The 57,671-nt window shown below is 53.7% G+C and carries 55 protein-coding genes (2 of these 55 cut by a window edge); 43 read left to right on the top strand and 12 right to left on the bottom strand.

What is annotated here, in order from left to right:
- Both AB8809_RS15000 and hlyD read right to left on the bottom strand, forming a co-directional pair.
- Positions 1-1,308: the 5' portion of an ATP-binding cassette domain-containing protein gene (locus AB8809_RS15000; protein ID WP_349856565.1), read on the bottom strand. Its footprint begins 435 nt before the window's first position; the window shows 1,308 of its 1,743 coding nt (coding positions 1-1,308); the start codon lies at positions 1,306-1,308; the stop codon falls past the left edge of the window.
- On the bottom strand, positions 1,301-2,329 hold the full coding sequence (gene hlyD / locus AB8809_RS14995) for a secretion protein HlyD (protein WP_349856564.1): 1,029 nt from the start codon (positions 2,327-2,329) through the stop codon (positions 1,301-1,303). Before hlyD ends, AB8809_RS15000 begins: the two co-directional genes overlap by 8 nt.
- A 513-nt stretch (positions 2,330-2,842) precedes the next feature.
- Between hlyD and AB8809_RS14990 the strand changes: the two genes are divergently transcribed.
- The 7 genes from AB8809_RS14990 (at position 2,843) to rhlE (ending at position 11,633) form a co-directional block, all read left to right on the top strand.
- On the top strand, positions 2,843-4,948 hold the full coding sequence (locus tag AB8809_RS14990) for a TonB-dependent receptor (protein WP_349856563.1): 2,106 nt from the start codon (positions 2,843-2,845) through the stop codon (positions 4,946-4,948).
- The gene (locus tag AB8809_RS14985) at positions 4,938-5,948 is read left to right on the top strand and encodes an iron-siderophore ABC transporter substrate-binding protein (protein ID WP_349856562.1); all 1,011 of its coding nucleotides are present in this window, start codon (positions 4,938-4,940) and stop codon (positions 5,946-5,948) included. The genes AB8809_RS14990 and AB8809_RS14985 overlap by 11 nt, the downstream gene beginning before the upstream one ends.
- On the top strand, positions 5,945-6,934 hold the full coding sequence (locus AB8809_RS14980; protein ID WP_182099522.1) for an iron ABC transporter permease: 990 nt from the start codon (positions 5,945-5,947) through the stop codon (positions 6,932-6,934). Before AB8809_RS14985 ends, AB8809_RS14980 begins: the two co-directional genes overlap by 4 nt.
- Positions 6,927-7,958, top strand: a complete 1,032-nt coding sequence (locus AB8809_RS14975; protein ID WP_349856561.1) for an iron ABC transporter permease — start codon at positions 6,927-6,929, stop codon at positions 7,956-7,958. Before AB8809_RS14980 ends, AB8809_RS14975 begins: the two co-directional genes overlap by 8 nt.
- 12 nt (positions 7,959-7,970) lie before the next feature.
- The gene (locus AB8809_RS14970; RefSeq protein WP_182099524.1) at positions 7,971-8,822 is read left to right on the top strand and encodes an ABC transporter ATP-binding protein; all 852 of its coding nucleotides are present in this window, start codon (positions 7,971-7,973) and stop codon (positions 8,820-8,822) included.
- Positions 8,812-9,621 (top strand): IucA/IucC family C-terminal-domain containing protein, encoded by an 810-nt coding sequence (locus tag AB8809_RS14965; protein ID WP_349856560.1) that lies wholly within the window; start codon positions 8,812-8,814, stop codon positions 9,619-9,621. The genes AB8809_RS14970 and AB8809_RS14965 overlap by 11 nt, the downstream gene beginning before the upstream one ends.
- A 578-nt stretch (positions 9,622-10,199) precedes the next feature.
- Positions 10,200-11,633, top strand: a complete 1,434-nt coding sequence (rhlE, locus tag AB8809_RS14960; RefSeq protein WP_015839796.1) for an ATP-dependent RNA helicase RhlE — start codon at positions 10,200-10,202, stop codon at positions 11,631-11,633.
- Between the two features lie 38 nt (positions 11,634-11,671).
- Here rhlE and AB8809_RS14955 read toward each other — a convergent pair whose 3' ends face one another.
- Positions 11,672-12,571, bottom strand: coding sequence for an EamA family transporter (locus tag AB8809_RS14955; protein WP_349856559.1), 900 nt, complete (start codon positions 12,569-12,571; stop codon positions 11,672-11,674).
- Between the two features lie 115 nt (positions 12,572-12,686).
- Here AB8809_RS14955 and AB8809_RS14950 point away from each other — a divergent pair, with 115 nt between their 5' ends.
- Positions 12,687-13,559 carry an AraC family transcriptional regulator gene (locus tag AB8809_RS14950; protein WP_349856558.1) on the top strand — a complete coding sequence of 291 codons (873 nt, stop codon included), beginning with the start codon at positions 12,687-12,689 and terminating at the stop codon, positions 13,557-13,559.
- Positions 13,560-13,645: 86 nt separating this feature from the next.
- On the opposite strand, the gene pepT is transcribed toward AB8809_RS14950, so the two are convergent.
- A complete protein-coding gene (pepT, locus tag AB8809_RS14945; RefSeq protein ID WP_349856557.1) occupies positions 13,646-14,875 on the bottom strand; it encodes a peptidase T in 1,230 nt (409 codons plus the stop codon).
- A gap of 154 nt (positions 14,876-15,029) precedes the next feature.
- Here pepT and AB8809_RS14940 point away from each other — a divergent pair, with 154 nt between their 5' ends.
- Entirely contained in the window at positions 15,030-16,625 is a 1,596-nt protein-coding gene (locus tag AB8809_RS14940) for an ABC transporter substrate-binding protein (RefSeq protein ID WP_015839799.1), read from the top strand.
- Between the two features lie 46 nt (positions 16,626-16,671).
- Here AB8809_RS14940 and AB8809_RS14935 read toward each other — a convergent pair whose 3' ends face one another.
- Complete coding sequence (locus AB8809_RS14935) at positions 16,672-17,343, bottom strand: epoxyqueuosine reductase QueH (RefSeq protein ID WP_349856556.1); 672 nt, start codon at positions 17,341-17,343, stop codon at positions 16,672-16,674.
- A 214-nt stretch (positions 17,344-17,557) separates the two neighbouring features.
- Here AB8809_RS14935 and dusC point away from each other — a divergent pair, with 214 nt between their 5' ends.
- From dusC to pbpG, 8 genes are all read left to right on the top strand, one after another.
- The gene (dusC, locus tag AB8809_RS14930; RefSeq protein WP_349856555.1) at positions 17,558-18,490 is read left to right on the top strand and encodes a tRNA dihydrouridine(16) synthase DusC; all 933 of its coding nucleotides are present in this window, start codon (positions 17,558-17,560) and stop codon (positions 18,488-18,490) included.
- A 172-nt stretch (positions 18,491-18,662) separates the two neighbouring features.
- Complete coding sequence (mmuP, locus tag AB8809_RS14925) at positions 18,663-20,075, top strand: S-methylmethionine permease (protein WP_349856554.1); 1,413 nt, start codon at positions 18,663-18,665, stop codon at positions 20,073-20,075.
- Complete coding sequence (gene mmuM / locus AB8809_RS14920; protein ID WP_349856553.1) at positions 20,068-21,015, top strand: homocysteine S-methyltransferase; 948 nt, start codon at positions 20,068-20,070, stop codon at positions 21,013-21,015. Before mmuP ends, mmuM begins: the two co-directional genes overlap by 8 nt.
- 16 nt (positions 21,016-21,031) lie before the next feature.
- A complete protein-coding gene (locus tag AB8809_RS14915) occupies positions 21,032-21,580 on the top strand; it encodes a hypothetical protein (protein ID WP_181844613.1) in 549 nt (182 codons plus the stop codon).
- 398 nt (positions 21,581-21,978) lie between these two features.
- Positions 21,979-22,521: a class IV adenylate cyclase gene (cyaB, locus tag AB8809_RS14910; RefSeq protein ID WP_015839805.1), complete on the top strand. Its 543-nt coding sequence runs from the start codon at positions 21,979-21,981 to the stop codon at positions 22,519-22,521.
- 60 nt (positions 22,522-22,581) lie between these two features.
- Positions 22,582-22,938: an FMN-binding protein gene (locus AB8809_RS14905; RefSeq protein ID WP_349856552.1), complete on the top strand. Its 357-nt coding sequence runs from the start codon at positions 22,582-22,584 to the stop codon at positions 22,936-22,938.
- 63 nt (positions 22,939-23,001) lie between these two features.
- On the top strand, positions 23,002-23,511 hold the full coding sequence (locus AB8809_RS14900; protein WP_349856551.1) for a DUF6622 family protein: 510 nt from the start codon (positions 23,002-23,004) through the stop codon (positions 23,509-23,511).
- Between the two features lie 150 nt (positions 23,512-23,661).
- Positions 23,662-24,609, top strand: a complete 948-nt coding sequence (pbpG, locus tag AB8809_RS14895) for a D-alanyl-D-alanine endopeptidase (protein WP_181828248.1) — start codon at positions 23,662-23,664, stop codon at positions 24,607-24,609.
- A gap of 70 nt (positions 24,610-24,679) precedes the next feature.
- On the opposite strand, the gene AB8809_RS14890 is transcribed toward pbpG, so the two are convergent.
- The 5 genes from AB8809_RS14890 to AB8809_RS14870 form a co-directional block, all read right to left on the bottom strand.
- Positions 24,680-25,366: a glutathione S-transferase family protein gene (locus AB8809_RS14890; RefSeq protein ID WP_181828249.1), complete on the bottom strand. Its 687-nt coding sequence runs from the start codon at positions 25,364-25,366 to the stop codon at positions 24,680-24,682.
- A gap of 134 nt (positions 25,367-25,500) precedes the next feature.
- On the bottom strand, positions 25,501-26,271 hold the full coding sequence (locus tag AB8809_RS14885; RefSeq protein WP_015839810.1) for a DeoR/GlpR family DNA-binding transcription regulator: 771 nt from the start codon (positions 26,269-26,271) through the stop codon (positions 25,501-25,503).
- Positions 26,272-26,302: 31 nt separating this feature from the next.
- Positions 26,303-27,955 carry an ABC transporter permease subunit gene (locus AB8809_RS14880; protein ID WP_015839811.1) on the bottom strand — a complete coding sequence of 551 codons (1,653 nt, stop codon included), beginning with the start codon at positions 27,953-27,955 and terminating at the stop codon, positions 26,303-26,305.
- Positions 27,952-28,962, bottom strand: a complete 1,011-nt coding sequence (locus AB8809_RS14875) for an ABC transporter ATP-binding protein (protein WP_181847647.1) — start codon at positions 28,960-28,962, stop codon at positions 27,952-27,954. The genes AB8809_RS14880 and AB8809_RS14875 overlap by 4 nt, the downstream gene beginning before the upstream one ends.
- 77 nt (positions 28,963-29,039) lie before the next feature.
- Entirely contained in the window at positions 29,040-30,059 is a 1,020-nt protein-coding gene (locus AB8809_RS14870) for an ABC transporter substrate-binding protein (protein WP_180777061.1), read from the bottom strand.
- Between the two features lie 414 nt (positions 30,060-30,473).
- Between AB8809_RS14870 and AB8809_RS14865 the strand changes: the two genes are divergently transcribed.
- From AB8809_RS14865 to idi, 3 genes are all read left to right on the top strand, one after another.
- Entirely contained in the window at positions 30,474-31,820 is a 1,347-nt protein-coding gene (locus tag AB8809_RS14865; RefSeq protein ID WP_015839814.1) for an aspartate aminotransferase family protein, read from the top strand.
- Between the two features lie 352 nt (positions 31,821-32,172).
- The gene (gene bglX, locus AB8809_RS14860) at positions 32,173-34,479 is read left to right on the top strand and encodes a beta-glucosidase BglX (RefSeq protein WP_349856550.1); all 2,307 of its coding nucleotides are present in this window, start codon (positions 32,173-32,175) and stop codon (positions 34,477-34,479) included.
- 104 nt (positions 34,480-34,583) lie between these two features.
- The gene (gene idi / locus AB8809_RS14855; protein ID WP_181847654.1) at positions 34,584-35,123 is read left to right on the top strand and encodes an isopentenyl-diphosphate Delta-isomerase; all 540 of its coding nucleotides are present in this window, start codon (positions 34,584-34,586) and stop codon (positions 35,121-35,123) included.
- A 273-nt stretch (positions 35,124-35,396) separates the two neighbouring features.
- On the opposite strand, the gene AB8809_RS14850 is transcribed toward idi, so the two are convergent.
- Both AB8809_RS14850 and AB8809_RS14845 read right to left on the bottom strand, forming a co-directional pair.
- Positions 35,397-36,074 (bottom strand): LysE family translocator, encoded by a 678-nt coding sequence (locus AB8809_RS14850; protein ID WP_349856549.1) that lies wholly within the window; start codon positions 36,072-36,074, stop codon positions 35,397-35,399.
- Positions 36,075-36,126: 52 nt separating this feature from the next.
- Positions 36,127-36,972 carry an AraC family transcriptional regulator gene (locus AB8809_RS14845; protein ID WP_349856548.1) on the bottom strand — a complete coding sequence of 282 codons (846 nt, stop codon included), beginning with the start codon at positions 36,970-36,972 and terminating at the stop codon, positions 36,127-36,129.
- A gap of 214 nt (positions 36,973-37,186) precedes the next feature.
- Here AB8809_RS14845 and dinG point away from each other — a divergent pair, with 214 nt between their 5' ends.
- The 23 genes from dinG to AB8809_RS14730 all read left to right on the top strand — a co-directional run.
- Positions 37,187-39,286 (top strand): ATP-dependent DNA helicase DinG, encoded by a 2,100-nt coding sequence (dinG, locus tag AB8809_RS14840; protein ID WP_181844342.1) that lies wholly within the window; start codon positions 37,187-37,189, stop codon positions 39,284-39,286.
- Positions 39,287-39,808: 522 nt separating this feature from the next.
- The gene (locus tag AB8809_RS14835; RefSeq protein ID WP_015839820.1) at positions 39,809-41,239 is read left to right on the top strand and encodes a serralysin family metalloprotease; all 1,431 of its coding nucleotides are present in this window, start codon (positions 39,809-39,811) and stop codon (positions 41,237-41,239) included.
- Positions 41,240-41,343: 104 nt separating this feature from the next.
- The gene (locus tag AB8809_RS14830) at positions 41,344-41,655 is read left to right on the top strand and encodes a protease inhibitor Inh/omp19 family protein (RefSeq protein ID WP_349856575.1); all 312 of its coding nucleotides are present in this window, start codon (positions 41,344-41,346) and stop codon (positions 41,653-41,655) included.
- A gap of 17 nt (positions 41,656-41,672) precedes the next feature.
- Complete coding sequence (locus AB8809_RS14825) at positions 41,673-43,400, top strand: type I secretion system permease/ATPase (RefSeq protein WP_181828261.1); 1,728 nt, start codon at positions 41,673-41,675, stop codon at positions 43,398-43,400.
- A gap of 27 nt (positions 43,401-43,427) precedes the next feature.
- Positions 43,428-44,756 (top strand): HlyD family type I secretion periplasmic adaptor subunit, encoded by a 1,329-nt coding sequence (locus AB8809_RS14820; RefSeq protein ID WP_181828262.1) that lies wholly within the window; start codon positions 43,428-43,430, stop codon positions 44,754-44,756.
- A gap of 2 nt (positions 44,757-44,758) precedes the next feature.
- Positions 44,759-46,126 (top strand): TolC family outer membrane protein, encoded by a 1,368-nt coding sequence (locus AB8809_RS14815; RefSeq protein WP_194430000.1) that lies wholly within the window; start codon positions 44,759-44,761, stop codon positions 46,124-46,126.
- Between the two features lie 210 nt (positions 46,127-46,336).
- A complete protein-coding gene (locus AB8809_RS14810; RefSeq protein ID WP_015839825.1) occupies positions 46,337-46,666 on the top strand; it encodes a putative holin in 330 nt (109 codons plus the stop codon).
- A gap of 1 nt (position 46,667) precedes the next feature.
- Entirely contained in the window at positions 46,668-47,279 is a 612-nt protein-coding gene (locus AB8809_RS14805; protein ID WP_349856547.1) for a transglycosylase SLT domain-containing protein, read from the top strand.
- Positions 47,269-47,943: a hypothetical protein gene (locus AB8809_RS14800; RefSeq protein WP_349856546.1), complete on the top strand. Its 675-nt coding sequence runs from the start codon at positions 47,269-47,271 to the stop codon at positions 47,941-47,943. Before AB8809_RS14805 ends, AB8809_RS14800 begins: the two co-directional genes overlap by 11 nt.
- Positions 47,933-48,262 (top strand): hypothetical protein, encoded by a 330-nt coding sequence (locus AB8809_RS14795; protein WP_010281034.1) that lies wholly within the window; start codon positions 47,933-47,935, stop codon positions 48,260-48,262. The genes AB8809_RS14800 and AB8809_RS14795 overlap by 11 nt, the downstream gene beginning before the upstream one ends.
- The gene (locus tag AB8809_RS14790) at positions 48,255-48,566 is read left to right on the top strand and encodes a hypothetical protein (protein ID WP_039532748.1); all 312 of its coding nucleotides are present in this window, start codon (positions 48,255-48,257) and stop codon (positions 48,564-48,566) included. The genes AB8809_RS14795 and AB8809_RS14790 overlap by 8 nt, the downstream gene beginning before the upstream one ends.
- Positions 48,567-48,826: 260 nt before the next feature.
- Positions 48,827-49,294, top strand: coding sequence for a Gp37 family protein (locus AB8809_RS14785; RefSeq protein ID WP_181844339.1), 468 nt, complete (start codon positions 48,827-48,829; stop codon positions 49,292-49,294).
- Positions 49,291-49,488 (top strand): hypothetical protein, encoded by a 198-nt coding sequence (locus tag AB8809_RS14780; RefSeq protein WP_180777048.1) that lies wholly within the window; start codon positions 49,291-49,293, stop codon positions 49,486-49,488. The genes AB8809_RS14785 and AB8809_RS14780 overlap by 4 nt, the downstream gene beginning before the upstream one ends.
- On the top strand, positions 49,478-50,905 hold the full coding sequence (locus AB8809_RS14775; protein ID WP_349856545.1) for a phage tail sheath subtilisin-like domain-containing protein: 1,428 nt from the start codon (positions 49,478-49,480) through the stop codon (positions 50,903-50,905). Before AB8809_RS14780 ends, AB8809_RS14775 begins: the two co-directional genes overlap by 11 nt.
- Positions 50,905-51,429 carry a phage major tail tube protein gene (locus AB8809_RS14770; protein WP_005972713.1) on the top strand — a complete coding sequence of 175 codons (525 nt, stop codon included), beginning with the start codon at positions 50,905-50,907 and terminating at the stop codon, positions 51,427-51,429. The genes AB8809_RS14775 and AB8809_RS14770 overlap by 1 nt, the downstream gene beginning before the upstream one ends.
- Before the next feature lie 56 nt (positions 51,430-51,485).
- Positions 51,486-51,797, top strand: a complete 312-nt coding sequence (locus AB8809_RS14765) for a 2Fe-2S iron-sulfur cluster-binding protein (protein ID WP_349856544.1) — start codon at positions 51,486-51,488, stop codon at positions 51,795-51,797.
- Positions 51,798-51,928: 131 nt separating this feature from the next.
- Complete coding sequence (locus tag AB8809_RS14760; RefSeq protein WP_349856543.1) at positions 51,929-52,249, top strand: phage tail assembly protein; 321 nt, start codon at positions 51,929-51,931, stop codon at positions 52,247-52,249.
- Complete coding sequence (locus AB8809_RS14755; RefSeq protein ID WP_094431851.1) at positions 52,194-52,337, top strand: GpE family phage tail protein; 144 nt, start codon at positions 52,194-52,196, stop codon at positions 52,335-52,337. Before AB8809_RS14760 ends, AB8809_RS14755 begins: the two co-directional genes overlap by 56 nt.
- A gap of 212 nt (positions 52,338-52,549) precedes the next feature.
- On the top strand, positions 52,550-54,877 hold the full coding sequence (locus tag AB8809_RS14750) for a phage tail tape measure protein (RefSeq protein WP_349856574.1): 2,328 nt from the start codon (positions 52,550-52,552) through the stop codon (positions 54,875-54,877).
- On the top strand, positions 54,877-55,806 hold the full coding sequence (locus AB8809_RS14745; protein ID WP_349856542.1) for a phage tail protein: 930 nt from the start codon (positions 54,877-54,879) through the stop codon (positions 55,804-55,806). The genes AB8809_RS14750 and AB8809_RS14745 overlap by 1 nt, the downstream gene beginning before the upstream one ends.
- A complete protein-coding gene (locus AB8809_RS14740; RefSeq protein ID WP_349856541.1) occupies positions 55,796-56,008 on the top strand; it encodes a tail protein X in 213 nt (70 codons plus the stop codon). The genes AB8809_RS14745 and AB8809_RS14740 overlap by 11 nt, the downstream gene beginning before the upstream one ends.
- The gene (locus AB8809_RS14735) at positions 55,996-57,156 is read left to right on the top strand and encodes a contractile injection system protein, VgrG/Pvc8 family (RefSeq protein WP_349856540.1); all 1,161 of its coding nucleotides are present in this window, start codon (positions 55,996-55,998) and stop codon (positions 57,154-57,156) included. The genes AB8809_RS14740 and AB8809_RS14735 overlap by 13 nt, the downstream gene beginning before the upstream one ends.
- On the top strand, positions 57,153-57,671 hold the 5' portion of the coding sequence (locus AB8809_RS14730; protein WP_015839838.1) for a phage baseplate assembly protein V. 63 nt of this gene lie beyond the right edge of the window; only the first 519 of its 582 coding nucleotides appear in the window; its start codon is at positions 57,153-57,155; the stop codon falls past the right edge of the window. The genes AB8809_RS14735 and AB8809_RS14730 overlap by 4 nt, the downstream gene beginning before the upstream one ends.

Here is a 57,671-nt window from a genome sequence, read left to right as displayed (position 1 = left end):
GCCTTTGAGCCCATAAACGCCGGAGAAAAAGCGCAGGTTTTGTTCGACGGTCAGGTTACCGTAGAGAGAGAATTTTTGCGCCATGTACCCCAAATGCTGACGGGCTTTGCCGGAGCTAGTTTTCAGATCCATATCGAGCACCAGCGCTTTGCCGTCGGTCGGCACCAGCAGGCCGCACATCATCTTGAAAGTGGTTGATTTACCTGCTCCGTTCGGGCCGAGCAGGCCGAAAATTTCTCCCCGCTTTACCTGAAAACTGACGTGATCGGTTGCGGCGAAATCACCAAATTTTTTCGTCAGCGCCTGAGCTTCAATGACCGTTTCGCCGCCGCTGACATCAATCTGCGGCATGATGCTCGCCAATGATGATTCGCTGGCTGGGCCGCCACCCAGCAAATCGATAAAGGCATCCTCAAAGCGCGGATCGGTGTCGTGCAGACAACCCGCTTCCAGATGCAGATCAGAGAGCAACAATGCCCGATCCACATCGGGTTTGAGTATCAGCCTGACGTATTGCCCCTGAATCACGCCATCGCTGACCTGCGGCAAACGCAGCGCTTCCTGCAACACATCCCGGTGTCGACGATCGCCAGTATCAATCAGAATGCAGCGTCCCGCCATGCGGGCGGTCAGATCGCGCGGCGCGCCGCGATACAGCAGTTCGCCTTCGTTCAGTAGCAGCACATCCCGACACTGCTCTGCCTCATCGAGATACGACGTGCTCCATAGAATCAGCATGCCGTCGTCAGCCAGTTCGTGCACCATGTGCCACAGTTCACGGCGAGAAATGGGGTCGACGCCGACGCCCGGTTCATCCAACAGCAGTACTTTAGGCTGTCCCAGCAGCGTACAGGCCAGCCCCAGTTTCTGTTTCATGCCGCCGGAGAGTTTGCCTGCCAGTCTGTCGGTAAAACGGGTCAGGTCGGTAAATGACAGCAGGCGATCGAAGGTGTCTTTGCGTACCTCACCAGTAATACCGCGTAGATCGGCATACAGCGTCAGGTTTTCCATTACCGTCAGATCTTCATACAGGCCGAACTTTTGTGGCATGTAGCCCAAAATGGCATGGAGCTGGCGATCTTCTTTGATGGGATCCAGATTTGCCACGCGCAGCGTACCGTGGCTGGGCGTTAATAGTCCCGCCAGCATGCGCAGCAGGGTGGTTTTACCTGCACCGTCTGGGCCAACCAGCCCGGTCACGGCGCCGCTGCGTATCTCGGCAGTGAGGCTGGCGAGCGCGGGTTTTTCCTGTCCGGCAAAGCGTTTTTCCAGCCCGTCCAACGCGATTTGCGCGGGAGAATTAGTCATGACGAACGGGCTCGTGCGTGCGGTTGGCATCCTCCGTGCGCGCATCTTCAACGCGTAGCGTGACTGGCATCCCTTGCCGTAAACCGTCATCAGGATCGTTAACGACAATGCGCAGGCGATAAACTAAATCGGTGCGGAGATCTTCGGTTTCGACGCTTTTTGGCGTGAATTCGGCGCTTGGCGAGACAAAACCGACTTTGCCACGGTAGGGCTGATTGGGGCGGCCATCGGTGTAAATCAGCATGTGACTACCGGGCACGACGCGGCCGAGGTCTTTCTCACTCACGTAAGCGCGCACCCAAACCGGTCGCGTCAGGGAGAGGGTGAAAACGGTACTGCCCGCCGCCAGCATGCTGCCTTTTTCGGCGGCGCGGGTGAGGATCACGCCGGGAGAAGGGGCAAGCAATTCGGCATCCTGCTTATCCAATTCTGCCTGTGCCAACCCGGCTTCGGCCTGGGCTACAGCCGCCTGCGCGGCGGCAATTTCCTGTGGCCGGTTACCGCGTTCGAACTGGCTCAGCTTATCTTTCGCTGCCTGTAAAGCCGCAAGCACCTGATTGCGTGAGGTTCTGGCGTCGTCCAGCATATTGGCGGAAATGGCGCGCTTATCCCACAGCCCCTGCTGACGCTGATAGAAACTGTTGGCGTAATCATAGGCTGCTTGACTCTGGACCACCTGAGAGCGCACCTGCGCGATTTCTTCCTGCCGGTAGCCTTCCTGCGCTAACTGGAGCTGTGCCTGAGCGCTGGCGAGGTTGGCCTGCGCCTGATGTTGTGCATTCTGATAAGGCGCGGCATCAAGCATTGCCAGCGGTTGTCCGGCCTGTACCGTATCGCCCTCATCAACGTTCAGCTCGGCCACTCTGCCACCGACGCGGAAGGCCAGATTGACGGTGCGGATGTCCACATTGCCGTAGAGCGTTAACGGTTTTTCCTGCTGTTGCTGGTGGTGATAAAGGCCATAGCCCGCACCGAGCAGGACAAGAACGAGGGCGGCTAACGCCAATTTTCTCTTGTTCATCACGCATAATTCCTTGTTTATCAGCGGTGAGCTTGTCAACGGTAGCGATCCCGCAGGCCGTTCAAAGGACGTGTCGTCTCTTATTTCTGGAAGCTATTAATCATATGACGGGTTACAGAGGTTTATGGTGATTTAGAGTGATCTATTTCACAAAAATGCACGGCATCTGGCCGATGCTTTCAGGTATCTCCGCATGTCTTCGCCATAACAGCTTCATTTTGTTAAAAAACTGAAAAGAAAGTGTCACTATTGTAATTTATTTCATTGAATGATAATAATTGTTATTAGCAATTACATAGCGTTCTGGCGGCATTGATGATGTGAATAGGGTGAAGCCCCTGCGCTCAATGCCTGAGCCAGTAATAACCGCCAAGATGTTTCGCGTGAGACGAAGCATTTTGGCGTTTTTTTGTCTGTGCCGAGGTGATTGTTTTCAGATAAACGCCTCGTTACAGGTAGTAATTTTTTATTCACGGTGGGATACATAACCAAAGGGGAAGGACAGTGAACCAGATGCGCACTTTACTCGCATTGATGCCATGCGTGCTGATTGCTCCGGCGTATGCACAGGATGACACGACCAAAAAGGGTGAAGCGAGCGGTGATGAGATGGTGATTACCGCCTCACGCTCGAATATCCAGCAGCAGAAAGCGCCGCAGGTGGTCACGGTGATCACTAAAGAGCAAATTGAGCAGCAGATGCAGGTCACCTCTGACTCGTCGCAAATTCTGAGCAATCTGCTGCCTTCGTTCTCCCCCAGCCGTCAGAAAATGAGCGGCAGTGGTGAAACCTTCCGCGGTCGTGCACCTCTGGTGATGATCGACGGCATTCCGCAATCTAACCCGCTGCGCCCGACCGGGCGTGAAATGCACACTATCGATTTTTCGATGGTCGAACGCGTAGAAGTGATTCATGGTGCCAGCGCTACCAACGGGTTAGGCGCTCTGGGGGGCGTGATTAATATCATTACCCGTCGACCGGAAAACGGCTCATTTAATCAGCACGTCAACGTACAGACCACGCTCCCGACGGAGAAGATTCGCGGTGAGACCGCCAGCTATAAAACCACCTATCGGGTCGATGGACGCGAGGACTATCTCGATTACCTGTTCTCGATTGGCTATGAGAATCAGGGACTGTATCTGGACGGCAACAACCGACCCGTCGGCGTGGATAATACGCAGGGTGATACCATGGACTCCCGCGCTTACGACTTGTTAGCGAAAGTCGGGTACTGGCTGGATGACTATCAGCGCATTCAACTGAGCGTGAATCGCTACCACATCAAAGGCGAAAATAACTACCTCAGCGTGGACGGCGTGCGCAGACTCGGCATTCCGACAACGTCGGTACGTGGCACACCGCCGGGTGAGGCACCAAATAACAGTATTTGGACCTCTGGATTAACCTACGAACACCACGATCTGGCAGGAATGAAGCTGTCGGCGCTGCTTTTTAATCAGCGTTATGAAGCATTATTTGGTGCGACGAATTCATCGTCTTTTCAGGATCCGACGATTGCTCCAACCGGAACGCTTTACGATCAATCCCGATCGGTTGCCAATAAGTACGGTACTAAACTGGCGCTGACGAAAGATGACCTGCTGGATGACACGCTGAAAGTCACCGTCGGTTTCGATACGCTGTACGATAAGGGCAAGCAGGATCTCTATCTGACCAAGCGTACCTATGTGCCGGAGATGGAATACACCAACTATTCACCGTTTATTCAGGGTGAATATCAATTACTGGATAATCTGGTGCTGCATGGTGGTGTACGCCACGAAGCCGCGAAGCTAAAAGTAGACAGTTTTCAGGCTGTGGCAGCGAATAATCGCGTAGCTGTCGAGGGCGGATCGTTGAAGTTTAACGAAACGCTTTATAACGCTGGTGCGGTGTATTCCATTACCGATTCAGTCGATCTGTTTGCCAGTTATTCCGAAGGTTTTGGTATGCCGGAAGTAGGGCGTGTGCTGCGTGCTATAGACAATCCAGGTGTTAGCCTGAGCGACTTTACTGACCTGCAACCGATTGTCACCAATAACGTGGAAACGGGATTCCGGGTTAAAAAAGATCGCTTTGATTTTGAGGCTAACTATTACCAGTCCAACGCTAAAATGGGCGACCGTGTAGAGGCGCGAGGTGATAACTTTGTCTCCGTGCGTGAAAAAACACGTATTCAAGGCTTCGAAGTCAAAGCGGGCTATCAGATCAACGAACGGCACAAGGTGAATGCTTCCTACGCACACAGCGAAGGGAAATATGACAGTAACGGCGATGGCAAGCTGGATAAAAAACTTAACGGCCTGAATATCGCGCCGGATCGCCTGATTACCAGCTGGTCGGCGAATTGGAACGACCAATGGAGCTCATTCGTGCAGGCTAATTATGCTTTTGGCCGTAGCTTTGATGATGCGGGATTGGCGTTTGACGGCTATCTGCTGATGGATGCAGCGGTGGGGTACAAGCTGCCGTATGGTCGTCTCAATGTGGCAGTGGCTAACCTGCTGGATAAGCAGTACATCACCTACTATTCGCAGGCTGGGCTCAATAACAACACGCGTTATTTCTCTGGACGCGGTCGCACGGTGACGTTGGGTTATTCGATTGATTTCTAAGCTTAACCGATTTAATCACGCCCTCAATTCAGCAACACGGCAGCGTTTTACGCTGACCGTGTTGTTGTCTTTTCTGCTGGTGACGCTGGCACAGGCGGCGGAGTCACCTCGCCAGATTCGGCATGCGCTGGGCGTGACCACCGTGGACGGGACGCCGCTACGTGTCGTGACCCTGTTTCAGGGGGCGACAGACTCTGCTGTTGCGCTGGGAATCCAACCGGTTGGCGTGGTGGAATCGTGGACGGAGAAGCCGATTTATCGCTACCTCCGCCCCGCCTTGCAGGGCGTGACGCTGGTCGGGCTGGAAACGCAACCCAGTCTGGAAACCATCGCGCTACTCAAGCCCGATCTCATCGTGGCATCGACTTTTCGGCATGAGAAAATCTACGGTCTGCTGTCGCAGATCGCGCCGACAATTGCGCTGGATAAGGTGTCTGAGTTTAAAGAGACCGTTCAAATGATGGGCGTGGCGCTGAACAGGGAAGATAAGGCACGCGAGATTTTATCCCACTGGAATCAGCGCGTGGATGGGTTGCGCGGCCGGCTGAAAGCGCGATTTGGCGACCGCTGGCCACTCAGCGTTTCCATTCTCGAATTCCGTGAAGATCACATGCGCAGCTATCTGCCCGCCAGCTTTGCCGGGTCGGTGCTGTCGGAAATCGGCTTTGTCTGGTCGCGTCCGGAAAGCTACACCGCAGGTGTGATGCAAAAGCTCACCAGTAAAGAGAGCATTCCGGTGGTGGATGCCGATCTGTTCTTTGTTTTGCTCCGTTCAGGCAAACCGGCCGTGGCGCAGAATTATCGGGACTGGCAAGCTCATCCGCTCTGGCAGCGGCTGCATGCGCCTCTGCAGCAACAGGTGTATCCGGTGGATAACGTAGCCTGGAGCCTGTCTGGCGGTATTTTGGGGGCGAACCAGATGCTGGATGATATCGAACAGCAGTTTGCCGAGCCTGCGGGTAAAAAAAGCGATATCGCAAGGGAGAACACGACGCGATGAGACAGAGCATCGTGACGGCAGCGGGTATCGCATTATTGCTGCTGAGTATGGTTGCCAGCCTGATGCTGGGGCAGACGACGATTTCATTTGGCGCCGTATACAACGCGCTGTTCCATTACAATCCAGAACAGATCGACCAGATACTGGTGTTGACGACTCGCCTGTCGCGAACGGTGATTGCCATCGTTGTTGGCGCCAGCCTTGCCGTTGCCGGAGCCTTAATGCAGGCGTTGACGCGTAATCCGTTGGCTTCACCGGGGATATTCGGGATTAACGCCGGGGCAATGTTTGCCATCGTCCTGCTGTCCTCACTGTTTACCTTTTCCTCGCAGACCGCACTGGCGTGGACGGCCTATTTGGGTGCCGCCGTTGCGGGCGTCATGGTGTATGTGCTGGGTACGCTCGGCAATGCGCGTTCCAGCCATTTACGCATTGTGCTGGCTGGTGCCGCGATTAGCGCACTGTTTATTTCGTTTACGCAGGCGCTACTGGTGATTAATCAAGACGGGCTGGATAGCATGCTGTTCTGGCTGGCCGGTTCGGTGTCTGGCCGCAGCCTGTCGATGCTGTTACCCCTCCTGCCGTACTTTGTCATGGCGCTGTTCCTTACGCTACTGTTAGCGCGTCACCTGAATATTCTGGTGGCAGGCGACGAGATCGCTAAAGGGTTAGGGCAGCGAACGGCGTTGGTGCGTGCGTTGTCCGGGCTGTGTGTCATCGGGCTGGCGGGTGGCGCGGTGGCAATCGCCGGAAATATCGGTTTTGTCGGGCTGATTGTGCCGCATATTGTGCGTCGCGTGCTGTCTGCCGATCACCGCTGGCTGCTACCCGGCTGCGCTATTTTCGGTGCCACGCTGTTGCTGTTGGCTGATATCGCCTCGCGTTTGCTGATCGTACCGCAGGAAGTGCCGGTTGGGGCGATGACGGCGCTGTTGGGCGCACCGTTCTTCATTTATCTGGCGAGAAAGGGGATGCGGCATGGGTAAGGTGTGGACCGTGCGCGTGGGGAAGGTTTCGCGCCAGATTGATCGCCGCACGTCTGCGGTGGCGCTGTCGCTCCTGCTGGTGCTGTTAGCCGTTATATTTCTCTCGCTGTCGCTCGGTGAGGTGGTGATGTCTCCTGCGCAGGTGACATCGGCGCTGCTGGGAAAGGCAGACAGCGGCGTGCATTTTATCGTCAATGACCTGCGTTTACCGCGCGCGCTGCTGGCGCTGTTGGTGGGCGGCGCGCTGGCGATCTCCGGCCTGATTCTGCAAAGCATTGTGCGCAATCCGCTGGCTTCACCAGACATTCTGGGGATCACCAGCGGCGCATCGGCGGCGGCAGTCTTCTTTCTCTCGTTTCTGGCGACGGTGATAAGTCAGCGTTGGCTTCCGCTCGCAGCGATGGGCGGTGCGTGGATAACGGCGATCGCGATTTATCTGTTGGCCTGGAAGCAGGGAGCCTCGCCGCTGAGGCTGGTACTGGTTGGCGTTGGGCTGTCAGCCATCATGGGCGCGGCGGTGATGATGATACTGGTGTTTAGCCCGATCGGCACCACACTGACGGCTTATGTGTGGCTCACAGGCAGCATTTATGGCGCGCAGTGGCAGCATGTATCTGAGCTGGTGGGGTGGCTGTTGATCGGTGCGCCGTTTCTGGTGGGGCTGGCGCGGCACGTTAATGTGCATGAGTTGGATGACGCGCTGGCCTGCGGTGTCGGTCAGTCTGTCGGACGCATCCGGCTGGCGCTGCTGACGCTGAGTGTTGCGCTGGCAGGGGCGGCGATTGCTTATGCGGGTGCGATGGCGTTTGTTGGCCTGCTGGCACCGCATATCGCGAAAAAGCTGGCGAGCCGTTCATTCCCCGGTCTGGCGTTGGTGTCGGCGCTGACGGGGGGACTATTGGTGATGGTGGCCGATTTAATTGGCCGCACCGCGTTCCTGCCGTTGGATCTGCCCGCCGGTATTTTTATTTCCGTGCTCGGAACACCTTTCTTTATCTACTTATTGCTTCGGCAACGTTATTGAGATTGCAAGACTATGCCAGAGAATGTGCAGCCAACACGCATCCCTCACACTAACCGCGAGGCGATTGCCAGCCAGTCGCTGACGCTGAGTTACGAAAAACAGATCGTGATTGATGCGCTGGATATCACGTTGCCAGCGCGGAAAATTTCGGTGCTGGTGGGCAGTAACGGCTGCGGTAAGAGCACGCTATTGAAGTCGTTTGCCCGCCTGCTGAAACCCACGAGCGGGACGATTATTGTCAATGGGGCGGATATCCATCGGCAATCTACCGTTGAGGTGGCGAAATCGCTGGCGATTCTTCCCCAAACGCCGACCGCACCGGAAGGGCTGACGGTGTATCAACTGGTGAAGATGGGGCGCTACCCGCACCAGTCGTGGCTAAAGCAGTGGTCGACAACGGATGAGGAAAAAGTGCTTCAGGCGCTGCGTAGCACTGGTGTGCTGGCATTAAAGGATCGCGCGGTGGATTCACTGTCCGGTGGGCAGCGCCAGCGCGTATGGATCGCGATGACGCTGGCGCAGGATACCGATATCGTGCTGCTGGATGAACCGACGACCTATCTCGATCTGGCGCATCAGATGGAAGTGCTGGATTTGTTGCGGGAATTGAACCTTCAGCAGCAGAAAACCATCGTCATGGTGTTGCATGATTTGAATCTGGCGTGTCGCTACGCGCATCACATGGTGGCCGTACACAATCGGACCGTATTTGCGCAGGGCAACCCGCGTGACATTCTTACGGAAGCCACGGTAAAAACGGTGTTTAACCTGAACTGTCGCATCATTGACGATCCGTTCTTCGGCACGCCGCTATGCATTCCGTTTGGGCGTGAGGCGGCGGAGACTGTGGCTGATGTCCGCTAATCGCCTGACGGCACAGCAGTGGGCGATGCTCTCCGGCACGCTGCAATTAACGGATGCCTCACAGCGTGCAGGGCAGGATAGTTGTCCAAGCCGTAGGGTGTTAGATCCCGACTATTGCCGCCGGCTGCTGGAAACGCTGACGCCGCCGCTGCTGTCGCCATCGATCAAGATTACCGCCTCGCTGCTGGCAAAGCGGATTGGGTTTCTCACCACGGCAGCCAGCCTGTACGCCATGTCGGTGTATAACAAAGGGCTGAACATGACGCTGGATAACTGCGTGCTGGAATTCGGACATGCTCACCTGTGGACGTCGACCATGCCGCTTTACGATCTGACGGTGTCCCAGCCTGAGTGGGAGCAACGGGACGCGTGGCGCGATAGTCTTTTTGAAACGCTGTTTGCTCATCACCTGTCGCCGATCCTGCATACGCTGGCGACGGTGTCGGGCGCACCGCTGCGCATCCTGTGGGAGAACGTCGCGGTACGGGTGTTTTCATTATACGAACAGCGCATTGAGTGGGACGATCCGGCGGCGGTGTGCGCACCGGGAATGACGTTAGCGCAGCAGGTGCAGCAGGACTTTGACGCCTTGCTGGCTGCGCCCGGCGAACGTTTTGGCTGTGATGACAACCCGCTGAAACCGTTCTTTCGTGCGAAAACTCGGGTTCCCGTGGCGGGGCGTACGGTGAGCTTTCGTGAGGTGCGCTTTCGCCGCACCTGCTGTTTTTATTACAAGGCGTCGCAGCCACAGGAATACTGTCAAAATTGCCCATTACTGCGCCCCACCAGAAAAACGTAGGGAACGTTTTTGAGATTGCTGACAAAGTCCGTAGAGCGGGAATAACGGATAGATCGTAAAGACGCTGTGAATACGTCCATGTACGCTCGGCTTGCGCAGATATGAATCTCATCCCTGAAAGAGTGGCGGGCAGGAAGCTCGCCATAAAAAAACGTAGGGAACGTTTTTCAACGTCGCTTGCGACGGCCCGTAGGGTGGCGAGCAGGAAGCTCGCCATACAAAAACGGGCTGACACAGATAAAAATCCTCCCGTAGTTATACCCTAAATAATTCGAGTTGCAGGCAGGCGGCAAACGCGGGAATCCCCAGGAGCTTACACTAGTAAGTGACTGGGGTGAGTAAGAGAAGCCAACGCACATGCAGCTTGAAGTATGACGGGGATAGAATCTCTGCTACAATCGGCGGCAGTCATGCACCGTAGTTGTGCCCGTTCATCGTGGTTGTTGCGTATGTCGTTGTTACGTGAAGTGTTACGTAAATTGTTGCGTTAATAGTGGCCCGCCAAACCCGTCTTACTGACCCTCTGAAAACTACACCGGCTGCTGTCCGGTCAGAGCGGATCTGGAGTTGTTCTTTTTATGTCATTTGATTCTCTCGGCCTGAGTGCCGATATTCTGCGCGCGATTGACGAGCAGGGTTATCGCGATCCTACCCCTGTTCAGCGTCAGGCTATCCCTGTCGTGCTGGAAGGGCGCGATTTGATGGCCAGTGCCCAAACGGGTACGGGTAAAACGGCGGGCTTTACGCTGCCATTATTGCAACTGCTGAACAGCCGTGAAGCGCAGAATAAAGGGAAAGGCCGTCGTCCGGTTCGGGCATTGATTCTGACGCCAACCCGCGAGCTGGCGGCGCAGATTGATGAAAATGTGAAGGCGTACAGCAAATATCTGCGCCTGCGTTCACTGGTTGTATTCGGTGGGGTGAGCATTAACCCGCAGATGATGAAACTGCGCGGCGGCGTGGATATTCTGGTGGCGACGCCGGGGCGTCTGCTCGATCTGGAACACCAGAACGCCGTTGACCTGTCACAGATTGAAATTCTAGTGCTGGATGAAGCAGACCGCATGCTGGATATGGGCTTCATTCACGACATTCGTCGTGTACTGGCGAAGCTACCTGCTAAACGCCAAAATCTGCTGTTCTCCGCGACCTTCTCTGATGAGATTAAAGCGCTGGCGAACAAACTGCTAACCAATCCAGCCTCGGTTGAAGTCGTGCGTCGTAATACGCCGTCTGAACTGGTGACGCAGCACGTGCATTTTGTCGATAAGCGCCGCAAGCGTGAACTGCTGTCACAGCTGATTGGTGAAAACAACTGGCAGCAGGTACTGGTCTTTACCCGAACCAAACACGGCGCTAACCATCTTGCTGAGCTGTTGGAAAAAGACGGAATTACCGCTGCAGCTATCCACGGTAATAAAAGCCAGGGGGCGCGTACCCGTGCGCTGGCGAACTTCAAAGACGGCAGCATTCGCGTGCTGGTCGCGACCGATATTGCCGCGCGCGGTCTGGATATCGATCAACTACCGCACGTGGTGAACTATGAGCTGCCAAACGTGCCGGAAGATTATGTTCACCGTATCGGTCGTACCGGTCGTGCGGAAGCGACGGGCGAAGCGCTGTCGCTGGTGTGTGTGGATGAGCACAAGCTGCTGCGTGACATCGAACGTCTGCTGAAGCGTGAAATTCCGCGTATCGCTATCGAAGGTTACGAGCCGGATCCGTCTATCAAGGCTGAGCCGATTGTGAATGGTCGTCAGGGCAACCGTGGCGGCGGCGGGGCGCGCAATGGATCGCCCCGCGCGCAGTCTGGTGCGCCACGCGGCCAGTCCGAGCGTAGTCAAGGTCAGAGTGAACGTCGCTCGGCCGATGGCAATCGTCAGCCGCGTAAATCAGGCGGCAATAGCGATAGCCCGTGGGGTGGTAATAAAGGCAACGGCGGCAAGGGCAATGGCGAAGGACAACGCCGCGCACCACGTCCGCAAAACCGCAGTAAGCCAGCGGACAAGTAAAATAGATAGGGAGCCAGTGGCTCCCTTTTTTTATCGCGTTATTTTGCCGTGGCAGGCTGTGCAGTCGAGCTACGTGGGCGGTAGAACATCACAGCGTTACCCGCCAGAATCAGCAACAGGCCGATAAGCGCGTTGGGCCGCCACTGGTAGTTTTCAAATAGCGTTGAAATCGACAGCGCCACCAGCGGAAAGAGCAGCGTGGTGTAAGCCGCCTGACTGGCACCGATTCGACCGATCAGGCTGAAGTAAGCACCGAAGCCGATGACTGAACCAAAGATAGCCAGATAGAACAGTGACCCCAGATAACTGGTGCTGTATTCCGGTGCGAAGTGATACCCCTGAATCAGGCTGAACAATCCCATCCAGATCGCCCCATATCCCATGCCCCAACCGTTGGTTGTCAGTACGTCGCGACCTTGTCGCTGGTGCTGGGCACTGATCATATTACCGAGTGAGAAGCAGTACGTGCCCAGAACGCTCAATCCCACGCCCCACAGCAGATAAGGCTGCGCGTCGATTTGTGTCAGATCGTGCCAGAACAGGGCGATGATGCCGATAAGCCCGAGCGGTGTGGCGATTGCCACGTTGCGCGTTAACGGCTGCCCGAAGAAAAGACGGCTGTTAAAGGCATTAAACAGCACCGCCATCGAGAAAATGATGGATTCCAATCCACTCGAAATCCAGGAGATGGCGTGGTAAAAACAGAGAAAGTTAACGCCGAATACGCATAGCCCTTGTACCATACATAGCAGGTGAGCACGTGGGGAAAGCGGACGCAGGCGACGCGTCAGGGCCAGAAATGCCAGTAAGATGGCCGATGCCAGCGCAAAGCGCCAGAAAACGGAGACTTCAGCAGCGACGTCGCCCTGCTGCAGGCTAATGGCGATCCAGGTCGTGCCCCAAATCAGGACGACAGAGAAATAGAGTAGGGTATTCATTGAGTGATTCCGCATGAGTTCATGTTGGCAGTATGGCGCGTGCGTTTGTCGCAGGCTTTCAGCCCCTTGCGGTGAATAACAGAATCTTGCGGTTAAATGAAAAACGGAGGCAGCAATGCATCGTTATAAAGCGTTCGATACCATGCTGCATCATAAAACCGAGCTGCGCGATACTGTCGAACTGGCATCCGGCGTGCGTCTGGCCGCATGGTTTAACCGCCATGACCGCGTCACGATGGAAAACACTGAGCACCATACGCTTAGCCTTTATATCGCTGGTGGCTATGAGAGCTATCATCAAACGGCAGGCGGCTGGCATAACGGTGGCGGACCGGATCGTTTCTGTCTGATGCCGCAGCAGAGCGCATCGACCTGGGATATCCGTGGCGACCTCGATTTTGTACATCTGTATTTTGACGATGCACATCTGCGACAGCTGGCTGAGCAAACTTGGGAGCGCAGTCCGACATCGATCTGCACGGAAGAGCGGATATTTGGTAACGATCCGCTGATTACCTCGCTGTATCGGCAATTTTTGCTCAGTAACCGCTGGGACGATCCTGCAAATCAGCTAGTTCTTGGCAGTGCTGCAACGCTGTTGATGATTCAGGTGCTGCGTGGTTACACCCAATTGCAATGGGAACTGCCGATGGTGCGCGGCGGGCTGTCGCCAGCAGTACTGCGGCGTAGCAAGATGCAGATTGACGCGAATCTCGATCAGCCGCTGACGCTACAGGCGCTGGCGGCGGAAGCGGGGCTTAGCGAGTTTCACTTTGCGCGCATGTTCCGTCAGAGTGTGGGAATGGCGCCGCATCAGTATGTCCTGAAACAGCGGCTGGCCCGCGCTGAAGCGCTCGTGCGACAGAGTACGCAGCCGATAACGGATATTGCGCTGGCCTGCGGGTTCAGCTCCGCCAGCCACCTCAGTCATCAATTCAAAAAGGAATATGGCCTGACGCCATCGGCGCTGCGTCTGGCGCAGAAATAGACCGGAAAAAAGTAAACCGGTAAAAAATCAGTGAAACGTTGTCGAGGCGGATGTTCATCATCCGCCTCACGCTTTTCTGAACGTGATTATTTCGCCGCCAGCAGGCATAAATTCAACGCGACTTCATACGATTTCACAAATGACGGCACGGGTAAAAATTCAAACCGCGAGTGGAAATTGTGTGCGCCGGTGAAGAAGTTTGGCGTCAGCAATCCTTTGGCGGACAGCGCCGCGCCGTCCGTGCCGCCGCGCATTGGCGTTACTTTGGGTTCAATGCCCAGCGTGCCCAGTGCGGCAAACAGCAGGTCGATGGCCCGGCGATCGTCGGTAATGGCGTTGCTGATATTGCTGTAGATATCGGTGAGGCTGAATGTCACGCTACCCGTCGGGTACTGTGCGGCAATCTTCTCTGCGATCGTGGCGATCTGCTGCTTCCGTTGTTCAAACGTAGCTAAATCGAAATCGCGGATAGAGGCTTTAAGCTTCGCTTCATTGGCATTCGCCGTCAGATCGTTAAACCAGATATAGCCCTCGCGTCCTTCCGTATGCTCCGGCGTTTGCTGGCGATCGAACTGGCTGATAAAGTCATGCGCCATAAGCAGCGGGTTGACCAGTACGCCTTTCGCCGACATCGGGTGCGCGGGCACGCCGGTAAAGCGAATTTCCGCCGAGGCTGCATTGAAGTTCTCATACACCACTTCACCCAGTTCGCAGCAGTCGATGGTGTAGGCGAAATCGACATCGAAGCGTTTGAGATCGAGCGCTTTCGCACCGCGTAGCCCAATTTCTTCATCTGGCACGAAGGCCACCACGATATCGCCGTGCGGCGTAGCGTCGGTCAAATTTTCCATCAATGTCATCACTACGGTAACGGCAGCCTTGTTGTCCGCGCCGAGTACGCTGGTGCCGTCGCTAAAAATAATGTCCTGCCCGATATACGGCAGAATTTCCGGGTGTTCGGCCGTGCGCAGCCAGATGTCCTGTTTGGCATTCAGACACAGGTCTTCGCCGGTAAAGCGCAGCGTTTGCGGGTGAATATGCGGCGACAGGCCGACGTCAACCGTATCGATATGGGTGATAAAACCAATACGCGGCGCGGACGGACAGTTGCCCGGCTTCACGGCCGTCACGGTGGCGTGCTCATCAATCACGACATCTTGTAGGCCCAGGGCTTGCAGCTCGTCCGCCAGCAATCGTGCCATCTCATGCTGTTCTGGAGTGCTGGGCAGCGTTGTCGAGCTGGCATCGCTTTGGCTGGAGACGGCGAGATAACGGTAAAAACGCGTGCTGAGCTGATGAGCCAGACTGTCTGTCATAACGAATCCTTTTTATTCAGTACTTTTTATTCAGTAATAGCCTTGCTCGTTATCCTAACGTAGAAATTATTTCATTTGAGGGTTTTATTTGTCATTTTATTGTCATGACTTTTAGAACCGTGCGATGGAATACAAATAACAAGCGAGGTCTGGGATGAAAAAAGCAGGAATACGATTCACATTGGCTGCGTTGACGCTGGCGGTCGCCTCAGCGGCGTCGGCGAATACTCTGGTATATTGCTCAGAAGGATCGCCGGAAAACTTTAACCCACAGCTTTACACGTCTGGCACCAGCGTGGATGCCAGCGCGGTGCCGATTTATAACCGTCTGGTGGATTTCAAAGTTGGCACCACGGAGCTGATACCAAGTCTGGCGGAGCGCTGGGATATCAGCGCCGATGGGCGCGTGTATACCTTCCATTTGCGCAAAGGCGTTAAATTCCAGAGCAACAAATATTTTAAACCCTCGCGTGATTTTACCGCTGACGACGTTATTTTCTCCTTCATGCGGCAAAAAGATCCGCAGCACCCTTATCACAACGTCTCGAAAGGCACTTATGCCAATTTTGAGAGCTTGTCCTTTGGTTCGCTGATTCAGAACATCGAGAAGGTGGATGACCATACGGTGCGCTTTACGCTCTCCCATGCGGAAGCCCCGTTTCTGGCTGATTTAGCCTGGTATTTTGCTTCCATTCTCTCTGCGGAATATGCCGATGCGATGCTAAAAGCTGGCACGCCGGAACGCGTGGACATGGACCCGATTGGCACTGGACCTTTCGAGTTAGCGCAGTATCAGAAAGATTCCCGCATCCTCTTTAAGGCATTTCCTGCCTATTGGGAAGGCAAGGCCAAGCTGGATCGGTTGATTTTCACTATTACGCCGGATGCCTCCGTGCGTTATGCCAAGCTGGAGAAGAATGAGTGTCAGGTGATGCCGTTCCCTAATCCTGCCGATCTGCCGCGCATGAAAGAGAACAAAGATATCGTGCTGATGCAGAAAGCGGGATTGAATACCGGCTTCCTGTCGTTCAATACCCAAAAAGCGCCGACGGATAATGTGAAAGTGCGGCAGGCGTTAACGATGGCGATTAATAAGCCCGCGATTATCGACGCCGTTTTTCAGGGAACCGGAACGGCGGCGAAAAATCTGCTGCCGCCGGGTGTCTGGAGTGCTGACAGCGACCTGAAAGATTATGACTACGATCCTGAGAAGGCGAAGGCGTTGCTGAAAGAAGCGGGCTTGGCTGAGGGAACCACGATCGAACTGTGGGCGATGCCGGTGCAACGTCCGTATAACCCTAATGCCCGCCGGATGTCGGAGATGATTCAGGCCGACTGGGCGAAAGTCGGCGTGCAGGCCAAAATTGTCACCTTCGAGTGGGGTGAATACCTGAAGCGGGTGAAAAGCGGTGAGCATCAGGCGGCGTTGATGGGCTGGACAACGGCGACGGGCGATCCTGATAACTTCTTCGGACCGCTTTTTACCTGCACAGCGGCCAACGGTGGTTCCAATTCGGCAAAATGGTGCTATCCGCCGTTTGATAAAATCATCACCGAAGCGCGCGCTTCACAGGATCATGAACAGCGAATAGCGTTATACAAGCAGGCGCAGCAGATGATGCACGATCAGGCTCCCGCCGTCATGATTGCGCATTCCACTCTCTCTATTCCGGTACGCAAGGAAGTCATCGGTTATGAAGTTGACCCGTTTGATAAGCATATTTTTTATCAGGTCGATGTGAAAAAGTAAGACGTTGACAGTCCGGCACTGAGTGCCGGACTCCGGTGTTAAGTGGTTATTCGGTATCGTCGCCGTAATACAGCTTCCCGATACGGATAATATCGCGCCCCTGTGATTTGCGATGCTTATTGGAATCGCGTAGGGAATAAATGCAGCCGCAATACTCCTGTTGATAGAAACGTTCACGCTTGCTGATTTCGATCATACGCGACGAGCCGCCGCCTTTACGCCAGTTGTAGTCCCAATAGGTGATGCCGGGATATTTCTGTGCGGCGTTCTGGCCACATTCGTTAATTTGCTGCATGTTTTTCCAGCGGGAAATCCCCAATGAACTGGAGATAACGCTAAAGCCGTTTTCTGCGGCGTACAGCGCCGTGCGCTCGAAACGCATATCAAAACACATGGTGCAGCGAATGCCGCGTTCGGGCTCCCATTCCATGCCTTTGGCGCGCTCAAACCAGTTATCCGTGTCGTAATCCGCATCGATGAAAGGCACGTTATGCTGTTCGGCGAAGCGGATGTTTTCCTCTTTACGGATCAGGTATTCACGCTGCGGGTGGATGTTGGGGTTATAAAAGAAAATGGTGTAGTCGATGCCAGAAGCGGTGATGGCTTCCATGACTTCACCAGAGCAGGGCGCACAGCAGGAGTGCAGCAGCAGCTTGTCGGCATTATTCGGCAGAGAAAGCTGCGGACGTTGCAGCGCGGTGGTTTTGACATTCGACATAATAAATAGTCACTTCGTTGTGGTCCGTAAGGACAGTGTCGGCACAAATTCGTAACGAATTATTGATGATATGCTCACAAGAGGCAACCTCCGAGCCCGCCCGGCGTTATCTTTCCCGTTGCGTTCCCCGTACAATACCCCCTAAGATTGCCTGCTTTTTTAGCCGTGCAATGAATGGCTGTGATTAACGATTGAATGGTTACCGAGTAGCGTTATGCGTGTTCTGCTTGCCCCGATGGAAGGGGTTCTCGACTCATTAGTGCGGGAACTGCTGACCGAAGTAAATGATTATGACCTGTGTGTCACCGAGTTCTTACGCGTGGTGGATCAGTGTCTGCCGGTTAAGTCCTTTTATCGCCTTTGCCCGGAGCTACACCATGCCAGCCGCACGCCGTCTGGTACGCTGGTGCGTGTACAGCTGCTGGGACAATATCCGCAGTGGCTGGCGGAAAATGCCGCGCGGGCGGTGGAACTGGGTTCGTATGGCGTCGATCTTAACTGCGGCTGCCCGTCGAAGCTGGTGAACGGCAGCGGAGGTGGGGCGACGCTGTTAAAAGATCCCGAGCTGATTTATCAGGGCGCGAAAGCCATGCGTGAGGCGGTGCCTGCCCATTTGCCGGTCACGGTGAAAATTCGGCTGGGCTGGGATTCCGGCGATCGCCAGTTTGAAATTGCCGATGCGGTGCAGCAGGCGGGCGCAAGCGAGCTGGTCGTGCATGGCCGTACGAAAGAAGACGGTTATAAAGCCGAATGCATTAACTGGCAGGCGATAGGCAAAATCCGCCAGCGGTTGCGGATTCCGGTGATCGCCAACGGCGAAATCTGGGACTGGCAGAGTGCGCAGGACTGTATGGCGACAACGGGGTGCGACGCAATTATGCTCGGACGGGGCGCGCTAAACGTGCCGAATCTGAGTCGCGTCATTAAGTATAACGAACCGCGTATGCCGTGGCCTGAGGTCATGCTGCTGCTACAAAAATATGTGCAGTTGGAAAAGCAGGGCGACACCGGGATGTATCACGTCGCACGTATCAAACAGTGGCTCGGCTATTTGCGTAAAGAATACTATGATGCCACCGAGTTATTCAGCGAGATTCGCACCCTGAAAACGTCGGCGGACATCGCACGCGTGATCGGTGAGCCGTAGGCGCTCACCGTTTCCTCATTTTCTGCTTTCCCTCTCTCGTGTCTTCATCACATTGTTCGTTTTTAACGCACTTCATCGCTCTCCTTCCGGCCTGTACTTTACTTTACGAATCGCTTGACGGTATAACACTCCATCTGTCTGGAAGTTTAGACGTCTATAAATAAAGGTCATCATGGAACAACACGCACCAGGCTCGGAAGGGCAGTTTAAGCGCACTATGAAAGCTCGCCACTTGGTGATGCTTTCGCTCGGCGGCGTCATCGGTACCGGCCTGTTTTTCAATACGGGTTACATTATTTCCACCACGGGGGCAGCCGGAACGCTATTGGCTTATCTGATCGGCGCGCTGGTGGTGTATCTGGTGATGCTGAGCCTGGGGGAACTGTCCGTCGCGATGCCGGAAACCGGGGCGTTCCATGTGTATGCATCCCGCTATCTCAGCCCGGCAACAGGCTATACGGTGGCGTGGCTCTATTGGCTGACGTGGACGGTCGCGCTGGGATCCAGCCTGACTGCCGCTGGTTTTTGCATGCAGTATTGGTTCCCGCAGGTGCCGGTCTGGACCTGGTGCCTGCTGTTTTGTGTGTTGATCTATCTGCTGAACATTGTGTCGTCCCGCTTCTTTGCCGAAGGGGAGTTCTGGTTCTCGATCGTGAAAGTGGTCACGATCCTCGCCTTTATCGTACTCGGCGCAGGCGCGATGTTTGGTTTTATTCCGATGCAGGATGGCTCTCCTGCGCCGTTCTTCCAGAACATTACCGCGTCTGGCTGGTTTCCACACGGCGGCCTGCCGATCTTAATGACGATGGTTGCGGTCAACTTCGCTTTCTCCGGTACGGAACTGATCGGTATCGCGGCAGGAGAAACCGAGAATCCACAGAAAGTGGTACCGATGGCGATTCGCACTACCGTTGCACGACTGGTGATCTTCTTTCTCGGGACGGTGCTGGTGCTGGCGGCGATGATCCCGATGGAAGAAGCGGGTATCGCGAAAAGCCCGTTTGTGCTGGTGTTTGAAAAAATTGGTATTCCTTACGCCGCCGATATTTTTAATTTCGTGATTTTGACGGCGATTCTGTCTGCTGCTAACTCAGGGCTGTATGCCTCCGGGCGTATGCTGTGGTCGCTGTCCAATGAAGGCACGCTGCCGCGCCGCTTTTCTCGTCTGACGCGCCGTGGCATTCCACTCTTTGCGATTTCTGTCAGTATGTTGGGCGGGCTGCTGGCGCTGTTTTCCAGCGTGGTCGCACCGGATACCGTTTACGTGGCGTTGTCTGCGATTTCCGGCTTTGCCGTGGTGGCGGTGTGGCTGAGTATCTGCGCATCGCACTATATGTTCCGCCGTCACCATATTCACACGGGAAAACCGCTTTCTGACCTGCAATATCGCGCGCCCTGGTACCCTATCACGCCGATTCTTGGCTTCCTGCTGTGCCTGCTGGCCTGCGTCGGACTGGCGTTTGATCCAAGCCAGCGAATTGCGCTGTGGTGTGGAATTCCGTTTGTCGCGCTGTGTTACGGTGCTTATTATTTCACGCAGTCACTGAAGAAGCGTGGATTAACGGGAGTGGAAGACATTGCGTAAAAATACGGTTACCGAACTGCTGGCAACGGCACCCACGATTGTGTTGGATGGCGCGCTAGCGACCGAACTGGAAGCGCGCGGCTGTGATTTAACGGATCCGCTGTGGTCCGCGAAAGTACTGGTTGAGAACCCGGCGCTGATTTATCAGGTTCATCTCGACTATTTCAAGGCAGGGGCGCAGTGTGCAATTACGGCCAGCTATCAGGCGACGCCGCAAGGGTTTGAGGCGCGGGGCTATAGCGAAGCGGAGTCGCTGGCGCTGATTGCCAAGAGCGTACAGTTGGCAGCACAAGCACGGGATGATTACCGCCGCGACAATCCGCAGGCAGGGGCGCTGCTGGTGGCGGGGTCGGTGGGGCCATACGGCGCCTATCTGGCGGATGGCTCGGAGTATCGCGGTGATTATCAGCTGCCGCAGGCTGACATGATGGCGTTTCATCGGCCGCGTATGGCGGCGCTGCTGGAGGCGGGAGCGGATCTTCTGGCCTGTGAGACGCTGCCGTCTTTTGCGGAAATCGAGGCGTTGATTGCGCTACTGGCTGAGTTCCCTCAGGCGCAGGCCTGGCTCTCCTTCACGCTGCGCGACAGCGAACACCTCAGCGACGGCACGCCATTGTGCACGGTGCTGGCGCGGGTCAACGCCTGTTCGCAGGTGGTCGCTGTGGGTATCAACTGCATTGCGCTGGAAAAGGTGACGCCAGCGCTGACGTACCTGTCTTCACTGACGGATTTGCCGTTGGTGGTTTATCCCAATTCCGGCGAGCAGTATGATGCAGTAACGAAAACCTGGAGCAGCGCTCACGATGCTGCCTGCTCGCTGACGGCGTATCTGCCCGAGTGGCAAGCGGCAGGGGCGCGTCTGATTGGCGGCTGCTGTCGAACCACGCCTGCTGATATTGCCGGTATTGCACGTTGCTGCCAGCATGAGGGTCAGCACTAAATAAGGGGATGCCGTGATGGAAAATGATGTGAATCTGCAACAGGTGTACTCGCTTGCCAGACAGCGCGTTGCGCCAGATGTGCCTGTAACGGTGCTGCACATTGGCGAACAGCAGACGACGGTTGTCTGCGGGACGGCATCACAACCGTCGGCAACCCTGCAACTGACCATCGGTTTTGACAAAACGGCTACGACGTTTTTCAAGCATCTTCCCCCGACGCCGGACGAAATGGAGTTGGCGATCATGGCGGTGGAGGATGAAGTGACGCGTATTCGCCACGATATTCCTGCGGGGTCTGCGCTGTTTTCTTTCGACTCTGATTTGGTCGACCTCGCACAGATTTCAGGCGCAGAAGAAGAGGAAGGCGGCTGGCGCTTGCCGCAGGATGACATGGAGCGGACATTTAAACGTCTGGAACGCGTCATGCTGGGGAGTCCGGCAACCTGGGAGGGTATTCCGCTTGAGAACGCTTTCTCCGCCCGGTTGCTGATTTTGCGTGAGTTTATGCATCATCACGGCTTCGATTCTGCACTGATTTTGCTATTACCTGCGGTTGTTGCGTGAAGAACTAGCGGTTTTTCCCTTCTCAGCTACTATTAACGGCGGTCTGCGTCCAGCAAGGGGGCTGACCGCATTCTTTTGCTGGGAAATATCCGATGTTATTTATTAATCGGTATTCTCTGACAGGAAATTGCACTCGGGATATCTGACGTTGTAAGGTAATAACGCGGCATGATTATCGAGGTAATGCTATCGCGGTACAGTATGTGACAGGATGTAAGGTGTGAATCAAGGAGGGTGAGAGGACGGCCATTCGGCCATATTATGTTACCTGTATGATCTATTTTGCGGATGACCGAATCTTTAATTATCTTGAATTTCCGTATGACAGCGTAATAAAACGTTGTTTCGATATGGCGGGAGTCAATGTTATTTCAGGGAGTCCAGTGAGGGGAAAGAACATGGTTGAACATTTCACAGGGAAATATGAAGTTGAACTTAAATTTCGCATCGACGATATAGCCGTTTTTAGAAATACGCTTTTTAGCCTGCACCCAGAGGCTTTCGTCTTTGAAAATAAAGAACACGATGTTTATTACGATGATGCAGAGAGGCGTTTACAGCAGCAAAATATCAAAATGCTGGTGCGACGTATGGAGCCATCAGGAATTAAGCTCTGGATCGTGAAAGGGCCGGGTGTCGAGCGCTGTGAAGCGGTTAACGTCGAAGCTTTTGAAAAAACCGACAGCATGCTACAGACATTAGGGTATCAACCCCTTTTTGAAATTCATAAAATTCGCAGTATCTACTTTTTAAATGCTTTCCACATTACGCTCGATTATATTGAATCGCTTGGTTATTTCGTGGAAATATCGGTAATGACCGATGATGAAACCCAGTTGAAAGCACTCAGAGATCGGTGTATAGAGTGTGCGCTACGGCTTCAATTGTCATTGGATAATATTGAAACGAAATCTTATTATCAATTATTAGGTTTTAATTAACTGTTATTCAATGGTTATTGAATTGTTGTTTTTATTGTTCGATTTGCACACGGGGAAATGATGAAGAAATCTATTTCGGCAGCGCTGGCTACATTAGTGATGGCTTTTTCTCTGTCCGTTCACGGCAACAATGTGGTGCACTATAAAGACGGCACCTACATCGGTAAAGCGCAGGGCAAGGCGGCAGAAGTTGAGGTAACGGTCAGCATTAAAGAAGGGACGATTGCCAACGCGGAAGTGCTGAAGCATGGCGATACTGAAGCGATGATGTTGAGTGCGACGGATCAAATCGTGCCGGAGCTCATTGAGAAGCAGGATATTAACAAGGTGGATGCGGTAACGGGGGCGACGTTATCGAGCCAGGGCGTGATTAACGCGGTGAAACAGGCGCTGGAACAGGCCAAAGTCACGCCGTGAACGCTCCGGTTTGTTGACTATTACCGTTGCTGAAGGCTTCATTGCTGAAGGAATCGTACCGTCGTGGAAAATCTGCTGATTATTTTGCGTCACACGCCTTATTGGGTGTGGATCGTTTTGGGTTACCTGATTTATGCCGGAATAAAAGCCAGCCAGCCGCGACAGCAATCTCCGACACGGATGCTGGTTGTGCCGATCGTGTTCATGGTATGGGGTGTTAGCGCGATTTTTCATACGCTGCTGATTCCGCTTGCGGCGGCAGGCGGATTTCTGCTGACTTTGATTGTCGGGTTGGGGATTGGGTGGATCTGGGGGAAGACGTCAGGCGCTTATCTGCCGGAATCACGCGTTTTTCAGCGCAGCGGTTCGTGGTGGCCGTTGGCCTTAATGCTGCTGACGTTTTGTTCTCGTTTCTATTTTTCCGTCCAACTGGCTCGGTTTCCTGCGTTGGCACATGACCCCGCGTTCTGCCTGTTGTCCGGCGCGGTAAGTGGGATTACCGCTGGAATATTTAGCGGCGTCAGTCTGCGTTTGTTCAACCAGATGCGCAAAATAAGACCGTCTCTGACGTAATGCCATAAAAAACAGTGGGTTGATAAAACCGTTTGTCAAAATTTGTCACAAAGCTTTTTCTGCTGCATGAGTGCGCGGGGAAGGGTGGTAAATTATAATGCCGATGCCTATCCCTTTCATTTAACAGAATACTGTTTAAGTTATTGAAGAATGACTAAAAATTTTAAGCTTTCTCTTTGTGGCCTGTTGATGCTATCAACCCATGTTGTGATGTTGCCTCAGGCTATGGCGAAAGCGCCGACGTATTCCGCCGGCACTGCGCATCAGGAAATTGCTTCCGGTAGCGCTATGGTGGTGGATTTGCGTGATAACCACATCCTGTATTCCAGTAACCCAGATGTGGTAGTGCCGATTGCTTCGGTGACGAAATTGATGACGGCGCTGGTGGTGCTGGATGCCAATCAGCCGCTGGATGAAATCATCTCTGTCGATATCAGTCAGACGAAAGAAATGAAAGGGGTGTACTCGCGTGTTCGTCTGAACAGCGAGATCAGCCGCCATGACATGCTGCTGCTGGCGCTGATGTCATCAGAAAACCGCGCGGCGGCCAGTCTGGCGCACCACTATCCAGGCGGCTATCAGGCATTTATCCGCGCGATGAATGCCAAAGCCCGTGCGCTAGGTATGGCTCACACGCGCTATGTCGAGCCGACCGGGCTGTCCATCAATAACGTCTCGACCGCCCGCGATCTCACCAAACTCCTGATTGCCAGTAAGCAATATCCGTTGCTGAGCCAGCTGAGTACGACACAGGAGAAAACGGCGACGTTCTCTCATCCGGCGTACAGCCTGCCGTTCAGAAACACGAACCATCTGGTCTATAAAGCCGACTGGAGCATCCAACTGACCAAAACGGGCTTTACGAATCAGGCTGGGCATTGTCTGGTGATGCGCACGGTTATTAACCAGCGGCCTGTTGCGCTGGTGGTGCTGGATGCATTCGGTAAATACACGCACTTTGCGGACGCTAACCGCCTGCGTAAGTGGATAGAAACCGGTAAGGTCAGCGAGGTGCCTGCCGCCGCGTTGAGCTATAAGAAACAAAAATCGCTGGCTTCTCGTCAACCACAGAGCATGGCGAGTATCGAAACCGAATAACGATTCCCCTTCCTGCTGTGCTGGAGGGGAATAGCGACGGTGGCCGAATGGGCCACTGATTGCTACGGTGCTATGCGCGAGCGCGCAGATCTTCTATCACTTCTCCCGCTTTTTTCACTTCTTCTTCATGCTCATCTTCACGCCAGGTTTCCGCTAAGGCGTCCTGTAGCCAGCGCTGCATCGCGGGTTGGGCTAACAGGTGGTCGCAATAGGCCGCGGCTTCCGGCGACACGGGGAGCTGGTAGGTTTTGATGCGGAATACGACCGGCGCAAAGAAGGCGTCTACCGCTGAAAATTGTTTTCCTGCCAGAAACGGTCCACCAAAGCGCGTTAACCCTTCCTGCCAGAGTTCGCCGATGCGGTTAATGTCATTGCTGAGAGCGGGAGAGATTTCGTTCATTTTGACGCGTACGCCGCAGCTCATAGCGCAGGTGTTACGCAGTGCGGTAAAACCAGAGTGCATTTCGGCGGCAGCGCAGCGTGCCCACGCACGGGTTTTGGCATCGGCAGGCCAGACGCCGGGATGCTGTTCAGCCAGATACTCGGTAATCGCCAATGAATCCCAGACGGTGGTTTCGCCATCGAGCAGGCAGGGGACTTTTGCCGTCGGCGAAAAGGCCTTAAATGCCGGCTGTGCCATGCCCGGAGCAAAAGCAACCAGTTTCTCTTCGAAAGGAATCGACAGTGTTTTCAACAGCACCCACGGACGCAGTGACCAGGACGAATAGTTTTTATTGGCGATATACAACTGATACATGTCTGAGGCTCCTTGTGTTAACGAAGCCTTAGCATTAGCACGAAAGGCGGTAGAAATCACTCTGCATCTATCCGCCTGTATGCTGTGTGAGGATCGGCAATAAAGCCCGCAATAAATCACGGGAAAGAGGGATATCAGGCGACGATAACCTGCTGGCAATGCATCTGGAGTAAAGACAGCTCGGGTTTATCCGCACTAGATGCATCAGTCACCACCATATCGATTTCCTGCATGGTGGCATAGACAACCCGGCTGGTGACGCCGATCTTGCTGTGATCCGCGAGGATAATGCGCGTTCTGGCATGTTGCACCATGGATCGGGCAATTGCCGCCTCGTGGTGAGCAAAACTGGTGGCGCCAGAGGCTGCATCGACACCGACCGGAGAAAGAAGCGCCACGTCGGCACGGTAGCGTTCCAGTTCATTGACGGTGATATCACCACTGGTTGCCTGTGCTGAGGCACCCATATATCCACCGAGTAGTATTACACTATGCTGTGCGACCGATTCTGCTGAGGTGAGTTTCTGTGCGACGGTTAGACTATTGGTAATGACCGTCATCCCCGGCATGGAAAGCAGTTCGTCGGCTAACAGAGAGGTTGTACTGCCCGAGTCGATAAACAGCGTCTGCCCCGCTTTTAGCTGTTGTACTGCCGCACGGGCAATAGCCTGCTTTTCTTTTTCACGTACGGTATTGCGAATGGATAACGGCGGTTCCGGTTCCTGCGTGGTTGCTACGATCCCGCCATGGACGCGGCGTAACACCCCTGCCGCTTCCAGTTTTACAATATCGCGTCGTACTGTTTCGCGTGAAACACCGAGATGTTGAATAATTTTCTCGGTGCTCACCCGGTTTAATGTTGAGAGCAGAGCTTGTATGCGATGTAACCGCGTTTCTTCTAACATAGCTGTCCATTCGTTGATGTTTTGACATCGGTTACCATGATTGTCGCTTTTCTGTCACAAGATGCAGAAGGAGTGCGGTCATCGCCACGATGCCCATAATACAGGTCGAAAAAGCGGCAGCCTGTGACGTAAAGCCTGCTTCATCCAATCGCATAACGGTGACGGCACCTAAAGGCAGCGACGGTGTGACCAAAAAAATCACGGCTGATAGTGTAACCATTGAGCGCATGAATAAAAACATGGCGACTGAAATCAACGTTACGCGCATGGCGGGCAGATACACATCACGTAAAATACGTACCACGCCGCCGCCTAAAACAGTAGTGGCATCTTCCATCGCATGCGGCACGTTGCGTATTCCCATCATCATCGTGGTGTAACCTTGCGTGTGATAGTGGTAGTAATTACATAATGCCACCAGCAGTGCCGATCCATACAGCATTCCCCAAGGGAGATCGGCCGTATTGAACGTGAACACGTAAGAGAGCCCCAACACCAGCCCGGGAACAGCAACAGGCAATGCGCTCAGCAGTACCGCGGCATTGGCAACTTTGCCGGGTTGCCGATGAACGCCGAAGGTCAGCAGGAATAACAGCACGGTACCAACCACCGCCGCCAGTGCGGAGATCCAGACCGACGTCCACAGTGGCGTATAGCCTCCAGCGAGATCGATATCGTAATGTTTAAGTGTCAGATCCAGCCGGTACGGCCATAGGCGTATCATGCTGGCAATAATGACGGTGCCAATAACGGCGACAATCGTGAATGCGATCGTCATCGTTGCCAGATAGAACGACATATCGCGCGTGCGCAGCGGTTGTGGAATATGTGGGATCGCCGCATGTGAGCCGATCGCTTTTTGCCGTCTGGCCGTTGCACGTTCTATCCAGATCGATGCAGCGGCAGGTAACAGGAGCAGGATCCCGACGACAGCTCCCATGCCGAATTTCATTTGACCACTGACCTGACTGTAGATCTCTGTTGCCAGTACCGAGAAGTTGCCGCCGATAACAATGGCGTTACCGAAATCTGTGATCGTGATGGTGAAGATAACAAAAGCCGCACTCAGCAGGCCGTATCGCAGACCGGGGAGGGTGATATCCAGAAACTGTCGCCAGTCCGAGGCACCGAGAACGTTAGCGGCTTCATACTGGCGAGTATCGCTATGACGCAGCGTGGTACGAATGATCAGAATCGCTTGCGGTAGTGCGTACAGGACGTTGGCGATCAATAATCCCCAAAAACCATAAATATCCAATCGCACGCCAAGAAGATTACCGATAATGCCATTTCTTCCCAGCAGAAAAATTAATCCCAATCCCAACACCAGCGAGGGAGCAAGTATCGGCAGCGAGGTCGCAAATGCGATAAAACGCTTTGCTGGCATCGCTGTACATTCCAGACCATAGGCGACAATAAACCCCAGCAAGAGCGTCACCAGTGTTGTGACGATGCCAAGTAACAGGCTGTTGATCGTCGCGCGCCAGATGCCGGGCGAATCCATTAGCGCCAAATAATTTGATAGCCCAACGGTACCGTTTTGATCGTTCAACAGACTGTGCCAGACGATACTCAGCATCGGTATGCCGAAGAACATGAGCAGCGCCAGCAGTGGGATCCACAGACACAGACGAGAAAGCCAGCGGTCACTGGCCGTTTGCGGGGGAAGAAGTGTCTGATTCATGATTGCACCCAGGCGCAGTCTTCTGCGCGAATCGAGAGATGAATGGGGTCGCCAGGATTCCAGTTCACGGCGCTGCTGGTCTCGACTAATAGCGGCTGCGATTTCCATACCACCTGTATGCGTTGGATACTCCCGAGGAAACTGGTGTTGATGACCCGTCCTTCTGCGCCTTCCGCTTTATGTAGTGCAATCCTTTCCGGTCGGATAAACAATTCAGCGCCTTCTGGTAGCGCAGTTTCCTGTGCAGAGGGGAGCAGTTCCGGCATCCACGTGTTGACGACATCGCGTGACAGCAGATTGCTGTGCCCCATGAATTCGGCAACGAAACGTGTGCGTGGGCTGGTGTAAAGTTCGTGCGGCGTGCCTTCCTGCACAATGCGTCCACCGTGCATGCAAATGATTTTATCCGCCATGCTCATCGCTTCTTCCTGATCATGTGTGACCATCAAAGTGGGAATGCCGAGTCGCTGTTGCACGTCGCGTAATTCCTGACGCAATCCGGCGCGCACGCGCGCATCCAGTGCCGAAAGGGGTTCATCCAGTAACAGTAGGGAAGGGTTGACCGCCAGCGCGCGTGCGATAGCGACACGCTGTTGCTGCCCGCCTGAAAGCTGGGCAGGATAACGATCGCCGAATCCACTAAGGCGTACGGTATCCAGCAGATCGCTGACGCGTGCGGCAACTTCCTCGGCAGGCGTCTGGCGAATTTTGAGCCCATAGCCAATATTTTGTGCAATCGTCATGTGGGGAAAAAGCGAGTAAGACTGAAAGACAATGCCAAAACCTCTTTCCCTGGCAGGCACGTTAACCAGATCGCGATCGTCCAGCGTGATTTTTCCTCCATCACAGCTTAGTAAGCCGGCAATGATGCGCAGCAATGTCGTTTTGCCGCAGCCGCTAGGCCCAAGAAGACAGACAAATTCGGCATTTGCGATCGACAAATTGATGCGATCGAGTGCGACATAACCCTCAAAGCTTTTATAGAGATTTTGAATAACCAGTGCCATGATGCGGACCTCTTAATTACGGCTGCCGCGAAGGTACGAACACGCTGCGCGGCAGTCTTTACTGCGAATACAGGCCATTATCGGCCGATGGATTTTTGCCAGGTTGCCAGTGTGGCGTCGCGATCGTTGGCGCTTTTGGTGAAGTCCACAGGGTAGAGGACGTGTGTGAGATCGGCTGGTAGACCCGCCATTTGTGCGGCTTTGGACTGTTCAACGCCAGGGATTGTCACGATCTCTTTATATTTGGTGTAGAGCGCGGCGGCCTGGCTGGAGAGTGTCCAGTCGAGGAAACGCTTGGCATCCGGTTTGTTCTTGGCTGCGCTCATCAGAGCCGAGGCCTCCAGCTCATAGCCTGCGCCATCGTTTGGGATCACCATTTTGATGGGGTAGCCTTCTTCAATTGACTGCATAGCGGCAAAAGCCAGCGATACGCCAATGGCATATTCTCCGGTGCGTGCTGCTTTGCAGGGGCGAGAGCCGGACTTGGTGTATTGGGCGATATTGCCATCTAACGACTTCAGAAAGGCCCAACCGTTTTGTTCCCCTTTGGCTTGCAGCAATGCGGCGATTTGTAGGTAACCTGTGCCGGACGAGACAGGATTCGGCATCACAACTTCTCCTTTGTAGATCGGATTAGTCAGATCCTGCCAGGAGGCGGGCACGGGAAGATTTTTGGCTTTTAGCGCTTCGGTGTTGACGCAAAAGGCCGCCATATAGCCTGTTGCCGCAAACCACTTGTGATCCGGTGCGCGGTAGGTGGCGGCAAGGCTATCACTGCCTTTGGCATCGTAAGGTTCCAATAATGCAGACAACCGTGGGTCCATCACGCTGGTTACGGCCCAGCCCCAAATGACGTCATGTTGCGGATTTTTGGATTCGGCCAGAATCCGTGGCCCAAGGTCGCCGGTAGACAAGCGCAGGACGTTAATGGTCAGGTCGGGCAAATCTTTTTTAGCCTGTGCGACGTAATCTTTGATCTCATCTTCTTCCAGCGAGGTATAGACCGTGATGGTTCCCGCGTGTGCAGCAGCGTTAACCAGCGTGGCACAGGTGAACGCAGTGAGCAGACTGACGCGGCGAAATAAAGATCGGTTCATAAATGTTCCCCTACGGTTGTGGAAAATATTGGCATCGGTGTCACCCTCGCCTCGAACGGTAAATCGTCCATTCTGTGCATTTTTGTGTTTCTTGCGAGTGGTCTGAGGTTTTAGCACTAATCGTGCCATTTTCTGATTTGACGAAAGCCAATATAAAAATAAATATATAAATTAATGTGTTATTTATATTGTTTTGTAAGCGGAGTCGTTCTATTAACGGATAGCGGAACCTCGCATCCATTTTTGTGATGTTTTTATTGCACTTTTTTGGCATTTTTATGCATCAAAAAAGTGCATTTTTTTGTATTTGTGTATTTTGTTGCTTTTGGTGTAGGGTGAGTGTTATCTGAACATGCACGCTGCGTTTCCTCATGCAATACGCAGTCGGGCCACCACCTTTCTACAGGAGTCATTATGGCGACACGATCAACCATCATGGATACCAACAGCTTTCGTACTGAGCATGCGGATGCGCTGGATGAAGATACGCGGAGACTGACGGATAGACGTTCTCAGGTGTTAGGAGATTCTTATCGTTTGTTCTACCGTAATCCGGTGCATCTGGTTCGCGGTGAGGGACAATATTTGTGGGATGCCGCTGGACATAAATATCTGGATGTCTACAACAATGTTGCCAGTATCGGACACTGCCATCCTGCGGTCATCGATGCCGTTCACGCGCAAATGCGTCTGCTCAATACCCATACCCGCTATTTGCACGAACGTATTCTGGATTACTCCGCAGATATTCTCAGTACCGTACCAGCCGCCATCAATAAGGCGATGTATATGTGTACGGGATCGGAGGCTAACGATCTGGCGATCCGTGTCGCTCGGGCCTATAGCGGCGGGACGGGCATTATTGTGAGTCGAGAAGCCTATCACGGGACCAGCGAGTTGACGTCCGGTGCGTCACCTGCGCTTGGAAGCGGGCAGCCTTTGGCGGCGACAACCCGTCTTGTGCCTGCTCCCGATCGTTATCGCGTGAATGCCCCCGATCTGGGTGTCTGGTTCGCGCAACAAATTCAACTGCAAATTGATGATATGGCCGCGAACGGCATCAAATTTGCTGGTTTTCTGGCGGATTCCATTTTTTCTTCGGATGGCGTATTGCCGGGACCTGCAGGTTACCTGAAACCTGCGATAGACGTGGTTCATGCCAATGGTGGGATTTTCATCGCAGATGAGGTCCAGCCCGGTTTTGCACGAACGGGCGAGCATTTCTGGGGATTTGGTCGGCACGATATTGTGCCTGATGTCGTGACGTTGGGTAAACCGATGGGCAACGGCATCCCCGTATCCGCGCTATTGGCAAAAGCCGATGTGCTGGCGGCATTCAGTGATGAAATTCCTTATTTTAATACTTTTGGTGGCAATCCCGTGTCGATAGCGGCGGCGCAGGCGGTATTAAACGTGATTCGTGAAGAAGGGCTACAGGAACACAGCCGTGTTGTTGGGGAAAAATTGAAGCGGGAGTTAACGCTGCTTGCCGATCGTCATGCGTGTCTTGGCGATGTGCGCGGTGCAGGGCTTTTTATCGGTTTTGAGTTGGTCAGCGAGCGGGAAACAAAAACACCGGATAAAGCGCTGGCGCTGGACGTGGTTGAACAACTTCGAGCTGAACGCGTCCTGACATCGGTTGCTGGTCCGCATGGTAACGTGTTGAAGCTGCGCCCGCCGTTGGCATTTCAGGAACATGACATTGACTGGCTGGTCGGGGCGCTCGATCGCGCGCTAAGCTTGCAGTCACATCGGCGTTAATTTCCCCTCAAATGCGCATGCGTCGGCAGTTGTCCGCCGCATGTGGCGCCATGCTGTTTATTTCTTTTCTGTGACCGCCCGCGTTGAATGTAAGTTTTGCGTACCGTCTAGCATTATTCTTGCAGTTTTTATTAAATGAAATCTCAATAAATGCACTATATTACGCGCTGTGCATTTGAGTGCGTCGGTGCGGCAACCACTATCGGGAAGCCTTATTCGCTTAAGGCAGGGGAAGGTGTTTTTCGCCTTGTCAGAGAAGGGATGTGACCGTCGGAATCTTCAACCTGTCTTGTGCTTCAGCGCCTTATTCTGTTCTGCTCTGACGCCTGGATTGACTGGGTCTTTATAACGAATGAAATGGCTTACTTCACTGACTATAGCAATTGGACTTGCTTGTAATCCGGCGTTTGCGCAGGAGTTGACGTCTGCGCCGGCATCAATATCGCCTTCACATCAGCAACGTGATGCGTTTGTCACGGATCTGCTGAAAAAAATGACGCTGGAAGAGAAGATCGGCCAGCTCCGATTGATCAGCGTTGGGACGGATAACCCCAAAGAAGCCATTCGGGAAATGATCAGAAATGGTCAGGTTGGCGCGATTTTTAATACGGTAACCCGCCCGGACATTCGTGCGATGCAGGATCAGGTCATGCAACTCAGCCGCCTGAAGATTCCGCTGTTTTTTGCCTACGACGTGGTGCACGGCCAGCGCACCATTTTCCCTATCGCATTGGGACTGGCTTCCAGCTGGGACATGGCCGCGATTGAGAAAAGTGCGCGCGTGGCGGCTTATGAAGCGACGGAAGACGGCCTGAACATGACCTGGGCGCCGATGGTGGATATCACCCGCGATCCGCGCTGGGGCCGCGTGTCGGAAGGTTTCGGTGAAGACACCTGGCTGACCAGCAAAATTGCTGGTGTGGTTGTTAAAGCCTTTCAGGGCGATGACGTAACGGGTCGCCATTCGCTGATGACCAGCGTAAAACACTATGCGCTTTACGGCGCGGTGGAAGGTGGGCGCGACTATAACACCGTGGACATGAGCCCTCAGCGCATGTTCCAGGACTATATGCCGCCTTACAAAGCGGCGATTGACGCGGGCAGCAGCGGCGTGATGGTCGCGCTGAATTCAATCAACGGTACGCCAGCTACCTCAAACAGCTGGCTGCTGAAAGATGTTCTGCGCGATCAGTGGAATTTCAAAGGCATTACCATTACCGATCACGGTGCGATTAAAGAGCTGATTAAGCACGGTGTGGCCAGCGATCCGCGTGATGCATCGCGTCTGGCGGTGAAATCCGGTATCGGTATGAGCATGAGCGACGAGTATTTCGTCCGGTATCTGCCCGAACTGGTGAAAAGCGGGGCAGTGAGCATGCAGGAGATCGATGATGCCTGCCGTCAGGTGTTGAACGTAAAATATGATATGGGGCTGTTTGAAGATCCGTACCGCCATCTGGGGCCGGTAGGTTCTGACCCAGTGGATACCAATGCGGAAAGCCGCTTGCACCGTCTCGACGCGCGTGATGTGGCGCGTAAAAGTCTGGTGTTGCTGAAAAACCGTCTGCAAACGCTGCCGTTGAAAAAAGAAGGCACGATTGCTGTTGTCGGGCCATTGGCTGACAGCCAGCGCGATACGATGGGAAGCTGGTCTGCTGCGGGCGTAACGAAACAGACGATCACCGTTTATCAGGGGCTGAAGAATGCCGTCGGCGATAAAGCCACCATCCTCTATGCCAAAGGTGCCAACGTCAGTAATCACAAAGGTATCATTGACTTCCTGAATCAGTATGAAGATGCCGTGCAGGTAGATAAACGTCCGCCGCAGGCGATGATCGATGAAGCCGTTGAGGCAGCGAAGAAAGCGGATGTGGTGGTTGCTGTCGTCGGCGAAGCTGCCGGAATGGCGCATGAAGCGTCCAGCCGCTCGAACATTGACCTGCCGCAAGGCCAGCGTGACCTGATCGCGGCGCTGAAAGCGACGGGTAAACCGCTGGTTCTGGTGTTGATGAATGGCCGCCCTCTGGCGCTGGTGCGTGAAGATCAACAGGCCGATGCGTTACTGGAAACCTGGTTCAGCGGCACCGAAGGCGGTAATGCGATCGCCGATGTGCTGTTTGGTGACTATAACCCGTCCGGCAAGCTGCCAATGTCCTTCCCGCGTTCTGTCGGTCAGATCCCGATTTATTACAATCACCTGCCGTCAGGTCGTCCTTACACGCCGGAAAATCCAGGCAAATATACGTCTCATTACTACGACGAAGCCAATGGGCCGCTCTATCCGTTCGGTTACGGCCTGAGCTATACCACGTTCAGCGTGTCAGACGTACGTTTGTCCAGCCAGACGATGAAGCGTAACGGGACGATCAACGCCAGCGTGACGGTGAAAAACACCGGCAGCCGCGCGGGGGAAACGGTCGTGCAACTGTACGTGCACGATGTGGTGGCTTCCATTAGCCGTCCGGTGAAAGAGCTACGCGGTTTTGAGAAAGTGATGCTACAGCCGGGAGAATCTCGCACGGTCACGTTCACGCTCGATCAGGAAGCACTGAAGTTCTACAATGCTCGTATGCAGCAGGTGGTCGAGCCCGGTAAATTCGACGTGATGATCGGTCTGGATTCACAGCGTGTGAAAAGCGATAGCTTCACCTTGCTATAATGATGTTCTCTCGCCGCCGGGAACACCGGCGGCGAATGAATACGAATTGTGATTACTACAATACAGTGTGATTGCCGGAGAGTAAGGTATTGCAGGAGAAGGGTATGCCGTTGACTGAAGTGGTGCTGGTTGATGAAAATGACAAGCCAACGGGCGTAATGGAAAAGCAGGAAGCGCATGTAAAAGGAGCATTACATCGTGCGATTACCGTCTATATTTTCAACTCTCGCCAGCAGTTGTTATTGCAGCAGCGGGCAGAGGAGAAATATCACAGCGGCGGTTTATGGAGCAATACCTGCTGCAGTCATCCTGCGCCTGGTGAAGAGACGCTGCAGGCGGCACATCGCCGTTTGTATGAAGAAATGGGATTACGCTGTGAACTGACGCCAATGTTTACGCTGACCTACCGTCTGCCGTTGGATAATGGGCTGATTGAGCATGAACTGGGGCATGTGTATTTTGGTGTGACGGATGACCTTCCGCAGATCAACCCCGATGAAGTGTCGAGCTATGAATACCAGTCGATAGACAACATAGCCCAGCGGATGGCGGAGACGCCCGAACAGTTTACTGCCTGGTTCCAACTGACCTTCGCGCGTATTCCTGCTTACTGGCAAGCATTTCGGTCTGAACAACCAAATTAATTAAAGCGATGCTAATTGCCGCGTTTCCGTGCGGCACCGTTCGTGCAGTCGGCGGACGCTGTGGGTCGAAAGCCTCAGCCCGCATGCTCGATAATAATGTAGCCCACCAGCATCATGCCGGACATGCCACCTAAGGCGAGAAAGGCAAAGAGACCGATAATACCGATTTTTTGAAGAGTCATCAGGTTATCCTTTTGTTAATTGCCTCGAATTATAATGCCTTCAGCCCATGAAACAAGACCGAAACGCTCCGCGCTTTTTAAATACACCGCATTAGCGAAATAAAAGCAGCACACCAAAAAAGAGCAGAATGACGCCAGCACCGCGTTCAATCGGGTTAAGCCAGCGTGTTAAATGCTGCTGAATCAGCGGGCGAGCGATCAATGCAGCGATCAGCAGATCCCACATCAACACGACAGAAAACATCCAACTACCGCTGACGAATTGCTGCGTAGGTGTCACGTTTTGCCCAAGAATACTGGTCATCAGGCTGATGTAGAACAGCATGTTTTTGGGATTCAGTAGCGCCGAACCGAGTCCTAGCAGGACTTGTTTACGCAGTGTTGGACAGCGGTCGGACTGTTGTTCCGCCTGTAGCGATAGCACAGAACGGCTTTTCACTAACTGATAGCCCACCCAGATCAGATAAGCTGCCCCGGCTAATTCTATGAGGCTAAACAGCGTGGGCGAATGCTGAATGCCCGCCCAGCCGATCGCCGCCAGCAGAATATACATGCCGTTACCTAACGCGATACCCAGACAAATTCCCGCGCTGCCGCGCAGTCGGTAGCGAATGGCGTAGGCTGTCAGCAGGAAGAAATCCGGGCCGGGGCTCAGTAGCGCCACAAAATGCGCCAGCGCTAGAGCAGGAAAGTGAGCAGGAAAGAGAGAATCAGCAGAAAAAAGGGTATTGATGAACGGCGTGTTGATAAACGTGGCATTGATAAACATGCTATTTCTGGCCTCAATAAGTAATCGAGGCCAGTCTAGACAAGGTGTTCCGCTATTTATTGTCAAATATTGATCGTGCGTACTGACCCGGTGTCGCGGCGGTGTATTGCACAAACGTTTTGTGGAAATGACTTTGATCGCAAAAGCCGCTTTGATAGCTGGTATCCACCAGCGGTGTGCCTTGTTTCAGCAGCGATTTGGCATACTCAATGCGGGCATTATTCAGAAATGCCATCGGTGTGATACCCGTATCGTGACGAAACTGCCGCACGATGGTTTCACGTCTCAGGTTCAGCTCCTCCGCCAGCGTTTCCAGCGAGGGCGCTTCTTGCAAATTATTCAGCAGACGTTCACGTACGTGGAGCGTCGTGGTTTGCGGTGCCAGGTGCGGTAGTGCGGACAAACAGGATGGTGCGGGCAGGCAATATTGTTGCCAGATGGGGTTCAGCATCGCTTTGAGCTGGTTATCTGCTGACGCGATTTCTCCCCGATATAGCAGGGTAATGATGTGCTGATAATGTGCAAACAGCGCAGGATCGCGCAAGACGACGCAGCTGCAATGCAAGGTCTCAGCCTGATAGCCACAGTGAGTCGCGATCTGGTCGAGGCACCACCCGACATCCAGATACAGCATGTGATAACTGCGCGTTTTGCCGGGCAGCGGGTTACAGCTGTGCGGCTGTTGGGGATCAATAAAGATCAGATCGCCAACCTGTAAGTGGTGAATGTCGTTACGGTAATGGCAACGTGTTTCGCCGTGTTCTATCGCCCCAATCGAAAATTGCGCATGGCTATGTGTTTTATAGGCATGGCTGCTGTTGTACGTGCTGCGGCTTTCCACATGGGGTAATCGTGGTGAAAACCAGTACGATTGGTTAATAGCGTGGACCGAAGACATAATTTACCGAAGCTATTGTTTACCGAAGATAGCGTTTACCGCTCGCGATAAAGACCGTGTTTGATAAAAATACATGTTTGATAAAAAGAATAGCTTACCCTAATCGCTGGATGGAAGATTGTCGAGGTCGGAATGGTCTCGAGAGTGATATCGGCTGACGTCGCCGGGCGTCTGTGGGACAATGGCGCTCAGATTACACAGATACAGAGTATGCATGACGCTGTCCCCCGCAATAAAATTGCAGATTGGTCAATGGTATAAGGCCCTGCAAGAACAAATCCCGGATTTTATTTCCCGCGTTCCCCAGCGACAGATGATTGCCGAAGTGGCGAAAACGCTGGCGGGCGATTACCCGCGCCATCTGGCTATTGAAGCGCCAACCGGCGTCGGGAAAACGCTTTCTTACCTTATTCCGGGTATTGCGGTGGGGCGTGCGGAGGATAAAACGCTGGTGGTCAGCACCGCGAATGTGGCGTTGCAGGATCAGATTTACAGCAAAGATTTACCGCTGTTGCAGAAGTTTATTCCTGAACTGAAATTTACCGCCGCATTTGGCCGTCGTCGTTATATTTGCCCGCGCAATTTGGCGATGCTGGCCACCGATCCCGATGCGCAAGGGGATTTGCCGCTCTTTCTGGATGATGAACTGATGTCCGCCAGCAAGGAGGAAAAGCGCACCTGTGTACGGCTTGATAAAGCGCTGCAAGGCCACGTCTGGGACGGACTGCGCGACCATTATCAGGATTCAATTGACGATAGCCTGTGGCAGAAGCTGAGTACCGATAAAGCGAACTGTCTTGCGCACAACTGTCATTATTATCGTGAGTGCCCGTTCTTTATCGCACGGCGTGAGATCGAACAGGCCGATGTGGTTGTCACCAACCATGCTTTGGTGATGGCGGCGATGGAAAGCGAGTCGGTACTGCCTCCCCCTAAGAATCTCCTGTTGGTACTCGATGAAGGTCACCATATTCCTGACGTTGCCCGCGATACGCTGGAGATGTCTGGCAATATTCATCCGGCTTATATGATGGCGCAGCTAGAACAGCTGGTGCAGCTCATCGGGCAATGTATGGCGCAGTTTGCCCCTAAATCACCGCCGCGACTGGCTAACAGCGAACGGTTGACCAGCCACTGTGAGGAGATCCGCGAATGCGTGCTGTCTTTCTCGCAAATGTGCGGGCTGTTTCTTCCGCCTGACGGTCAGGAAACCGAGTACCGCTTTGCGATGGGCAAAATGCCGGATGAAATGCGTGAACTCTGCGTACGGTTGTTCAAATTAACCGACACGCTGCGGGCTCTGGCCGAGTATATGCTCAACGACCTGAGTGAGAAAACCGGGAAGCATGACGTGGTGCGCGTCTATCATGCTCTGCTGAAAATGAGCCGCCAGCAGGGCTACCTTGAGTCTATGAGTAAACTGTGGCGGCTGGCGGCAATGGAGAAATCCTCGAATGCGCCAGTTTCTAAATGGATTACGCGGGAGATGCGTGATAACCAGCCGCATCTTCACCTGCACTGTGCAGGGATCCGCGTTTGCGATCAGCTTGAAAGGCTGCTGTGGAGTAAGGTGTCGCACGTCGTGGTGACCTCGGCAACGCTGCGCTCGCTGAACAGTTTTGCGCGCATACAGGAACTTTCCGGTCTGGGTGAGCAGGAAGGCGATACGTTCATCGCGCTGGATTCACCGTTCAACCACCGTGAGCAGGGACGTCTGGTGATTCCCAAAATGCGTTATGAACCGCTGATGGAATCTGAAGCGCAGCATATTGCTGAAATGGCGCAGTTTTTCCGGGCAGAATTAAAGCAGGATAAGCATAAAGGCATACTGATGCTGTTTGCCAGCCAGCGTGCCATGCAACTCTTTCTCACGCAGGTTACCGATTTGCGTTTGATGCTGCTGGTTCAGGGAGACAAGCCGCGCTACAGGCTGGTCGAACTGCATCGTCAGCGGGTACAGGAAGGTCAGACTAGCGTGCTGATTGGCTTACAGTCTTTTGCAGAAGGGTTGGATCTGAAAGGGGATCTACTTTCTCAAGTGCATATCCACAAAATCGCGTTTCCCCCCATCGACAGCCCGGTGATTCTGACGGAAGGCGAGTGGCTAAAAAGCCTCAAACGGCATCCGTTTATCGTACAAAGTTTGCCCAGCGCGTCGTTTAACCTCATCCAGCAGGTTGGACGCCTTATTCGCAGCCATGACTGCTTTGGTGAAATCGTCATTTACGATCGTCGTTTGTTGACCAAAGGCTATGGTGCACAACTGCTGGCGGCGCTGCCCGTCTTCCCGATCGAACAGCGGGATATGCCATAACAAATTCCTCTTTATCCGTTCGTCGAATAAGGAGGCAATTAGTCCCTATTTAGCGCTATATTTTTTTATTCTTATTTGTTAGATTTGTCTCAGAACAGCAAGGATGCCGTTAATACGTGTGACAAAGTGTGTCATTGCGCGGCACGGTTTTTATCAACCAAGGATAGGTACCACGATGAGAATTAACGCCGTTAATAAAAACTCCTTCCTTTTCAAAAACGAATGCTGTCTGGCATCCGTTTCTCTTGCTGTCCATATCCATACCAATAATAAAAACTAGTCACCACGACCTTATTATTTATCATTTGATAATAACGAAAATAATTGGCGTTCTTTCTTAATTATTTCCTTATAGAGATAATTTTTATTTATATGCATTTTTTACCTATAAATATTTTTTAGTGAGCTTTATCTAACCAGGAGACGATTAGGCCGCCGCCACGTGCGGTACATGCAATACAGCCATTGCATGAAGGGATTTAGGATTCTGATCATCCCGATCAGACTTATGGAGAAGAAAAGATGGCTTTACGAGCTCAAGATAAGGATACCGCAGAATCGGCATTGCATGCAGCGGGAACGGGGTATAGCGATGTGTACGATCTGTACAATTACCATTCACGTGGCGATGGACAGCTTAATGGCAAACCCTCGTTCACAAGCGATTTGGCAGCGAAGGAAATTGTCCGCGACGGTCTGACCTGGAATGGAACGAACGTATTCGGCAAATCCGCTAATCTGACCTATTCGTTCTTACAGAACGTGCGGTCTATCCCTTCTGGCGATCAGGGCTTTGTGAAATTCAGCGCAGCCCAGGAACAACAAGCCAAACTGTCTCTGCAATCGTGGTCAGATGTCGCTAATGTCACGTTTACTCAGGTTAGCCCTACCCAAAAAGCCACCATCACGTTTGGTAACTACACCCGTGATTCAAGCGGTCGGTTGGATTACGATACCCAGGCTTACGCTTATATGCCGGGTAACCACTCGGCGGCGGGCAGCGCCTGGTTTAACTACAACTCCGACACGGTGCGTAACCCGGCGACGGAATACGGTAAGCAGACGCTGACGCATGAGATCGGTCATGCGCTGGGTCTGAATCACCCAGGTTCTTACAATGCTGGCGAAGGTAACCCAACCTACCGCGATGTGACCTATGCGGAAGATACGCGCCAGTTCAGCCTGATGAGCTACTGGAGTGAGCAGAACACCGGGGGAGATTTCCAGGGGCACTATGCTGCAGGTCCGCTGATTGATGACATCACGGCCATCCAATATCTGTACGGTGCAAACATGAACACGCGTACCGGTGATACGGTATACGGTTTCAACTCCAACACCGGCCGTGATTTCTATTCAGCGAATAGCAGCAGTGACAAACTGATCTTCTCCGTTTGGGATGCGGGCGGCACGGATACGTTTGATTTCTCTGGCTACAGAAACGATCAACGCATCAACCTGAATGAAGGCGGATTCTCTGATGTTGGCGGCCTGAAAGGTAACGTGTCTATCGCCCACGGCGTGACCATCGAAAACGCCATTGGCGGTTCCGGCAACGATATTATTATCGGCAATGACGCGAATAATATTCTGAACGGTGGCGCAGGTGATGACGTCATTTACGGCGGCGGCGGTGCAGATACGCTGACGGGCGGCGCGGGCAAAGATATTTTTGTCTACGCCAGCGCGAGCGATTCTTCTTATAAGAACGGTTATGACACCATCACGGACTTCCAACGCGGCATCGACAAAATCGACCTGTCAGCGTTGAATCAAAATAAAGATTTGCAGTTTGTTGATGCGTTCACCGGACGTGGCAATGAAGCACTGCTTGACTGGGATGCGGGGAGCAATACCACCAATCTGTGGCTGAATTTTGCGGGTCAGACCACACCAGACTTTGTTGTACATATTGTTGGTCAGCCTTCTGCGGCAACCGATTTTATCGTGTGATGTAGCAAGGACGGGGTTCCCCCGTCCTTTTCTGTTATCGACTAGGGGCCACTATGAAAAAGTTAATCATCGCGGCGTTGTTAAGTGCAATAAGCGGAGGATGTATGGCAAGTAGTCTGAAATTGCCTTCAGCAGGTGAGCTAAGCGGCGTATGGCAATTACGTGGCGGGGAACAGCAGTGCGAGGTTGTGCTGCACAACGCGTCGTTAGTGGAGAATACCTGGCGCCTTGAGGGAGATGTTCAGTGTTTAAAAGCGCTGCTGCCGGATGTGCCAGCCGGATGGCGACCGACGCCGGACGGTATCACGCTGACGAAAGAGCAGGGGCAATCCGTCGCGTTTTTTAGCAAGGAAAAAGAGGGCTATACGCTGACATTGCCTGATGGCAGTACACGGACGTTGCATAAACAGCCCTGACAGGAGAGGCAAGCGCAGTGAGTCAACTATCAAATAAGGAACGTTCGTTGTTGAGTATACTGCGTCCTTTCCGGCGCAGCTTTTGGAGCATTGGGATTTTCAGCGCCATCGTTAATCTACTGATGCTGTCGCCTTCTATCTATATGCTTCAGGTTTACGATCGCGTACTGGCTTCGGGGAATGGTACCACGCTGCTGATGCTTACCCTGCTGATTGCCGGTCTGGGGGTGTTCATGGCTGCGCTCGAATGGGTGCGCAGTCTGGTGGTCGTCAGGCTCGGGACCCGGATCGATCTACAGCTGAATCAACAGGTTTTCAACGCCGCATTTGAGCGCAATCTGGAGGCCGGAGAGGCCAAAGCCGGTCAGGCGCTGAACGATCTCACGCTATTGCGGCAATTTATTACGGGCAACTCACTCTTTGCCTTCTTCGATATTCCCTGGTTTCCCTTCTTTTTATTGGTGCTGTTTCTGATCCACCCGGTTCTCGGTCTGCTTGCTCTGGGGGGAACCGTGGTACTGGTGCTGCTGGCGTGGCTGAATCAATATCTCACTACGTCGCCTTTGGAAGAGGCAAACCATGAAGCGCTACAGGCGACACATCTTGCGGATACGCAACTGCGTAATGCGGAAGTCATTGAATCGATGGGGATGCTGCCTAATTTACGCCGTCGCTGGCTGGGGCAACACTACCGCTTTATTACCTTGCAAAATCTGGCAAGTGAACGAGCTGCGGTTGTCGGCGCGGCATCAAAACACGCACGCGTTTTTCTGCAATCGCTAATGCTCGGTGTGGGTGCTCTGCTCGCGATTAAGGGTGAAATTACGCCGGGCATGATGATTGCGGGGTCAATCCTTGTCGGGCGCGTGCTGAGTCCTATCGATCAGCTTATTGGTATTTGGAAACCCTTGAGCAGCGCTCGTCAGGCCTGGCATCGGCTGAGTCGTATTATGGCAGCTTACCCGCCCAAAGCGGAGCCCATGGCGTTACCTGCGCCGGTTGGCCAGCTCAGCGTCGAGAATGTGCTGTTGCAGACGCCACAAGGCGCGGCCAGGTTGCAGGATATCCATTTCTCGCTTCAGGCAGGGGAAACGCTGGCGATTCTGGGCGCATCGGGTTCAGGGAAATCCACACTGGCACGCCTGTTGGTGGCAACGCAAACACCAACGCGAGGCAAAGTTCGACTGGATGGCGCCGATCTCAGCCAGGTAGATAAAACGGCGTTTGGTCCGGCAATGGGCTACCTGCCGCAGGATGTGCAACTCTTTAAGGGCACGCTGGCGGAGAACATTTCCCGCTTTGGCGAACATGATGCGGAAAAAATTGTGGCGGCGGCGAAGCTGGCGGGTGTCCACGAAATGATTCTTAGCCAGCCGCAGGGATATGACACTCCTCTCGGTGCTGACGGCAACGGGCTGTCTGGCGGTCAGCGGCAGCGTATCGCGCTGGCGCGGGCAGTGTATGGCGAACCCTGCCTGCTGGTACTCGATGAGCCGAATTCCAGCCTTGATAACGAAGGTGAAATGGCCCTGGCGCAGGCGATTTCGCATCTTCAGAAGCGGGGGGCGACGGTGGTACTGATTACGCATCGTCCTGCATTAACTACGCTGGCGCATAAGATTCTGGTGCTTAATCAGGGTAGGCAACAACGCTTTGGGCCTGCGCGTGAGATTCTGAGCGAACTACAGCCGCGCCGTGCTGCCAATCAGGCACAAATGACACCCTCTGCCGCTGTCCAGCGGTAACATGGAATAACGAAAACAGGGAAAGACATGTCCGCATCAGAAATAAGCGAAGAGAGTATGAACCAGACGGCGCAGCGTGATGAAAAACGCGCGGTGCGTCTGGGATGGTTGCTGGTGCTTGCCGGGTTTGGTGGTTTTCTCCTGTGGGCACTGTTTGCACCCTTGGATAAGGGCGTCATGGTGAATGGCAGCGTCGTGATTTCCGGTAACCGCAAGGTGGTGCAACACAATCAGGGCGGTATTGTCGATAAAATTCAGGTGAAAGATGGCGACAGGGTCGAGGCTGGCCAGATTCTGCTAACGCTGAATGAAGTTGATGCGCGTTCGGCGAGTGAAGGGCTGGATGGTCAGTATTTACAGCTGGTGGCACGGGAAGGGCGACTGCTTGCCGAGCAGCAGCGTCTGAGCGACATGGTAATGACACCCCGTTTGCAGCCGCTAGCGGAGAAACCTGAGATGAGTGTGATTACGGCATTGCAGCGTGATTTACTGCGCAGTCGTCAGCAGTCGCTCAGGCTTGAAGCTGAAGGGATGCGCTCCAGCATTGCGGGCATGGAAGCCTCACTCAATGCCCAACGTCAGGTGATGTCCAGCAAGCAGAAGCAGCGGGAGACGCTGGAGCAACAGCTACAAGGGCTGCGTTCACTGGCGGCGGAAAACTATGTACCACGTAACAAAATGCTGGAGAACGAACGTTTGCTGGCGCAGCTTAACGGCGATATCGCCCAGCTGGCGGGGGATATTAATCGTACCCGCCGTGATATTGAGCAACAAACGCTGTTGATTGCACAGCGCCAGCAGGAATACGATAAGGAAGTGAACAGCGAGCTGGCGGAGGTGCGGGCGCTGCTGAGTGATGTGGGCAGCAAGAAGGAAAAAGCCGATTTTAATCTGGCGAATATCCAGATGCGGGCACCCGTGTCCGGCACGGTAGTCGGATTGAAAGTGTTTACGGAAGGCGGTGTGATTGCACCGGGACAGACGCTGCTGGAGATCGTACCGGACGATCAGCCGCTATTGGTGGATGCGCGCCTCCCCGTGGAGTTGGTCGATAAAATCTGGCCGGGGCTACCCGTCGAGTTGCAGTTCGTCGCGTTTAACCAAAGCACAACGCCGCGCGTAGCGGGAACGGTCGAGCTGTTGTCTGCCGACCGCCTGTTGGATGAGCGAGACGGCTCCCCTTATTACAGCCTGCGCGTGATGGTGGATGACGAAGGAAAACGTGCGCTAGAGGGGCTGGAAATCAAACCTGGCATGCCGGTACAAGGGTTTGTGCGTACCGGAGAGCGGTCATTCGTCAATTATCTATTTAAGCCTTTAATGGATCGCCTGCATCTGGCATTAACGGAAGAGTAATCATGCAAAGGATCGCGATAATCGTGCTGTTTGGGCTGCTTTCTTCGGGCGCTAACGCATTAGGACTGCTTGATGCCTGGGAATTGGCGCTGCGTAACGACGCTCAGTTTCGTGCGGCCGGATTTGAGCGAGCGGCGGGTCTGGAAGAGGAAAATATCGGACGCGCCAATCTGCTCCCCAATCTCCAGTATGGCTATAGCGCTAACCGCAGCCACTCCAAAGTCACCCAAACGGATAGCTTCACCAATAACACGCTAAAACGCGATTACAACAGTTACACATCCACGCTGTCGCTGCGCCAGCCGCTGCTGGATTACGCGGCCTGGGCGCGTTATCAACAGGGCGTTGCCCGCACGCTGATGGCCGACCAGCGGTTTCGCGATCGCAGTCAGGATCTGATGGTGCGGTTATATAAAGCCTGGAGTAGCGCGCTACTGGCGCAGGAAAAACTGCAATTGCTGGATGCACAGCAGAGGGCGTATCACGAACAACTGGCGCTGAATAAACGCCTCTTGCTGGCGGGCGAAGGGACGTTAACGGACGTGCGGGAAACGGAAGCACGTTTTACGCTGATTGAGGCACAGCGGATTGAGCAGCAGGATAATCTGGATGCCGCGATGACCGATCTGGAAAATATGACGGGTACGGTGCTGGATATCACGGCGCTGTATCCTCTGACGCTCACGCAATTACCGTCAGTGGAATCAGGCAAGCAGACGCTGGCGCAGTGGCGCGATCTTGCCGTGCAGCATAATGCCAAACTGGCGACACAGCGCGAAGGGCTGGCGGTCAGCCGTTATGAAATTGAACGCAGTCGCGCCGGACATTTACCCACGCTGTCGCTGGTGGCATCGTCACGCAATAGCCGTTCGGAAAGTGAATACAACTACAATCAGAAATACGACACGCAGAGCGTTGGTTTACAGCTGAATGTCCCGCTTTATTCCGGTGGTTCCGTCTCGGCATCGATGCGACAGGCCGCCGCGGAATATCAACAAAGTCAGGCGGAGTTGGACGATCAAACCAAGCAAACGCTGGCGGAATTGAAAAAGTACTACAACCTTTACAACAACGGGTCGGCGAAAATTAAGGCCTGGCAAATGACGGCCTCGTCGGCGCAGGAAGCGGTTAACGCCACGCGATTAAGTGTTGCGGGCGGCGAACGTATCAATCTGGATATTCTACTGGCCGAACAGGATTGGTATAACGCCCGACGAGAGCTGGCGGAAGCGAAATACAGCTGGCTTCAGGCGTGGCTCTTACTGCGCTATACCGCAGGCACGTTGAACGAGAAAGATATTCTGGAACTGGCGGCCTGGTTTCAGCCTGCAACGAATCCATTGGGTAACGGTAAGATCATCAGTAACTAAAGCCGATGAAAAAATCATCTATCAGTAATCGGATATGATTTTGTCAGCGGAGACGTCTATACCGGTAACGTGAAGTATGGCGAATACCGGGCGACGATAAATGGTTCAATTCTGTAGGGTATTGCGTCTCAGGAATACTTAAACTCCTTTAAAATCATAAAGCATCCTCATTTTGCATAATGGCCTCCGTTCTTATCAGGAGGCTTTATTGTGAAAAAAATCAAAAAACCGCGTCTTACCGGCTGGATTGTGACATCCGCTTTCCTCTTTGCTGTTATCGGGCTGATTTCACCGCAGCAGCTTCCCGTCACCGTCTATAAGCTCTCGCTTATTTCACTCGCCGCAGTATTAGGCTATTGGCTGGATCGCTCGCTGTTTCCTAAAGCGCGTCCCGGTTTGTTCCTCGAACAAGGGGATGAACCTGCGCCGCGCGGACGCTTCCCGGTTCGGGACGGCCACCACACCGTCTTTGCCGCGGCGATGTTGCGGCGTGCGCTGATTGTGTCCGCTGTCTGCATCGGCGTAGCGATGGGGTTGTGATATGCGCTACCTTTTCATCACGCTGCTTTTTAGCCCGATATTTTTTAGTGCTGCGGCCTGCGCTGACACGATCCCTCGTGCCGCGCAGACGTACCGCAGTGATGTTATCCGTAGCGCACGGCTGGATTGGGGCATGAATGCCCCGATTGCGGACTTTGCCGCGCAGCTGCATCAGGAAAGTGGCTGGAATCCACGTGCTGTCTCTCCCGTCGGCGCACAGGGGCTGGCGCAGTTTATGCCGACAACCGCTGACTGGTTTAGCGGTATTGTTCCTGAACTTCGCGCAAATCAACCGTTTAATCCAGCCTGGGCTATCCGTGCTCTGACAGGCTATGACCACTGGCTATGGACGCGAATCAGCGCCAGCAATGATTGCGAACGCATGGCAATGACCTTGTCGTCCTACAACGGCGGGCTTGGTTGGTTACAGCGTGATAAACAGCGCGCGAAGATCGCCGAGAAAGACATCCTTCGCTGGTTCGGTCATGTGGAAACCGTCAATGCCGGGCGCAGCGCCGCCAACTGGCGTGAGAACCGTCACTATCCCGACCGCATTCTGCATCAGCTGGCACCACGGTATCTGAGTTGGGGGAGGGCGAGCTGTGTGGAATAACCTGTTTCTTACTAGCCTGAAATCCTTTTTTTCACCACGTGTGGTCACCGTTCTGCTTGCCGTTGTGCTGCTACTCGCGATTTATCTGACCGGTCGTAATCAGGGTTATCAACTGGCGCAAGCATTGGGGGATGCCGCGCTGGCAAAACAGCAGGCGGCATTCAATTTGCTACAGCAACAGCAGGCCGAAACCCAGAATCAGTTATTACGTGCGGCGGCGGAACAATACCAGCAGCAGGTAGAGCGTGGGAATCAACTCGAACGGCGCTATGTCGCAGCGCGTCAAAAACTGGCGGCGGATAACGCCGCCCTGCAACGGAAAATCGATCATGTTACTCAGCAATACATTGACGAAAAAGGCAAGGCTCAGCCTGTGCAGTGCGTGTTTACTCGTGGCTTCGTGCAGTACTACAACGCCGCTTTCGGTTTGTCCGCCGACGGTGCCACAGACGTTACCACCGCTGCCCGCCGCACTGGCGCAGCGTCCGGTTCCGGCGCAACCGCTGACGCCGAACTACAGCCTTCAGGCATCTCCCAGCGCGATATTCTCGCCAACATCAGTGACAACGGAGAGCGCTATCAGGCACTAAGCGCGCAGGTTAATGCGCTGCTGGATTACATCGAAGCGCTACAACAGGCAGGGGAGGTAACACGTGAAGATTGAAGTGGAATTCTGGTCGCTGGTCGGCCTGCTGTTGTCATTTATGAGCTTCCTGTTTGCCGCCGGGCGGATTCTGCTTACGCAGATTGAAAAGCGACTGAACGAGCGTTTTGCCGCCCTGGAAAATGCACGTCAGAAGAGTGAGCAAGGGTGGACGCGACTGGAGCGTGAGTTTCTGGAATTTCGTGCTGACTTACCACTGATCTACGTACGACGTGAGGATTACATCCGTGGTCAGACGGTCATCGAAGCCAAGCTGGATGCGCTTTATAACAAGCTGGAATTGGTGCAGCAGCGGTATTCGGGAGGCAATCATGGCTGATACGCAGCGTATCCGACAGGAATCGATGCGTTGGCATTTGCTTATCGCATTAAACAAAACGCGACCTTATACCGCGAATGAAATGTTCCTGCTAGCGCTGATGCAGCGGCTGTATGCCGATGCCTCAGAACCGGAGCTGCGTCATGCACTGGATTATCTGGCCGATCGCAAGATGGCGGTATTGACCAAGGAGGTGGGCGGCGTCTGGCTGGCGAATCTCACCCGTCTTGGCGTGGATGTCGTGGAGTATGCCGTTGATTGTATGGTTGGCATCGCTCGACCGGAAAAATACTGGGATCGGTAATCCCCTTGCATGGCTTTCTCTTCTGTCTTTACGCGTTACCAGTGTCGTCATATTCCTCTGCGCCAGCACGGTTGTGCTGGCGTTTTTTTATCGAAAGAATTTTTATTTTTCAGCGTATTAGCCGGTTTTTTCAAATAAATCACTTCGCTGTTTTTTCTAAAACAGATTAAAAGCCGCAGCCCGTCGTTATCCGGATACTAGCGCCATCAACACGATGTGCCACTAAAACAGTGTGCCATCAAAACAGCGGGTGAACGGATATGAATACCAGACCAATTATCGATGCGGTGATAGCCCGCCTCCAGCAGCACTTACCGACGCGGCGGATCGCGTCTTGCCCAGAAAACATTCTGAGCGAGCCCGATCGTCTGACGCTCGGTGATGTGCTGGTGGGATATCGCGGCTCCGAATTTTCCGCACCGGAAGATGTGGATTCTCCGGTTCAGACGCAGCGGCCACGGCTGATGGTTGCCGTGCTGTTACCGGAGCTGGATGGTGCAGATGGTGTGCTGGCTACGCTCGATACCGTCCGTCAGGCGTTGGGAGGATACCGACTGCCTGACTGCCATCGCGGTATCCGGTTAGTTCGTGACCGCTACGTGGGTTACACCGAAGGACGCTGGCATTACGCCATCGATTGCACCACTGAAACCCTGTTTATCGAAGACCGCGAGCAGACGGATGGTCCGCTGCTTACCACGGTTAATTATGAGGAGAAAGACGCATGAAGTATCGCTATACCGGCCCCGCCAGCGGCGTCACGCTGGCAGATGGTCAGGAAATTCTGCTTTGGCCCGCTCAGGTGACTGAACTGCCAGCAGATCATGAGTACGTGAAAACGCTGATCGCGCTGGGCTATTTGCTGCCTGTCGCAGGTCAGAATCTGGCTGATAGCGAAACGGAGGTGACCCTTGGCCGCTAATTATTTACACGGTGTAGAAACGATTGAAGTTGAAACCGGTGCTCGTCCGGTGAAAACCGTCAAATCTGCGGTAATTGGGTTGATTGGTACGGCGCCGCAGGGTGCAGTCAATGACGTTACGCTGTGCCTGTCCGAAAAGGACGCGGCGCAGTTTGGTAGCCAATTCGGCGGTTATACCATCCCGCAGGCGCTGGATGCGATTTACGATCATGGCGCGGGTACGGTTCTGGTTATCAACGTGCTGGATCCGGCGAAACACAAATCATCGGTGAGCGCAGAAAAAGTCACCTTTGACAAAGCGACCGGTACGGCGCAACTGGCTAACCGCGTGGTTGCCAAGCTGGTCCTGACGGCGGCAGAAGGCGGTCAGCCGTTTGTTGAAGGTCAGGATTATACGCTGGATGCGCAAACCGGCGTCCTGAAAAATCTGGGTAAAAATATCGATGCCGCCGCTGTGGTCAACGCGTCTTATGACTTTGCTGATGTCACGAAAGTGACTGCTGCCGACATCATCGGCAGCATCAATGCCGCGGGCAAACGCACCGGTATGAAGCTGCTGAACGATACCTACAACCTGTACGGCTTCTTTGCCAAGATTCTGATTTCGCCGGTGTTCTGTACGCAAAACAGCGTAACGACCGAGCTGATCGCGTTGGCGGACAAACTGGGCGCGATTGCCTACGTCGATGCGCCAATCGGTACCACCTTTGCGCAGGCGCTGAGCGGCCGTGGCCCGGAAGGCACGATCAACTTCAACACCAGCTCTGAACGCGCTCGTCTGTGCTATCCACACGTAAAAGTGTACGACGCGGAAACCAACAGCGAACGTCTGGAACCGCTGTCGGCACGTGCTGCCGGCCTGCGTGCCAAAGTCGATCTGGAGAAAGGTTTCTGGTGGTCGTCGTCCAATCAGGAAATCAAAGGGATCACCGGCGTAGAGCGCCAGCTGTCCGCAATGATTGACGATCCGCAGAGCGAAGTGAACCTGCTGAACGAGCAGGGCATCAGCACCATTTTCAACAGCTACGGTTCTGGATTGCGTCTGTGGGGCAACCGCACCGCAGCCTGGCCAACCGTGACGCACATGAAGAACTTCGAAAACGTGCGTCGCACTGGCGATGTGATTAACGAATCCATCCGTTACTTCAGCCAGCAGTACATCGATATGCCGATCAATCAGGCGCTGATCGATGCGCTGGTGGAATCGGTCAACGCCTACGGTCGCAAGCTGATCGGTGACGGTGCACTGCTGGGCTTCAAGTGCTGGTTCGATGCCGCGCGTAACGAGCAAACCGAGCTGGCGGCAGGGCACCTGTTGCTTAACTACAAATTCACTCCGCCGCCGCCGCTTGAGCGTCTGACCTTTGAGACGGAGATCACCTCGGAATACCTGGTAACGCTGGAGGGCACTAACTGATGGCCGGGAAAATTGAAGTAAACCGTATTACTAACGCCAACATCTACATCAACGGCACTAACCTGCTGGGGCGTGCGCAGGAAATCAAACTGCCAGATGTCTCCATGATTATGCAGGAGCACAAGGCGCTGGGCATGGTCGGCAAGATCGAACTGCCTGCGGGCTTCGACAAGCTGGAAGGCGAGATCAAATGGAACTCCTTCTATCGCGAAGCGATGCTGGCGGCAGCGAATCCGTACCAGTCGCTGGCGCTACAGTGTCGCTCCAGCGTGGAACGCTACGGCTCTCAGGGGCGTATCGAAGAAGTGCCGCTGGTGACGTACATGACCATCATGTTCAAAAAGAATCCGCTGGGCACGTTCAAGCAGCACGAAAACCCGGATTTCAGCAGCGCGTTCAACTGCACCTACATCAAACAGGTGATGAACGGTGAAGACCTGCTGGAGCTGGATTACATGTCCAACATCTTCATGGTGGGCGGCGTGGATCAACTGAACAGCTACCGCGCCAATATCGGCGGTTAATTTATCTTCCAGGCCCGTCAGTGGGGCGGGCGTTTCTATCAATTAGTGAGGTTGTTATGGCTAAGATTTATGACATTATCGATTTTGAAAATCAGATCCATTTTCAGTGTCCTGATGATACGTATATTTTGAAGGCGGCAGAAGATGCGGGGTATAACTTGCCATATGCTGGTCGTTCTGGTTCGGATTCATCGTCTGTCGCTCGTTTAATTTCTGGTCAAGTTGATCAAAGTGATGGCTTTTATTTAGATGATGATCAGAAAGCTGCTGGATTCTTTCTGACGGACACCTCATACCCTTTAACTGACTGTATTGTAAGGTTTTTTGCGGAAGATGAATTCCAGGGTTGGGTTCCGGGAACCGTATAAATATTTACACGTTTTGCATCAGGGGCTTCGGCCCCTTTCTCATGTCTGCCGCTTTCGTTTTCTAATTCACTTTAAAATCGTTATTCCTCGCCGCACGCGATACTGCTCCCGACATTTACTAAGGAGCCGTTATGCACACTGAAACTTATTCTCTGCAATTCCCTTACACCACTTCTGCCGGTCAACGCGTGGACTCCATTTCACTCAAGCGTCTGAAAGTCAAAGACATCAAAGCGGTGAAAAAAATCAGCGATGACCCAAGCAACTGGGACGACGCGCTACTGTCGCGCATGACCGGTCTGGTGCCGGAAGACATTGATGAGATGGACGCGCAGGACTACATGGCGCTGCAAAAACGATTTCAACAGCTACTTGGGCTGGATAACGCAGCCAGCGCTGCTGTGGAAAGCGCAGGCTCTGCTGGCGAGATGGTTTCGCTTTCAGCCGAGTGAGATTGATGCGCTGGAACTGGACGACTTTGAACGCTGGCTGGATGAAGCCAGCGAACAGATAAAACGTGAGAACGGTGAGGAAGACTGATTACTGACAGGATTAATTAGGCCACCATCCACCCAACCCGGCCAGCGACAGGACGCTGGCCGTTTTCCTCCCTCACCACCTGTCGCTTATCACCTGTCCTTTTCCTCGCTTTATCCCCGGTTTGTGATGGGGAAACCTAACTGGAGCGGCGTAAGCCGCCGTCTCCGATCCGCCCCGCAAGGGGTTTTTCTGAATGAGAGTGAACCGTGGATATGCTTTTAAACGGTGTCATGCTGGGCAGGGCGTTTGGCGCCACGCTGGATGACACAAAAAAATCGCTGCAGTCACTTAGTGATAGCCTCAAACAGGCGCAGGAGCGGCAGCGGCAGTTTAATCAGTCGCTGGAGCGCTTTGGCACTGTCAGCTCACAAGCGATATCCCGTATCGCACAGGCGACATCCCGACTGAGCCAGTCGTTACGTGAACGAGAAACCCAACAGGAACGGCTGACGCGTAACAAGCCGAGTAAGGAAACGTCAGGTAAGAGTCGAAGTGAACTCGCTAGTGACTTTAAGACTAAGCGCGAACAGTTTGGTTTTGTCATGAAGCCAGTTGTGGCGTCGGTCACACACTATGCGTCATTTGAGGCGCAGTTGCGTGGTATCAGCATTGCTCATGATATATCGAGCGAGCAGGAAAAATTGATGGGGCAGCAGCTGCGTCAATCTTCTCAACGGGTGAACCAAACGCCGGATGCGTTGCTCAGCAGTGCCGGAAAGCTGCTTGAGCGCGGCATGTCAAAAGAGCAGGTAAAGGGGGTAACGGATCTAACAGAGGTGCTGGGGAAAACGTCAACGGCCTCCGGCGCGGCGTTGACCGACCTTACAGCACTTTCGGTCACGTTGGATAACGTGTTTAACCTGAAAGGTGCGGAGGTGCAGAAAGAGTCCCTCTCACGCATGCTGGCGGGCACGAAACAGGGGTTCTCCACGGCGTTGATGTCGCAATATGTTCCTGCGCTGGCTTCAGGATTTACGGCAATGGGGGCGACGGGTAATCAGGCGCTGAGCCAATTGGTTTCCAGCCTGAGCGCCACGAAAGGTGGTGATACGGAAGCAAACACGGTGGCTCGGCTGGAGAGCTTTATGAATGCCGTGGGGCGAACGGACATTGCCGACAGTTACTACAATGCGGGCGTAGATTATAACGCATCACTCAAAAGCTATATGAAAGGTGGGTATTCACAGTACGACGCTGCGGTTCAGATTAGTAACGAACTTATCAGCAGCAAAGGCAGTCAATTCCAGCAACTGTGGGATAAAGCCAGTAAAGCGGGCAACGTAGACGCACAGCAAAGTTTAATGCAGCGCTACGGGCTACAGGAGGTATTCCGTACGCCGGAAGCGGTAAATCATGCGATGTCGATGAAACAGAACTGGCAGAGCTATCAATCTAACCAGCAGGTGATGAATAGCCCGGCCGCCACGCAAACGCTGGATCTCGACTTCGCCCGGCAGAATGACACATTGACCGCGCGCTGGAACCGAATGACAACGTCATTGATGAATATTGCGCTCAATGTGGGCGAAGCACTGACGCCGGTATTGGTTTCTCTGAGTGATGCGCTGATCCCTATTTTGGATCAACTGGTTACCTGGACGGCAGCGAACCCTGAACTGGTTCGCGGGATCGTGATGGCCGTGGCCGGTTTCTTCGCGTTCAGAATGGCGTTGAGCGGGGCGAAGCTGGGAATGGACATACTGTTACCCTCCTTGCGGAGCGTTTGGAAAGGCATTCAACAGGGGTGGCAGTGGCTTAAAGGGCTAAACCCGAAGGGTTTATGGCAAGGCATTCAACAGGGCTGGCAGTGGCTTAAAACAGGGCTAAATCCGAAGGGTTTGTGGCAGGGCATTCGAACGGCGCTAAGCGAGTGGGCAGGTAGCGCTGGAAAATCAGCAGTAGGACGCATATTTAGCAGTGTGCTGCGTAGCGGTTTTATGATGGCAGCCCGGGGTCTGGTGGGTATGCTGCTGACGACCCCAGTGGGTTGGATAGTTGCCGCGGTTGTTGGGGTAGTTGCAGCAATAGTTGGAATAGGTGCTTTGATTTACAAATATTCCGACCAGATTGCCGAACTTTGGGACCAATGCATATCAAAAATCAGCAGTTTTTTCAATTCTCCGATGGAAACCGTCAGTAACGCTATTCCTGATGGCATCAAAAATTTCTTTAGTTCTGGTCCCAGCGAGGAGTTAATCGCCAATAACAACCAGGCGGCATCTGTGCTGGCCCCAACCCCTGTATCTGCATTGTCGCTACAGCCGACACTGCCTGTTGAATTACCTAAGACGGAAGACACAGTGCCAACCCCGCAACAGCGTGTCGCCATGGCACCGTTTGTCGGCGGCACGAAGGGAAATACCGTCATCACTAATGCGCCCGAACGTGTTCAGGTTGCTTTTTCTCCCACCATTTATCTCAACGGCCAGAAGGCCGCGCCAACGTCTGAAATGACGAAGACGCTGACGCTTAGCATGAATGAACTGGAAAATATGTTGAACAAGCTGCTCGCTCAGCGTGAGCGCAGGGGGTACGCCTGATGTTTGCAGTATTAGGAAATATTGAATTTAAAGTGACCGCCTACTGGGACGGCTTTAATACGTCATTCGGTGCAGATTATGCCGAGCATGGCCGCATTGAAGGTAAACCCGGTCTGCAGTTCATCGGTGCGAAGCTCGACGAGATTACTATTAGTCTGGTGTTTCACAAGCAGTACTGCACGCCGGAGGTGGAGTTGAAGCGGTTGACTGAGGCGATGCGGGCGCATCAGGCGATGGCGTTAGTCTTCGGCAATGGGGATTATCGCGGCTGGTTTGTGATTACCGCATTGACCTCGACTAGCCAACATACCGACGCGAAGGGCAACGTATTGGCCATGAATGCCTCGCTAACGCTGCGAGAATACATTGGCGATCCGAAAAATCCGCTCAAGCCGCCTGCGATAGAGACGCCTGTTCCTAATGTTAGCGCCATCACCAAAGCGGTCGATAAAGTGAGCAATTTTGCAGCTTCGCTACGCACGGCTGTCACGTATGCCAAGAAAGCACATTCCGCCGTTAAGGCGGTGAAAACCACCGTTCAGATTGTAAAACGGATGAAGAACAATCCCGAAACCGCGCTGTTGCAAATTCCCGGGCTGCTAACGCAGGTCGGGAATGTATTGACACCGTTAAGTGAGGTGGAACCGGCATTTAAAAAAGCGGCAGAGGCTATTTCTGATGCAGCGGTTCAGGCAGAGAAGATGACGCCTGAAATTACAGCGGTTAATAAAGCGGCGAATGAAATGCTGAAGCAGGTCAAGCAAGTTGCCGCTTTGTTGCAGGACGTCGACAGCAAAAACGTTATCGAGAAGCTGGAAGCCATCAGCAAACATGTGGATGCCGCGAGCGACACCTTTAAAGGCGCTGAGCCTGCGCTGAGCAAACTGACGGCGGAAATCGTGAAGAGGGTTGAAGCATATGCACCTTGAACATATCACTACACAGGGCGAACGCTGGGATACCTTGTCCTATCGGTATTACGGCGATCCGCTCGGCTATCCGCGGATCATTGCGGCTAACCCGCATGTCCCCATCGTGCCGCTGTTGCCATCGGGTGTGGTGGTGCTGATTCCGATTATTGAACAGGCAGAGGCCAACAGCGCGGAGGACACCCCACCATGGCTGCGTTAACGGAAGAATTCAAGCTGCTTTCTCCTGCGGTGTCGGAAGTGCTGCAACCAGCGTTCACCCTGTGGTATCAGCAAAAGGACATCACCAATGATATCGCGCCGTATGTCACCAGCGTAACGTATACCGACAGCATCAAGAATGAATCGGATTCGATTGAGATCCGGCTCGATGATACCGATGGTCGCTGGATAGATAAGTGGTATCCAGGTACGGGTGACACGCTGTCGCTCAAGCTAGGCTATCTCGGTGAAATGCTGTTTGACTGCGGTACGTTCTCGATTGATGAGATTGAGGTGAGTGCACCGCCTAGCCAAGTGATGATTCGTGGTGTGGCTACATCGGTTAATCGCGCATTGCGAACCAAATCAAGCCGCGGTTTTGAAGATACGACGTTAGCCGCGATTGCGACGCGTATCGCGAAAAAGCATCAGTTGATGCTGGTAGGGAAGATTCAAATCATCAAGATCGATCGCGTTACGCAATATGCGGAAACCGATGTCGCTTTTCTAAAGCGGCTCGCCAGTGAATATGGCTATGTTGTGAAGGTGGTCAGCGACCAGCTGATTTTTTCCCATCTGGCGACGCTGCGCAATCAGGCGTCTGTTCGACAAATTAAGCGAACGGACGTCGCGCGTTTTTCACTGAGCGACACGATCAGCCACGTCTATAAAAATGCTAAGACGAAGTATCAGAAAGGGAGTGAAAAGAAACTGATGGTTTATGAAGCCAGCGGTGGCGCGAACAACGAAATGAAGCCTGCCGGCGCTGAGACCAGTGCGGATACGTTGAAAGTTAACGTGCGCGCGGCGGATCCCTCTGGTGCGAGGATGAAAACGGATGCCGCATTGGATGCGCACAACGAAAAGCAACAAAAGGGGGCGATGACGCTGATGGGCAGCCCGCAGTTGGCGGCGGGAAATAAAGTGGAGCTGGTGTCGTTCGGCCAACTTTCTGGCCATTGGTTGATCGACTCGGCTCGCCATATTCTGGAACGTGGCAGTGGCTACACCACGGAGATTGGGTTGATTCGCGGGCCAATTACGGCGGGCAAGCGTAAGCAGAACAGCGGGAAAACGCTGGTGACTTACCACCCGGATGGCAGCCAGACAACGCAGACGGTCAAGAGTAAAAAGGAGGTGCTTCCATGAGTTTATCTCGTCGAATTGGCACGATAAGCGCGGTGGATGAGGTTCGCGTGATGGTGCGCGTTCGTCTACCAGAGTGTGACAATCTGCGTACAGCCTGGCTGCCGGTATTACAGCGCAATACACAGAATAATAAGGATTACTGGTTGCCGGATATTGGCGAACAGGTCGAAGTTCTGCTGGACGGCAACGGCGAGGATGGCCTGGTGCTAGGGGCGATTTACTCCGCTGCTGATGTGCCAACGTTGGCAGATAAGGACAAAAGGGCGGTAACGTTCGCTGATGGCGCGCATATTGAATACGATCGCCGAACGCATACGTTAACGATCAACGGCGGCGTGCAGCATATTGCGATTAGCAGCGGCACTGACGTGGTGGTTAACGCGCAGCGTGTCACGATCAATGCGCCAGAAACGACGGTGACGGGCAAGCTACTGGTGCAAGGGCAACTCACCTACGAGAGTGGGATGTCCGGTTCCGGCGGTGCCAGCCTCAGTGGCGATGTCAGTATCTCCGGC

The sequence above is a fragment of the Pectobacterium aroidearum genome (assembly GCF_041228105.1).
GTDB lineage: Bacteria > Pseudomonadota > Gammaproteobacteria > Enterobacterales > Enterobacteriaceae > Pectobacterium > Pectobacterium aroidearum.
This window is presented reverse-complemented; position numbering and strand designations above follow the sequence as displayed.

Excerpts from the sequence above, each read along its gene's own strand:
- hlyD (WP_349856564.1), bottom strand. The coding sequence starts at position 2,329 with ATGAACAAGAGAAAATTGGCGTTAGCCGCCCTCGTTCTTGTCCTGCTC.
- AB8809_RS14990 (WP_349856563.1), top strand. The coding sequence starts at position 2,843 with ATGCGCACTTTACTCGCATTGATGCCATGCGTGCTGATTGCTCCGGCG.
- AB8809_RS14980 (WP_182099522.1), top strand. The coding sequence starts at position 5,945 with ATGAGACAGAGCATCGTGACGGCAGCGGGTATCGCATTATTGCTGCTG.
- AB8809_RS14975 (WP_349856561.1), top strand. The coding sequence starts at position 6,927 with ATGGGTAAGGTGTGGACCGTGCGCGTGGGGAAGGTTTCGCGCCAGATT.
- AB8809_RS14970 (WP_182099524.1), top strand. The coding sequence starts at position 7,971 with ATGCCAGAGAATGTGCAGCCAACACGCATCCCTCACACTAACCGCGAG.
- AB8809_RS14965 (WP_349856560.1), top strand. The coding sequence starts at position 8,812 with ATGTCCGCTAATCGCCTGACGGCACAGCAGTGGGCGATGCTCTCCGGC.
- rhlE (WP_015839796.1), top strand. The coding sequence starts at position 10,200 with ATGTCATTTGATTCTCTCGGCCTGAGTGCCGATATTCTGCGCGCGATT.
- AB8809_RS14955 (WP_349856559.1), bottom strand. The coding sequence starts at position 12,571 with ATGAATACCCTACTCTATTTCTCTGTCGTCCTGATTTGGGGCACGACC.
- AB8809_RS14950 (WP_349856558.1), top strand. The coding sequence starts at position 12,687 with ATGCATCGTTATAAAGCGTTCGATACCATGCTGCATCATAAAACCGAG.
- pepT (WP_349856557.1), bottom strand. The coding sequence starts at position 14,875 with ATGACAGACAGTCTGGCTCATCAGCTCAGCACGCGTTTTTACCGTTAT.
- AB8809_RS14940 (WP_015839799.1), top strand. The coding sequence starts at position 15,030 with ATGAAAAAAGCAGGAATACGATTCACATTGGCTGCGTTGACGCTGGCG.
- AB8809_RS14935 (WP_349856556.1), bottom strand. The coding sequence starts at position 17,343 with ATGTCGAATGTCAAAACCACCGCGCTGCAACGTCCGCAGCTTTCTCTG.
- dusC (WP_349856555.1), top strand. The coding sequence starts at position 17,558 with ATGCGTGTTCTGCTTGCCCCGATGGAAGGGGTTCTCGACTCATTAGTG.
- mmuP (WP_349856554.1), top strand. The coding sequence starts at position 18,663 with ATGGAACAACACGCACCAGGCTCGGAAGGGCAGTTTAAGCGCACTATG.
- AB8809_RS14915 (WP_181844613.1), top strand. The coding sequence starts at position 21,032 with ATGGAAAATGATGTGAATCTGCAACAGGTGTACTCGCTTGCCAGACAG.
- cyaB (WP_015839805.1), top strand. The coding sequence starts at position 21,979 with ATGGTTGAACATTTCACAGGGAAATATGAAGTTGAACTTAAATTTCGC.
- AB8809_RS14905 (WP_349856552.1), top strand. The coding sequence starts at position 22,582 with ATGAAGAAATCTATTTCGGCAGCGCTGGCTACATTAGTGATGGCTTTT.
- pbpG (WP_181828248.1), top strand. The coding sequence starts at position 23,662 with ATGACTAAAAATTTTAAGCTTTCTCTTTGTGGCCTGTTGATGCTATCA.
- AB8809_RS14890 (WP_181828249.1), bottom strand. The coding sequence starts at position 25,366 with ATGTATCAGTTGTATATCGCCAATAAAAACTATTCGTCCTGGTCACTG.
- AB8809_RS14885 (WP_015839810.1), bottom strand. The coding sequence starts at position 26,271 with ATGTTAGAAGAAACGCGGTTACATCGCATACAAGCTCTGCTCTCAACA.
- AB8809_RS14880 (WP_015839811.1), bottom strand. The coding sequence starts at position 27,955 with ATGAATCAGACACTTCTTCCCCCGCAAACGGCCAGTGACCGCTGGCTT.
- AB8809_RS14875 (WP_181847647.1), bottom strand. The coding sequence starts at position 28,962 with ATGGCACTGGTTATTCAAAATCTCTATAAAAGCTTTGAGGGTTATGTC.
- AB8809_RS14870 (WP_180777061.1), bottom strand. The coding sequence starts at position 30,059 with ATGAACCGATCTTTATTTCGCCGCGTCAGTCTGCTCACTGCGTTCACC.
- AB8809_RS14865 (WP_015839814.1), top strand. The coding sequence starts at position 30,474 with ATGGCGACACGATCAACCATCATGGATACCAACAGCTTTCGTACTGAG.
- bglX (WP_349856550.1), top strand. The coding sequence starts at position 32,173 with ATGAAATGGCTTACTTCACTGACTATAGCAATTGGACTTGCTTGTAAT.
- idi (WP_181847654.1), top strand. The coding sequence starts at position 34,584 with ATGCCGTTGACTGAAGTGGTGCTGGTTGATGAAAATGACAAGCCAACG.
- AB8809_RS14850 (WP_349856549.1), bottom strand. The coding sequence starts at position 36,074 with ATGTTTATCAATGCCACGTTTATCAACACGCCGTTCATCAATACCCTT.
- AB8809_RS14845 (WP_349856548.1), bottom strand. The coding sequence starts at position 36,972 with ATGTCTTCGGTCCACGCTATTAACCAATCGTACTGGTTTTCACCACGA.
- dinG (WP_181844342.1), top strand. The coding sequence starts at position 37,187 with ATGACGCTGTCCCCCGCAATAAAATTGCAGATTGGTCAATGGTATAAG.
- AB8809_RS14835 (WP_015839820.1), top strand. The coding sequence starts at position 39,809 with ATGGCTTTACGAGCTCAAGATAAGGATACCGCAGAATCGGCATTGCAT.
- AB8809_RS14830 (WP_349856575.1), top strand. The coding sequence starts at position 41,344 with ATGGCAAGTAGTCTGAAATTGCCTTCAGCAGGTGAGCTAAGCGGCGTA.
- AB8809_RS14820 (WP_181828262.1), top strand. The coding sequence starts at position 43,428 with ATGTCCGCATCAGAAATAAGCGAAGAGAGTATGAACCAGACGGCGCAG.
- AB8809_RS14815 (WP_194430000.1), top strand. The coding sequence starts at position 44,759 with ATGCAAAGGATCGCGATAATCGTGCTGTTTGGGCTGCTTTCTTCGGGC.
- AB8809_RS14805 (WP_349856547.1), top strand. The coding sequence starts at position 46,668 with ATGCGCTACCTTTTCATCACGCTGCTTTTTAGCCCGATATTTTTTAGT.
- AB8809_RS14790 (WP_039532748.1), top strand. The coding sequence starts at position 48,255 with ATGGCTGATACGCAGCGTATCCGACAGGAATCGATGCGTTGGCATTTG.
- AB8809_RS14785 (WP_181844339.1), top strand. The coding sequence starts at position 48,827 with ATGAATACCAGACCAATTATCGATGCGGTGATAGCCCGCCTCCAGCAG.
- AB8809_RS14780 (WP_180777048.1), top strand. The coding sequence starts at position 49,291 with ATGAAGTATCGCTATACCGGCCCCGCCAGCGGCGTCACGCTGGCAGAT.
- AB8809_RS14770 (WP_005972713.1), top strand. The coding sequence starts at position 50,905 with ATGGCCGGGAAAATTGAAGTAAACCGTATTACTAACGCCAACATCTAC.
- AB8809_RS14765 (WP_349856544.1), top strand. The coding sequence starts at position 51,486 with ATGGCTAAGATTTATGACATTATCGATTTTGAAAATCAGATCCATTTT.
- AB8809_RS14760 (WP_349856543.1), top strand. The coding sequence starts at position 51,929 with ATGCACACTGAAACTTATTCTCTGCAATTCCCTTACACCACTTCTGCC.
- AB8809_RS14750 (WP_349856574.1), top strand. The coding sequence starts at position 52,550 with ATGCTTTTAAACGGTGTCATGCTGGGCAGGGCGTTTGGCGCCACGCTG.
- AB8809_RS14745 (WP_349856542.1), top strand. The coding sequence starts at position 54,877 with ATGTTTGCAGTATTAGGAAATATTGAATTTAAAGTGACCGCCTACTGG.
- AB8809_RS14740 (WP_349856541.1), top strand. The coding sequence starts at position 55,796 with ATGCACCTTGAACATATCACTACACAGGGCGAACGCTGGGATACCTTG.
- AB8809_RS14735 (WP_349856540.1), top strand. The coding sequence starts at position 55,996 with ATGGCTGCGTTAACGGAAGAATTCAAGCTGCTTTCTCCTGCGGTGTCG.